Genomic DNA, 56,349 nt, shown 5'->3' with positions numbered 1-56,349 from the left:
TGCCGGTTGGGATCGTTCAGGGGGTCTCCGGTGATCTCCTTGTACGGGCGGGCGTGGTAGACGAGGACGTCGTCGCGGCCGTCCTCGGAGACGGTGAAGCAGTTGTGCCCGGGGCCGTACTGGTGGGTGGTGTCATTGCTGGTGAACACCGGGACGGGGGACTTGGACCAGCTGCGGGCGTCCATCAGGTCGCTGTCGGCGTCGGCGGTCAGCAGGCCCACGCAGTAGTGCCAGTCGGTGGCGCTTGCCGAGTAGGTGAGGAAGACCCGGCCGCCCCGCTGGAGGGCGTACGGGCCTTCGTTGACCTTGTAGCCGACGCACTCCCAGTCGTACTCGGGGGTGGAGAGCCGCACCTGGGGGCCGGTCAGGGTCCAGGGGTCGGCCATCTTCGAGATCCACAGCGCGGTGTTGTTGTCCGTGCCGGGCTCGTGCTGCGCCCAGACCAGGTAGCGGGTGCCGCGGTGCTTGAAGGTGGTGGCGTCGAGGGAGAAGGTCTCCCAGGCGGTCCTGATCTGGCCCCGCTCCACCCACGTACCTTGCAGCGGATCGGGGTTGGCGTTCTCCAGCACCCAGATGCGGATCGCCCAGACGTCCTCGGCCGGGGCCGACGCGAAGTAGATGTACCACTTGCCGCCGATGCGGTGGAGTTCGGGTGCCCATATGTGCGCGCTCATCGGGCCGGTGGCGTGGGCCCGCCAGATCACCGACTCGGCCGCTGTGGCGAGGCCGTTCAGGGTGCGCCAGCGGCGCAGGATGATGCGGTCGTACTCGGGGACCGTGGCCGTGAAGTAGTACAGCCCGTCGGTGTGACGGGTGATGTGCGGGTCGGCGCGCTGGAGGATCAGGGGATTCACGTAGCCGGCCGCTTTCCCGGCGTCGGCGGCGGGGGCCGCCGAGGCCGTGCCGGGAACGGTGGCAAGGGCGCCCGCGGCCAGGGCGGCCCCTTTCAGCATCAGTCTGCGGCTGGGGACTTCGGGGAGGTCGTGGTCGCGGCTCATGCCTGCCTCTCGGTGAGCGATTCGAAATATCGGACATCATCTGCTATTCCGAACGCCGAAAAGGTACGGGTGAGCCGGGGTGGGGTCAATGGGTCCGGCGAGAGGAGGGGAAAGCCCTTTCTGCTAGCGGTCGTTCGGTCACCGGTCTCAGGGCTCGGCGGACGAGCCGGCTAGCGCGCCACGCGGTAGCGGAGGTGGACGACCCCCGAGTCGAAGGTGCGGGTCTCGACGAGTTCGAGATCCACCCGGCGCTCGTGCCGGGGGAAGAACGGAATGCCGCCGCCGACCAGAACCGGGTAGACCCTGGCCCGGTACTCGTCGATCAGGTCCGACGCGGCCGCCTCGGCGGCGAGGGTCGCGCCGCCGATCGCGATGTCGCCCTCCCCCGGCTCGGCGCGCCACCGCTCGATCTCCTCCGCCAGGCCGCCGGAGGCCAGGCGGGCATGGCCCTGCACCGCCGACAGCGTGGTGGAGAACACCACCTTCGGAAGCGGCTTCCAGAGCGCGGCCCACTCGAGCATGGAGGCGTCGAGCGACGGATCCTGGTCGGCGGTCTCCCAGTACAGCATCGTCTCGTACAGCCGTCGTCCCAGCAGGTGGACGCCGACCTGTCGGATCTCGTCGATCCAGGAGCGAAAAACCTCCTCGTCGGGCGCCGTCCAGTCGAAGGTGCCGTCCGGCCCGACGATGTAGCCGTCCAGTGAGACGCCCATCGAATAGGTCACGCTGCGCATGAGAAGCCCTCCTCGGTAACGGGTTCGACCGTACGACCGCCGGACGCCCGAGGACTCATCGCGGGGCGCCGTCCGCGTCGACTAGCGTCGTGGCATGACCAGCAACACCTCCCCCAGCCTCGCAGACGCCCTCGCCGCCGGGACGGTCGTGCTCGACGGCGGCATGTCCAACCAGCTGGAGTCGGCCGGGCACGACCTCAGCGACGAGCTGTGGTCGGCGCGGCTGCTGGCCGAGCGGCCGGAAGCGGTGACGCAGGCGCATCTCGCCTACTTCCGGGCGGGCGCGGACGTGGCCATCACCGCCAGCTACCAGGCCACCTTCGAGGGTTTCGCACGGCGCGGCATCGGCCACGGCGACGCCGCGCGGCTGCTCGCGCTGAGCGTGGACCTCGCACGTGAGGCCGCCCGGCAGGCCGAGGCCGCGGGCGTGGAGCGGCCGTTGTGGGTCGCGGCCTCGGTGGGGCCGTACGGCGCGATGCTGGCGGACGGCTCCGAGTACCGGGGCCGGTACGGGCTGAGCGTGGACGACCTGGAGCGCTTCCACCGGCCGCGGATGGAGGTGCTGGCCGCCGCCGCGCCGGACGTCCTCGCGCTGGAGACGGTGCCGGACGCCGACGAAGGCGCCGCGCTGCTCGGGGCGGTACGCGGGCTGGGGGTGCCGGCGTGGCTGTCGTACACGGTCGACGGTCGGCACACGCGGGCCGGACAGCCGCTGGAGAAAGCCTTCGCCCTGGCCGCCGACGCGGACGAGGTGATCGCGGTCGGCGTGAACTGCTGTGCGCCGCAGGACGTGGAACCCGCGGTGGAGATCGCGACGCGGGTCACCGGCAAGCCGGTCGTGGTCTATCCCAACAGCGGCGAGTCCTGGGACGCCGAGGCGCGCGCCTGGAGGGGGCGGACGAGGTTCGGCGCCGATCAGGTGAAGACGTGGCGGGACGCGGGGGCGAAGCTGATCGGGGGGTGCTGCCGGGTGGGGCCGGAGGCGATCGCGTCGATCAGGCAGGCGTTGGGCACGGCCTGAGCGGCACCCCGTCGCCCCCGAGCCTGTCGCGGCGCGGCAGGCCCACGTCCGGGCACGCGAGGCACGCGGGGCACGCACGGCATGCGGGGCATGCCGGGCATGCGCGACAGCCGTGCATCGGCACTGGCCCACGCCCGCTGCCGGGGGCTAGCCTCCCGCATGGGAAACCGGTTGCTGTCATGTTGCCGCAGTTCCCGACGGTGCGGAGGGGCTGGGGATGACGAGGAAGAGCGAGGCCGCCGGGCGGAGCACGATCCGGGATGTCGCGGCGCGGGCCGGGGTGTCCGCGTCGACGGTGTCCCGGGTGCTGGGCGGGGTGTATCCGGTGAGCACGGCGACGCGGTCCCGGGTGATGCGAGCCGTCCGGGAGATGGACCACGTCGCCGACGCACGCGCCAAGGCCGTCGCCGGGGTCGGTACGCCGACCCTGGCGTTCGTGCTGGAGGACATCACGGGGCCGTCGTTCGCGCACATGGCGCGGGGGGTGGATCGGGAGGCCGCGCGGCTCGGGCACCTGTGCCTGGTGTGCAGCACGGACGGTGACCTGCGGCAGGAACTGGACTTCATCGAGACGATGCGCGCCCAGCGGGCGGCGGCGGTGATCCTGGTCGGCGGTGCGGCGGACACGCCCGAGTACCGGGAGCGCACGCGCCGGATCGCCGACTCGCTGGCCTCGGCCGGTTCCCGGCTGGTGCTGTGCGGGCGGCCGCCGCTCGGTCCGGGCGCGCCGGTGACGGTGATCGAGTACGAAAACGAGGGCGGGGCCTACGCGCTGGTGGTGCACGTCCTCGCCCAGGGCCACCGACGGGTGCTGTTCCTCGGCGGCAAGCCGGACCACACCACGGCACAGGGCCGCGAGCGCGGTTACCTGGGTGCGCATCGCGCCCGCGGCCTGGAACCCGACCCCGACCTGCTGCTGCACGGCGACTTCACCCGCGACTCCGGGCACCGGCTGATGCGCCGGGCGCTGGAGCGCGGGCTGGACTTCACTGCCGTGGTGGCCGCGACCGACATGGTCGCCGCGGGCGCTCTGACCGCGTTGCACGAAGCCGGTCGCGACGTGCCGGGGGCGTGTCGCTGGCCGGGTACGACGACATGCCGTTCGCCCGCGACCTGCGTCCGGCGCTGACGACCGTGCACGTCCCCTACGAGGAGCTGGGCCGGCTCGCGGTGCGCACCGCCCTGGGCCACTCCGCGGACCCCCCGGCGAGCATCTGCTGCTGGGCACGCACGTGGTGGTGCGGGATTCAGCGGCGGCCGTCGGCGGGTGAGGCGGGGGCGGACCGGCGACCGGCGACCGGCGACCGGCGACGGTATGCAATCACCGGCGCCGGGCTCCCACCGACCTCCGCAGGCGCCGTACCGCCGCCGCCCACTCCGCTCCCGGCGCCCGGATGTCCGAGGCGGGGGCGGGTTCGGGGACGGTGGTGGCGGTCGACCAGAGGGCGATTTCGGCATCCCGTGGACCGTATGCGATATGAGGTTCACCGTCGGCGAAGATCCGCACCGGATGGGACGCGTCCCAGCCCTGCCAGCCGGGATCCCCTGTCGTCGCGAAGCGGACCCAGGCCGTGTGCATCGCGTCGGCCAGTTCCTGCGGGGCGCCCTCACCCGCCAGCTTCTTCGACTCGGGCAGGTCACCGGAGTCGAAGACGAACCCGAGTTCGAGGGCGTGGCAGGCGCCGAGGTCCGGAAGACGGGACGGCCAGGCGAACTCGTACAGGTAGGACGTGCCGGGGCGGGCGTCGGCGAGGCGGTGCAGCGGGCGGCGCAGCAGGTGGTCGGTGACCATCTGGCCGACGATCTCGGCGGTGCCGGCGTCGGGGCGCAGGGCGCGGTAGCCGCGGGGCACCTCGTGTCCGGCGCGGCAGCGGGCCATGGCCCCGGCGAGGGCGACGGGGCCGAGCCGGTCGACGCGTTCCAGCAGTCCGCCGGGTACCAGCCACAGCCGGTACTCGTCGCGGGTCCAGCCCATCAGGAGGTCGACGCCCTGGGCGGCGTCGCCGTCGATCAGGGCCTGGAGCGGGTCGCGGGGGACGAGGTCGCCGTCCACGACGATGCCGAACGCGGGTCCGCCCAGGACCGGGCTGCTGAGCCGGCCGACCTCGGCCTGGGTGCGCAGCAGCAGGTCGCGGTCGACGGCGGCGAAGGCCTCGGCGGTGGCGGGGATCTTCAGCCGGGTGGCCATGCGGCGCACCATCCGCCGTACCTTGTCCCGTTCGGACGCCTCCGGTGGGCCGCTCTGCAGCACCGCGCGCCGGATCAGGCCCCGGGTCGCGGGTGCGGCGAGCAGCGCGCCGGCGCTGATGGCGCCGGCCGACTGGCCGCACAGGGTGACCCGGTCCGGGTCGCCGCCGAAGGCGCCGATCGCCTCGTGCACCCAGTGCAGGGCGGCGAGCTGGTCGCGCAGACCGGGGTTGGGGGTCGCGTCGGGGAACAGTCCGAAGCCCTCGACGCCCAGCCGGTAGTTGACGGAGACGAAGACGACGCCGTCCCGGGCGAAGGCGGCGCCGTCATAGACGGGCACGGCGGAGGATCCCCTGGTCAGGGCGCCGCCGTGGAGCCAGACGAGGACCGGGAGGCGGGCGCCCTGGCCCGGCTGCGGGGTCCATACGTTGAGGTTGAGGCAGTCGTCGCCGGGGATCTCGGGGTCGGACAGGTACTGGGCGAACGCCTCGGAGTACGGCGGTTTCGGCGCGGTGGGCCCGAAGGCGCCGGCGTCGCGGACCCCGTCCCAGGGCTCGGGCGGCTCGGGCGGGCGGAACCGCCGGGGGCCGAAGGGCGGGGCGGCGTAGGGGATGCCCCGGAACACCGCGACGCCCTGCTCGTACCGCCCGCGTACGGCCCCGTACGGCGTCCCGACCTCGGGTCTGACCTCGGGGTTCGCCTGGTCTGCCGTCATCGCCCACCAGCCCTTCGCCGCGCACCTGTGCACCGTGCACCATCAGAGCACCACAAGAGCGTCCGGTATTCCGGCGTACGGGCGCGCGGGAGGGCCGTTCGGGCTACCTCGGCACGATGGGTAACCGGTTGCTACTTGGCGTACATCAGGGTGCCGAAGCCGAGCTGGTCGTAGCCGCCGCTGGTGGAGCCGTAGTCACCGCCGCCGCCCTCGGGGGCGACGAGGTTGTAGTACATGGCCGAGATGTACTTGTCGTCCAGGTACAGACGGCGGTTGTAGTGGAAGTGGAGCATCGCCCACACGGGGCAGACCTGTCCGCGGGAGCCGGAGCCGATCACCGTCTGCGACTGCTGGGTGCAGGTCTGGCCGCTACCCCAGGTGTAGGTGGTGTAGGGGACGTTCTGGCCGATGTTGTACTTCGCGACGTACTGGGCGGCCTTCATGAACCTCCGGCTGTCGTAGGAGTACAGGTCGTCGCCCTGGTTCCAGGCCATCTCGCAGAGGGCGCCCATCTGGCCCATGCCCATGACGGTGTGTCCCTGGTCGCGGCCCGACTCCTGCCACTGGCCGAGGGCGTAGCCGTCCACGTCGGTGTACAGGTACGGCACCGCGTGCTCGATGGAGCCGTTTCCGGCACCGGACGTGAAGTACGTGACGGCCTGGTCGTAGTTGGCGGCGTCGTCGGTGAGGATCCCGATGGCCATGACCGAGGCCATGTTGCACAGGTCCCAGTTGGCCCAGTAGTTGGTGATGCAGGCGCCGTTGTGGTGGGTCAGGAAGCTGTTGTTGAGCGGGTAGGAGACGTCGACCATCATCTCCTGGAACGCCGCGAGGTCGAACCCGGCGTAGCCCCGCATGAGTTCGGCGGCCTGGCAGAACTCCCAGCCGTAGATGCAGGCGGCGAGGAACCGGTCGGCGTCGCCGGTGATGGCGGTCAGCGTGGACGACCACGCGTTGAGGATCTTGACGGCGGTGTCGCCGTTGGCGGCCGTACCGCCCACCACCCAGCGCAGCGCGTTCTGGTAGGCGGCGGCGATGTCGTTGTACAGGATGGCGTAGTTCTCGCCGGTGCCGCCGCGGACGATCGTGGCCTGTGGGTTGGGGGTCCAGGTGGACGAGGAGTGGGAGTTGGCGGGGCGCAGGCGCGCACCTCGGCCCCTGAGCTGCCGGACCCACCGAGCCCACCGGTCCGCCGTCCCGAAAGCCCAGAAACCGATTTCGAAACGGGGGTGAGGCCGAGTCGACAACCACGCCTGAACGGGAACCACTCCTCGGTGATCCACGATCCCGTTCTCCGGCACCACGTCTACGTATGCGCCGGAATATACGCCGGAAGCGCGAGTGAGACACCCGTGAGTACCGCTTCCCGCCCGTACCGATTGACCTCGACTTCCCAGCAGACATACGGTAGAAGGCGCTTTCTGAAACTGTTTCCGTCCCAGCATTCAGGTACCAGCTCCACCCCCTGTTTCCGCTTCCCTCCCAGGAGAGCCATGCCCAGCCCTCAACCGCCGCGGGCCCTGTTCGCGATGGATCCGGTACACCTGCCGCTGCTCTTCCCCCCGCCGCTCATGGCCCGGTTGCGGCGGACGGCCGACATCGACACGGAGCTCGTCGTACGGGACTTCACCGATCCCGCGATGGCCGGCACCCTGGCCACGGCCGAGGTGCTGATCACCGGCTGGGGCTGTCCGCACCTGGACGCCGGCGTCCTGACCACGGTCCCGAAGCTGCGGGCCGTCCTGCACGCTGCGGGCTCGGTCCGCTCCCTGGTCGGCGAGGCCCTGTGGCAACACGGGGTCACCGTGTCCAGCGCGGTCACCGGCAACGCCCTGCCGGTGGCGGAGTACACGCTCGCGATGATCCTGCTGGTCGGCAAGGACGCCTTCGACCACCGCGAGCGCTACCGCCGCACCCATGACCGGCCGAACCCCGCCGAGACCGCGGGCACCGGGAACCTCGGCCGCCGCGTCGGGGTCGTCGGCGCCTCCCGCGTGGGCCGCCGGCTCATGGAACTGCTGCGGCCCTTCGACCTGACGGTCCTGCTGCACGACCCCTACGTGAGCCCCGCCGACGCCGCCGCCCTGGGGGCCGAACTGCTGCCGCTGGAGGAGTTGTTGCGGCGCAGCGACATCGTCAGCCTGCACGCCCCCGACATCCCCGAGACCCACCACATGCTCGACCGGTCCCGGCTCGCCCTCATCCGGGACGGGGGCGTGCTGATCAACACCGCGCGCGGTGCGCTGGTCGACCACGAGGCGCTGACCGAGGAACTGGTCTCGGGACGTCTGCGCGCGGTCCTCGACGTCACCGAGCCCGAGCCGCTGCCCGCCGGTTCCCCGCTGTACCGGCTGCCCAACGTCTTCCTCACCCCGCACATCGCGGGCTCGCTCGGCAACGAGCTGGAACGCCTGGGCACGATCGTCGTGGCGGAGCTGGAGCGGCTGGCCGCGGGCCTCACGCCACTGCACGAGGTGCGACACGCGGACCTGCCCCGGGTCGCCTGATGCCCCCGGCAGCACGGCTGTCCACAGGCCCGCCGGCCCGGTGCGAGGACGGTTGTCCACAGGCCCGACGGCCCGGAGTAACGATGGGATACGGTTTCCGCACCGGCGCGGGCGGGACCCGTGCAGGTGGGAGACGCGCCCCGACGTCGAAGGAGCCGCAACGGTGAGCCGGCGCAAGGCGCCCAGTGAGGCCGGCCGGGCGACGATCCGCGACGTGGCGGAGCGCGCCGGTGTCTCGGTGGCGAGCGTCTCGCGGGTGCTGTCGGGCAACTACCCGGTCTCGGACGAGCTGCGCCGACGGGTGATGAAGGTCGTCCGGGACCTGGACTACGTCACCAACGCCCACGCCCGCTCGCTGGCCGGGGGTGGCACTCCGACGGTGGCGATCCTGATCAACAACATCACCGGCGCCGCGTTCGCCCACGTCGCCAGGGGAGTTGAGGGCGCCGCCGCGCTGCGCGGCTGGCTGTCGCTGGTCGGCACGACCGGCGACGACCCGGAGCGGGAGCTCGCGCTGGTCAACCTCATGCGGCAGCAGGGCGTGGCCGCCGTGGTACTGCTCGGCGGCGCGTACGACTACGACGAGTACCAGCTGCGCATGGCCCGCTTCGCCCGTTCCCTGGACGCGGCCGGATCCCATCTCGTCCTGGTGGGCAGGCCACCCCTGGAGGGCGACGTCCCGGCCACGACGGTCGACTACGACAACGAGGGCGGCGCCTACGCCATGGCCAGCCATCTTCTGTCGGCCGGCCACCGGCGTGTCCTCGTGCTGCCCGGACCGGCCGAACTCACCACGGCCCAGGGCCGGTTGAGGGGCGCGCAGCGGGCCTTCGAGGCGTATGGCGTGCCGTTCGACCCGGGTCTGGTGCGGCACGGCCCGTACGACGACGCGCACGGATACGACGCGGTCGAGGCCGCCCTGCACGAGACGCCGGACTTCACCGCCGTGCTCGCCGGGACCGACGTGGTGGCCGCCGGTGCCATGCAGGCCCTGCGCGCGGCCGGTCTGCGGGTGCCGGAGGACGTCTCGATCGTGGGCTACGACGACATCCCCCTCGCCTCACAGCTGACACCCCAACTGACCACCGTGCACGTGCCGTACGAGGAAATGGGCCGGGTGGCGCTGCGCGCGGTGGCCGACCGGCGCGAGGGCGGCGCGGGCCGCCGGAAGGGCGCCGACGGCGAGCACCTGGTGCTGGGCACCCATGTCGTCGTACGCAACTCGGTGCAGCCGCCGAGGGTGCAGGGGTAGCCGACCGCGCCGGCCGAAGCGGGGCCGCAAGGGTTACGTAAACGGTTACCCAGCCTTCACGGCGCCCTGAGGGGTTCGCAGGTCACCCTGCGAACCCCGGCAGCAGCGCTCGGGTGGCCGGTTACCGCTCCGCGGTCGCCTCGGCCGGGCTGCGGTACCGCACCGAGTACGTGCGGCACGGCGGCTTCGACGAGACCGCCGCCCGGCGGTGCATGCACGGGCTGCTGGACCTGCCCGAGCCGTCGACCGCGGTGTTCGTCTGCTCCGACCGGATGGCACGGGGTGTGTACGAAGCGCTCACGGAACGGGGGTTGAGGGTCCCGGACGAGATGAGCGTCGTGGGCTTCGACGATCTGCCGGAGGCCCGCTGGGCGGCCCCGGCGCTGACCACGGTGCGCCAGCCGCTCGGCGAGATGGCGGCGACCGCGCTCCGGCTGCTGGTGCGGATGATGCGGGGCGAGCGCCCGGAGGGCACGCGCACCGAGTTGTCGACCCGGCTGGTGGCGCGGGCGAGCACGGCCGCGCCGCCCGGGGAGCGGCCCTCTGCGTGATGCACCGGACGCGTGCTGGAGCTTCGTGCCCGGAAAACGCATTCGCGCGGGATACCGTCACCCCCCTGCCTCGGGACGCGACGGCGACGGCCGGGAACCTCCCGCACGGGGTACCCGGCCCGCGTCGTCAACGGGTTGAAGCTCGGGGCCGGCGACCGTAGCCTCGCCGGGCATGAACGCCGTTCCCCCGTTCCTGGACCATCTCGTCCTCGCCACGCCGGATCTGGCGACGACGGTCGCCGACTTCGCACGGCGGACCGGGGTGACACCCGTGCCCGGCGGTGCGCATCCCGGACTCGGCACGCGCAACCATCTGGTGGGGCTGGGCGGCCGCAGCTATCTGGAGATCATCGGCCCCGACCCCGAGCAGCCCGAGCCCTGCGGTCCGCGGCCGTTCGGGGTCGACCGGCTGACCCGGCCGCGCACGCTGACCTGGGCGATCAGCCCGCCCGATCTGGACGCGGCGATCACGGCGGCACGTGCGCGGGGCTACGACCCGGGACCTGCGCACCCGATGAGCCGACGCACCCCTGACGGCACCGTGCTGCGGTGGCGGCTGACCGACGGCGGCCATGCGCATCCCTCCGGTCTGGTCCCCTTTCTGATCGACTGGGGCGACTCCCGCCACCCCGCGGCCTCCGGCCTGCCTCTCACCCCGCTGCTGGAGGTCTCCGCCACGGTGCCCGACCCGGAGGAGCTGCGCGGCCCGCTCGCGGCCCTGGACACCGGCCTGCCCCTCACCGCGGGACCGGCCGCGCTGTCCTTCACCGTGGACACGCCGAACGGGCCGGTGACCTTCGGCTGAGGCGCGACGCGGGGGCGCGGGAAAGCGGGGCGCGGGAAAGCGGGGCGCGGGGGCATGTCAAGGCGGGCCGCGCGCAGTTGATCTGTGGCGCCGTGTTTCCGTGCCCCTATCCGATGCAGGCCCTCCGGGGAGGGTGTCCGATTCCTTCAAGACCGCCGGCGACCGCCCGCCTACGGTGACGGCATGACTCCACGATTCGCTCTGATCGGCGCGGTGACGTCCGACATGGCCGCCGCGCTCGCCTTCTACCGTCGCCTCGGACTTGTCTTCCCCGAGGGCTCCGAGGAGCAGCCGCACGTCGATACCGAGGTGCCCGGCGGGCTGATCTTCGCGCTCGACACCGAGGAGACCGTCCGCTCCTTCCACCCCGGCTGGCAGCCGCCCACGGGCGGTGGCCGCGTCGGACTGGCCTTCCGCTGCGACTCCCCGGCCGAGGTCGATGCCCTGTACGAGGACCTGGTGAGCGCCGGGTATCACGGGGTGCTGAAGCCGTGGGACGCGTTCTGGGGCCAGCGGTACGCCACCGTGCACGATCCCGACGGCAACGGCGTCGACCTGTTCGCCCCGCTACCCGCCGCCCAGTAGCCGCCCGAGCGTCATGCCCGTCAACTCCCGTACCTCGCGGGAGAGGTGGGGCTGGTCCGCGTACCCGGAACGGACGGCCGTCTCCGCGTACGGCGTCCCGGAGCGGGCCAGCGCCAGGGCCCGTCGCAGGCGCAGGATGCGGGCCAGGGTCTTGGGGCCGTAGCCGAACGCGTCGAGGCAGCGGCGGTGCAACGTGCGGGTGCCGATGCCCAGTTCGGCGGCCGTGGCGGACACCGGGCGGCCCTCGTCCAGCCGCTCCACCAGCCGGTGCAGGAGCGGATCGGGCGCCGTGGTCCACGCCGCCCGATCCAGGGCGATGCTCTCCAGTGCCGTCGCCGGGTCGGGCGCGGCCTCGACACTCTCACGCAGCCGCCGGACCCGGGCGGCCGGCCAGAGGTCGGCCAACTCGACGCGCAGATCGCGCAGTTCGTGCGCGGGCACGCCGAGCAGGGCGGGAGCGGTACCGGGGAAGAAACGGACGCCGGCCCAGGCACGGGGCGGGCCCCCGGGGACGTACGGGCGGGTGTCGGGGCCCGCGACCAGCAGCCGGCCCTCGCTCCACAGCAGGTCCATGCAGCCGTCGGGCAGCACCGGCCGCCCGCCACCGGCCCCGTCCGGGGTGTTCGTCCACACGACCGCGCCGGTCAGCCGGGACGCACGCTCCCTGTACACGGGAGCCAGCCTACGTCGCCGACGACGCCGGGCCCCACTCCCCCGGTCGGCCCGACCGCGATCAGGTACGGACGGAAGCGGCGGGCGTGGGCGGCGGTGGCCCCGCCCGTCAGGACGACCAGGAGCAGCGAGAGGACCCGGGCGAGCAGCGGCACGATGTCCGTGGGCAGGGTGGCGGCGGCCAGTGTGCCGAGGCCGCCGTCGAGCAGTTGCCGGCCCAACTGGAAGGCCAGGACGCGCAGTGCCCGGCGGAACTCGGCGGGTCCCGCCCTATGCCGACCCGTGCGCCGGCCGCAGGGCCTCCGTGCAGCCGCCGGCCGAGCTGCAAGGCCAGCGGCCTGCCGGTGAAGCCGGTTCCGAGTATCCAGCCGCCGACCACGAGGGACAGTGCGGCGTCCTTGAACAGCAGAAGGCGGGTGGCACGCCGCTGAGCAGCAGCGCGGGGTCCTGGCCCACGCCGAGTCCGCGGGCGGCGTAGTAGACGAGGAGCGGCAGGAGGACGCCGACGGCGATCGTCAGCAGCGGGCCGTGGGCCGTGCCGGCTGCCCTCTCCCGTACGTCCGCAACATGTGCCGCGTGTGCCACGTCTGCCGCGTCCACCGTGTCCTCCGCCTCCTCTCCCGGCGTGTCGCCTCCGCGGCCGGACGGCGCGGGCCTATGGGAAAACGCCAGGTCCGAGGCGGTGCCGGGTGGATCGGAGCACGGGTGGAGCGCCGGGTGGAAAGGGGGTGGAAAGCAGCGTCACTCACCGGGTGGAGACACCTGGCGGCGGAGCGGGAGGCCGGCGTGCCGGACGGTGTCGCTGCCGGGCTGCGGTGCGCGACCGGCCGGGCTCGGGCTACCAGCGACCAGCGACCAGCGGCCAAGCCCCACCAGGTCACCCCTGCGGCCGCCCCGTGCCCCCGTCGCCGTTGGCCTCGTGCGGATGCCGTTCGCCGGTCTGGTGCGGCTGCCGGCCGTTGTGCTCGTTCGGGTCCCGGCCGTTGGTCTTGTGGGTGTGGTGGGTGTGCTTGGCGTGGGTGCGCAGGCGGGCCGTGACGTCCTCCGGGGGCAGGAAACGGGACCAGCGTTCGGGGAACTCGGAGGGCATGTCGGGGTCGTCGGGGTCGGCTTCGCGGGCCGCCGCGGCCCGGGCGACGTACTCGGCGACCTGGGCCTCGCGCATCCGTTCGTTCGCGGCGCGGGCGGCGGCCGTGGCGGCGGCGGGCCAGACCCGGTCGATGGCGGCGTTCACGGCGGCCCCGACGAGCACGGCGAAGGCCGACACGCCGATCCACAGAAGCACGGCGACGGAGGCGGCGAGAGAGCCGTAGATCGTGGCGCCCTCGATGGTGTGCACGAGATAGATGCGCAGCAGGAAGCTGCCGAGGACCCACATGGCCAGGGCGACGAGCGCGCCGGGGACGTCCTCGATCCACGGGGAGCGGACCGGCACGGACACGTGGTAGAGGGTCGTCAGGAAGGCGATGGACAGGACGATGACGACCGGCCAGTACAGGACCTGCACGCCCGTCTCCGACCAGGGCAGCACCCGCACCACCGCGTCGGGGCCCGCCACCATCAGCGGCAGGGCCACCGAGCCGATCAGCAGCGCCACGATGAACAGCAGGAAGGACATCATCCGCGTCTTCACGATGCCCCGGACGCCGTCGAGGCCGTACATGACGGTGATGGTGTCGATGAAGACGTTCACCGCGCGCGATCCCGACCACAGGGCGAAGACGAAGCCGAGGGAGATGACGTCGGGCCGGCCCTTCATCACGTCGTGCAGGATCGGCTCGGTGATCTCCTTCACCCCCTTGTCGGACAGGACCGTCCGGGAGGCGTCGAGGATGTTGGTCTCCAGGCTGCTGATGGTGTGGGCGCCGGTCCAGGTGTCGACGTAGGCGAGCAGACCGATGAGGCAGAGCAGCAGCGGGGGCACCGACAGCAGCGTGAAGAACGCCGCCTCGGCCGCCAGGCCCAGGATGCGGTACTCCATGCAGGAGTTGACGGTGTCCTTGAGCAGCAGCCAGGCCGTCCTGCGCTTGGAGACGTTCCGGTAGAGGGCTCGGGCCCGGTGGAGGCGACCGGCGGGTTGCTCGGGGGGTTCACTTGCTGGCTGCACGGCTCAAAGGTATCCGCAGCACGGGACCGCCCTCACCTTCCGGGGCAGGTGGGCGCATCCGGTTTCCGGGCAGGTGGGCGCATCCGGAGCGCCCGGCGGGGCCGCTGTGCCACTCTGGAGGCCATCAGCGCCGCCGTCCCGGGTAGGTTCGCATCATGGCAGGCACCTCCACCCACACCGTGACGAACCAGCCGCCGCCCCTGGTCGGCTACGACGTCTTCGCCGCCGACCGGGCCCTCGTGGCGGCCGTCGAGCGGTACACCGGTCCGGACGTGCTCGACGAGGTGCGGTCGGAGCTGTCCGCGCTGGGCCGCGCCGCGGGTTCGGCGCAGCTGCAGGAGTGGGCGGTGCAGGCGAACGAGAACCCGCCCCGGCTGCGCACCCACGACCGGTACGGCCACCGGATCGACGAGGTCGACTTCCACCCGGCCTGGCACCGGCTGCTCGGCAAGGGTGTCTCGGCGGGTCTGACCGGCGCCTGGACCCGGCCGTCCGGGCACGTCCGCCGGGCGGCCGGCTTCGTGGTCTGGACGCAGGTGGAGGCGGGCACCTGCTGCCCGCTGTCGATGACCCACGCGGCGGTGCCGGCGCTGCGGACCGACCCCGCGCTCGCCGCCGAGTGGGAGCCGCGGCTGACGTCCACGGTCTACGACCGTCAGCTGCGGCCCGCCGGACACAAGCCCGGGGCGCTCTTCGGTATGGGCATGACCGAGAAGCAGGGCGGCAGCGACGTCCGCGCGAACACCACCGAGGCCCGGCCGCTCGCGGAGGCGGGCGCGTACGAGCTGACCGGGCACAAGTGGTTCTGCTCGGCTCCGATGTCGGACGCCTTCCTGGTGCTGGCGCAGGCCCCGGAGGGCCTCACCTGTTTCCTGGTGCCGCGGGTCCTGCCCGACGGTTCCCGCAACGTCTTCCTCCTCCAGCGGCTGAAGGACAAGCTCGGCAACCGGTCCAACGCCTCCGCCGAGGTGGAGTTCGCCGGCACCTGGGCGCGCCGGGTCGGTGAGGCGGGGCGCGGGGTGCGGACGATCATCGAGATGGTCGCGGCGACCCGGCTGGACTGCGCGCTGGGCTCGGCGGGCCTGATGCGGCAGGCGGTGGCGCAGGCCGTGCACCACTGCGCGCACCGGGAGGCGTTCGGCGGGAAGCTGATCGACAAGCCGCTGATGCGGAACGTCCTCGCGGACCTCGCGCTGGAGTCGGAGGCGGCGACCGCGCTCACGCTCAGGCTGGCGGCCGCCTGCGACGACGGCGGCGAACAGGAGCGCGCGTTTCTGCGGCTGGCGGTGCCGGCCGCCAAGTTCTGGATCACCAAGCGCTGTGCGCCCGTTGCCGTCGAGGCCGCGGAGTGTCTGGGCGGAAACGGCTACGTCGAGGAGTCGGGCCTGCCCCGGCTGGTACGGGAGTCGCCGCTGAACTCGGTCTGGGAGGGCGCCGGAAACGTTCAGGCACTGGACGTGCTCCGGGCGCTGCAGCGCGAGCCGGGCGCACTCGACGCCTGCCTGACCGAGATCGGCCGGGCCCACAGCGCCGACCACCGGCTCGACCGCGCCGTGAAGGACCTGTTCACCGAACTCGCCGACCTGGACGCCGTCGAGGGCCGCGCACGGCGGATCGCGGAGCGCCTCGCGCTGGTGCTCCAGGGCTCACTCCTGGTCCGGCACGCCCCGCCGGAGGTGGCCGACGCCTTCTGCGCGTCCCGCCTGGGCGGCGACCACGGAGCGTCGTTCGGCACCCTGCCGACGGGCCTGGACCTGGCGTCGATCGTCGAACGAGCACACCCGGAATAACGAGCACACCCGGGTTCGTGAAAGCGCATACCGCCCTGAACACACGGCGGAATCCGCCGGACACCCGGCAGGGGTGGTGCTGCGCCGACACGGCACCACCCCCACCACCTGGGCCAGTTGAAGCCCGCGGACGCGAAGCCGCGTCGGGGTCAAGTCTCGGCCACCCTGCGGCCGACCACCAGGGTTGCAAGGGGTTGCAACTTGTTGGTGCATGTGCGCGGAGTGTGTGCCTCCGGCCTGCCCGAGCGGCAGTATGAGAGGTGCAGCCGGGCCGGAAACCGCCGCCCGGACGGCTTGACAAGTATGTTCGACGCCCTTCCGGGAGGCCCCCCGTGGTGAACCCGCCGATCAACGTGGCACGTCTGGCCGCCGTGGACGCGCCGCAGGCGGCGCGGCTGCTGAGCGAGGTGCGCGACGCCACCCTCGCCGGTCAGCGTACGAGGATCGCACCCCGGCCGGTGATCGAGCAGTCCTGGGGACGGATGCTGCGCAGCGGTGTCGATCCCGACCACGACTTCAGATCCGGGCTGCTGTCCTCGGACGAAGTGCGGCGCCGGCGCGAGGAGTCACCGCTCAGGCACGTCCTGCCGGTGCTGCGCCAGGGTCTGCTTTCGGTCGCCGATGTCGCCCAGCACATCATGGTCGTCGCGGACGCCGACGGGCGGGTGCTGTGGCGGGAGGGGGCCGCGCCGGTGCTGCGCAAGGCGGACGGCCTGGGCTTCGAACTCGGCGCGGACTGGCGGGAAGACGTCGTCGGCACCAACGGCGTGGGCACCCCGGCGGTCGTACGGCGGCCCGTGCAGGTCTTCGCCGCCGAGCACTTCGTCCGCTCGCACGCCTCCTGGACCTGTACCGGCGCGCCGATCACCGATCCCCGGGACGGCCGGCTGATCGGTGTGGTGGACGTCAGCGGCCCGCTGGAGACCATGCATCCGGCGACGCTCGCCTGGGTGGAGTCGGTGGCCAAGCTGGCCGAGGCGCGGCTGCGGGAGCTGCACCTGGAGTCGCTGGAGCGGCTGCGGTCGGTCGCGGCGCCCGTGCTGGCCCGGCTGGCGGGGCGGGCGCTGGTGGTGGACCGGGACGGCTGGTCGGCGGCGGTGTCCGGGATGCCGTACGTACGGCGCATCGCGCTGCCCAAGTCGCTGGCGCCGGGCCGCCGGTGGCTGCCGTCGCTGGGTTCGTGCGCGGTGGAGCCGCTGGCCGGGGGCTGGTTGCTGCGGGCGGCCGAGGAACCGGTCGGCACGGACACGCGGATCGTGCTGGATCTGGCCAGGCCGGGACGCAGTACGCTGACGGTGTCCGGTTCGGCGGGTTCCTGGTCGCGTGAACTCAGTCTGCGGCATGCCGAGTTGCTGTATCTGCTCACCGCGCACCGGGCCGGCCGCGGGGCGGCGGCGCTGGCCGAGGATCTGTTCGGGGACCCCTCACGCACGGTGACGGTGCGGGCGGAGATGTCCCGGATCCGGCGGTACTGCGGGGAGCTCCTGCAGCATCGGCCGTATCGTTTTCGCGAGGACGCGCAGATCGAGGCGCTCCTCCCCGACGACCCCCGTGACCTGCTGCCTTCCTCGACGGCGCCGGCGATCACGCAGAGCCGGACGGTCGCGCGGTGCGGGGGGCGCGCGGAACCGTGAGCGTGTCTTCCGCATATTTGCGGGGTCTTCGCCCTGCGCGGGCCGTTGCTGCCGTAGCATCCCCTGAGGGCCTCCCCAGCCGCTTCTCGCGTCAACGTACGGATCATCAGGCGCAGTTGGCCGGCCACCGGCCGGCGCGCCACGGCGGCGAAGGAGCCCCGGAGAAGGGGACGAGATGAAGCATCGCGGCAGACACCGCCGGCGCAGGCGGGGCGCTGCACTGCGCGCGGTCCTGACCGGGACCGCGCTGGCGCTCACCGCGGCCGCCACCCTGATCAGCGTCTCCCAGGCGGACGTCACCGACGGCCCCGGTGCGCTGAGGCCGCTCTCCTCCCTGGCGGACACCGGTCGGCTGCGGCTCCAGGAGCAGCTGACGCCCGCCCGCACACTGGACCGGCTCTCCGCCGCGATGGGCCGCCCGGTCGGCGTGGACGCCGTGCTGGCGAGCGCCGACCGCGCGATGCGCACCTCCGCCGACTGCTCCTCCGCCGACCGCGCGTCCCTGCCGGTCACCCCGGCCGCCGCCCGCGCCTACTGCTGGGACCCGGCCGACTCCACCGGCGCCGACTGGCGGCCGGCGTCGCTGACCACCTCCGGGGACGCCGACGACGACGGTGTCTGGGGCACCCACCGGGTGGTGCTCGCGGGCTGGACCCACAGCACCTCCGGCGGCCGTTCCGACGAGCGGGGGCTGGCCAGGGTCGCCTTCGTGAACGCCGACGACCCCGCGCGCCTCGCCTATCGCTGGGTGCTGCTGGTGGTGCCGGTCGACGGCGGCCGTGACTACCGGGGGCTGGCCTCCGGGATCTCCGGGATGGTCTGGTACCAGGACAAGCTGCTGGTCACCGCGAGGTCCGGCGGCGCCGACGCACTGTATGTGTACGACCTCGACCGGATCCAGCGCGTCGGCGTCGACGGGCCGGCGATCGGCCGGGTGCCCGGCGGCTGGTCCGCCGACGGCTACCGCTATGTGATGCCCGCGATCGGCTCGTACCGCTTCACGGGGGGCCGCTGCGGCCGTTCCGGCCCGCCCTGTCCCGGTGCGCTCGCCCTCGACCGGAGCAGCGTGCCGGACAGCCTGGTCGCCGCGGAGTGGACCGCGCCGGACGGCGACCGGAGCGCCCGGCTGTGGCGGTATGCGTTCAGCACGTCTCCGGCGCACGAGGGGCTGCTCGCCACGGACACCGCGGGGCGGGCGACGGCGGTGGAGGCGTACCGGACCCGGGCGGCCGGGATCCGGGGGGTGCTGTCGTATCGGCAGCCCGGGGCGGACGACGCGTCCTGGTATGTGGGACGCCTGCCCGGCTCACGGGACGGGCACGGCGGGCTGTGGCGGCAGGACGCCGAGGGCGCGAAGGCGGCGCACTGCGGGGCGGACGGCTCCCACCGCTGCTGGGCCGAGGCGGCGGGCTCCCTGTCCTACTGGCAGGCAACGGGCGAGGTCTGGTCCCTGTCGGACCGGATGCTCTTCGCCCTGCCCCTGGCAGAACTGGACCATTCCCTGAGCTGACGGCCCCGCCTGACCACACCCTGGACCGACCCCACACGGCAAACGGCCCCTGGACCGGGCATGCCACCCCACCGGCCCCCAGGCCGACCCCACCACCGATCCGGCCCGCGAGGTGACCCGCTCACCGAACCACTCCCTGGCCAGCCCCCAAACTGAGCCCTCTGCGTGGCCCCAGCCACCGAACCACCCCCACCGACAAGCCAGCCCCCGGGCCGGTCCCGCCACCCAACCGGCCCCCGGACCGCCCCCACCACCGATCCGGCCCATGAGGTGACCCACCCGCCGGACCGGCCCGGCCTCCTCCCCCCAGCGAGCCACGCCCAGAGCACGCCGCGAGGCGACCGCTCGCCGGACCAGTCGCCGTGCCAGCCCCTGGGATGGGCTCGCCCGTCCATCAGGTGACCTGGTCCGTCGACAGATCCGGCGGCGGGATGGTTCCCTGGCCCGCATGAGCAGCGTTCCTGTCACCACCTGGTCCCTGGAGCAGACCTCGCCGGCCGACCTCCTGCCCGCCGGCGCGCCCGAGGGCGACGTGCGGATCGTCCGCGCCGAGGTTCCCTCCCCCGAGTTCAGCCGCTTCCTGTACGCCTCGGTCGGCGGCGACATCCGCTGGACCGACCGGCTGGGCTGGACGTACGCGCAGTGGCAGGAGCAGCTGGACCGGCCCGGCGTGGAGACCTGGGTGGCCTACGACCGCGGCACCCCGGCCGGCTATGTGGAGCTGGACCCGCAGGACGAGGGCGTGGTCGAGATCGTCTATTTCGGGCTGGTTCCGGCGTTCCGCGGCCGGCGTATCGGCGGTCATCTGCTGTCGTACGGTACGGCCCGCGCCTGGGACCTCGCCGAGCGGTGGCCGGGGCGGACGCCGACGAAGCGGGTGTGGCTGCACACCTGCAGCCTGGACGGCGAGTTCGCCATGGACAACTACACGCGGCGCGGCTTCAAGCTGTTCGACACGAAGGTCGAGCTGGAGCCCGACGTGGCGGCGCCGGGGCCGTGGCCGGGCGCATACCCGGCCTGACCTGCCGGGACAAGCCTTCCCGCACGGCATGTGAGCGACAACACCCTCGTCCCACATTCCGGGACAAGGGTGTCCGCATGATGGATAAAGCTGGACTGTGTCCAGATCGCCGTGACACGCTTCCGACATGCCTGGAACTGGAATTGCCTTGGTGAGTCGGCGGCACGTCGACCTCGGCCGCATGTCCAGCGCCATCTGTCCGGCGAGCTGACCGCCCCAGCACCGCCGCGAACCCCCCTGCCTGTTTTTCCTTGCGCAACGCCGCGCACGCCTGCCCGCGTGCGCGCATCTGTGCAGGTCAGAGCCGATTCCCACCGGTCCCGAAGGACGTAGAACCATGGCCGCCACTCCGCCGAACCCCGCCGCCTCCGCGCCCCGCCGCAAGGTGAGCCGTCACCGTGGTGAGGGTCAGTGGGCGGTGGGTCACTTCACCCCGCTCAACGGCAACGAGCAGGTCAAGAAGGACGACGACGGTCTCAATGTGCGGACACGCATTGAGACGATCTACTCCAAGCGCGGTTTCGACTCGATCGACCCCAGCGACCTGCGGGGCCGGATGCGCTGGTGGGGGCTGTACACCCAGCGCAAGCCCGGCATCGACGGCGGCAAGACCGCGGTGCTGGAGCCGGAGGAGCTGGACGACCGCTACTTCATGATGCGGGTACGCATCGACGGCGGCGCGCTGACCACCCAGCAGCTGCGGGTCATCGGTGAGATCTCCCAGGAGTTCGCGCGCGGCACCGCGGACATCACCGACCGGCAGAACGTCCAGTACCACTGGATCCGGATCGAGGACGTGCCCGAGATCTGGGAACGGCTGGAGGGCGTGGGCCTGTCCACCGTCACCGCCTGCGGTGACACCCCGCGTGTGATGATCGGGTCCCCGGTGGCGGGCATCGCCGAGGACGAGATCATCGACGCCACCCCCGCGCTGGAGGAGATGAAGCGCCGCGTCCTGAACAACAAGGCGTACTCGAACCTCCCGCGCAAGTTCAAGACGGCCATCTCGGGCTCGCCGCTGCTGGACGTCGTCCACGAGATCAACGACGTGGCGTTCGTCGGTGTACGGCACCCCGAGCACGGCCCGGGCTTCGACCTGTGGGTCGGCGGCGGTCTGTCCACCAACCCCAAGCTGGGCGTGCGGCTCGGCGCCTGGGTGCCGCTGGAGGAGGTCGCGGACGTCTACGAGGGCGTCATCTCGATCTTCCGTGACTACGGCTACCGCCGGCTGCGCAACCGGGCCCGGCTGAAGTTCCTCGTCGCCGACTGGGGCGCGGAGAAGTTCCGTCGGGTGCTGGAGGACGAGTACCTGGGCGGGCGAAAGCTGATCGACGGGCCCGCCCCGGAGCAGCCCGCGCAGCAGTGGCGCGACCACATCGGTGTGCACCGGCAGAAGGACGGCCGTTACTACGTCGGTTTCGCCCCGCGCGTCGGCCGCGTCGACGGCGCCACGCTGACGAAGATCGCCGATCTCGCGGAGGCGCACGGCTCAGGCCGGGTGCGCACCACCGTCGAGCAGAAGATGATCGTCCTCGACGTCGAGCAGGACAGGGTGGACTCGCTGGTCGAGGGGCTTCAGGCGCTGGACCTCACCGCCCGGCCGTCCTCCTTCCGGCGCGGCACCATGGCCTGCACCGGCATCGAGTTCTGCAAGCTCGCCATCGTCGAGACCAAGCAGCGCGGCGCCACGCTGATCGACGAACTGGAGCGCCGCCTGCCGGACTTCGACGAGCCGATCACCATCAACCTCAACGGCTGCCCGAACGCCTGCGCCCGTATCCAGGTCGCGGACATCGGTCTCAAGGGCCAGCTGGTGCTGAACGACAAGGGCGAACAGGTCGAGGGCTACCAGGTGCACCTCGGCGGCGCGCTCGGCCTGGAGGCGGGCTTCGGCCGCAAGGTGCGCGGATTGAAGGTCACCGCGGAGGAGCTCCCCGACTACATCGAGCGGGTGCTGAAGCGCTTCCAGGCGGAGCGCACGGACGGCGAGCGCTTCGCGACCTGGGCGGCCCGTGCTTCTGAGGAGGCGTTGTCGTGAGCGAGCGTGCCGCGCCCTTCTACTGCCCCTACTGCGGCGACGAGGACCTGCGTCCGCATGAAGCGGGTCATGGCGCCTGGGAATGCGGGGCGTGCAACCGCGCATTCCAGCTGAAGTTCCTCGGGCTGCTGGCCCGGGGCCTTCAGCGAGCCGACAACGGAGGGGACGACGGGATATGACGACGGCTCAGGAACAGCAGCGTACGGCCGAGGAGTTGAAGGCACTCGCCGAGCGGGCGGGCCGTGACCTGGAGGACGCCTCCGCCCTGGAGATCCTCCAGTGGGCGGTCGACACCTTCGGGACGAAGTTCTGCGTCACCTCGTCCATGGAGGACGCCGTGGTCGCCCATCTCGCCTCCCGCGTGCTCAAGGGCGTCGACGTGGTCTTCCTCGACACCGGCTACCACTTCCCGGAGACCATCGGCACCCGTGACGCCGTCGAGGCGGTGATGGACGTCAACGTCATCACCCTCACGCCGAAGCAGACGGTCGCCGAGCAGGACGCGGAGTACGGCCCCAGGCTGCATGACCGCGACCCCGACCTGTGCTGCGCGCTGCGCAAGGTCAAGCCGCTCGAAGAGGGGCTGAAGGGCTACCAGGCGTGGGCGACCGGCCTGCGCCGCGACGAGTCCCCGACCCGGGCGAACACCCCGGTCGTCGGCTGGGACGAGAAGCGGCAGAAGGTCAAGATCTCCCCGATCGCCCGCTGGACGCAGGACGACGTGGACGCCTACGTCACCGAGCACGGCGTGCTCACCAACCCGTTGCTGATGGACGGCTACGCCTCCATCGGCTGCGCCCCGTGCACCCGCCGGGTCCTTCAGGGCGAGGACGCGCGCGCCGGCCGCTGGGCGGGCCGCGCCAAGACCGAGTGCGGACTGCACGGATGACGACCCATCAGAGCCTTCAGGATCTTCAGGAGAACGACGTGACGACCGGAGCCACCGTCTGGCTCACGGGTCTGCCGAGCGCCGGCAAGACCACCATCGCGCATGAGCTGGCCGGCCGGCTGCGTGCCGAGGGCCACCGGGTCGAGGTGCTCGACGGCGACGAGATCCGCGAGTTCCTCTCGGCGGGCCTCGGCTTTTCCCGCGAGGACCGGCACACCAACGTGCAGCGCATCGGTTTCGTCGCCGAGCTGCTCGCCCGCAACGGCGTCAAGGCCCTGGTGCCGGTGATCGCGCCGTACGCGGACAGCCGGGAGGCGGTACGCAAGCGGCACGCGGAGAACGGGACGTCGTACCTGGAGATCCACGTGGCGACGCCGGTCGACGTGTGCAGCGTGCGCGATGTGAAGGGGCTGTACGCCAAGCAGGCCGCGGGCGAACTGACCGGGCTCACCGGGGTCGACGACCCCTATGAGGAGCCTTCGACGCCCGACCTGCGGATCGAGTCGCAGCACCAGACCGTGCAGGAGTCCGCGGCGTCGGTGTACGCCCTGCTGAGCGAGAGGGGACTGGCATGACGACCGTGGCCAAGGTCGAGGGCGGTACGGACAGCCCGTACGCCCTGTCGCACCTGGACGCGCTGGAGTCCGAGGCGGTGCACATCTTCCGCGAGGTGGCGGGCGAGTTCGAGAACCCGGTGATTCTCTTCTCCGGCGGCAAGGACTCGATCGTCATGCTGCACCTGGCGCTGAAGGCGTTCGCCCCGGCGGCGATCCCCTTCTCCCTGCTGCATGTGGACACCGGACACAACTTCCCGGAGGTCCTTGAGTACCGGGACCGTGTGGTCGCCGCACATGGGCTGCGCCTCCATGTGGCCTCCGTCCAGGACTACATCGACCGGGGTGTGCTCAAGGAGCGGGCCGACGGCACCCGTAACCCGCTGCAGACGCTTCCACTGACGGAGAAGATCCAGAGCGAGAAGTTCGACGCAGTGTTCGGCGGCGGACGCCGGGACGAGGAGAAGGCCCGCGCCAAGGAGCGGGTGTTCAGCTTGCGCGACGAGTTCTCCCAGTGGGACCCGCGTCGCCAGCGCCCCGAGCTGTGGAACCTGTACAACGGCCGGCACGCCCCCGGCGAGCACGTCCGGGTCTTCCCGCTGTCGAACTGGACCGAGCTGGACGTGTGGCAGTACATCGCCCGGGAGGGCATCGAGCTGCCGCAGATCTACTTCGCGCACGAGCGCGAGGTGTTCGCCCGGGGCGGCATGTGGCTGACGGCCGGTGAGTGGGGCGGCCCGAAGGACGGCGAGAGCGTGGAGAAGCGCCAGGTCCGCTACCGCACCGTCGGTGACATGTCCTGCACCGGTGCCGTCGACTCCGACGCCACCACGCTGGACGCCGTGATCGCCGAGATCGCCGCCTCCCGGCTCACCGAGCGGGGCGCGACCCGCGCCGACGACAAGCTGTCCGAGGCCGCGATGGAAGACCGCAAGCGCGAGGGGTACTTCTAAGCATGAGCACGACCACGACCGAGGCGCTCTCGGCCACCACGCTGCTGCGGTTCGCCACCGCCGGCTCCGTCGACGACGGCAAGTCCACGCTCGTCGGACGCCTCCTGCACGACTCCAAGTCGGTCCTCGCCGACCAGCTGGAGGCCGTGGAGCGGGCCTCCGCGAGCCGCGGCCAGGACGGCCCGGACCTCGCCCTGCTCACCGACGGCCTGCGCGCCGAGCGGGAGCAGGGCATCACCATCGACGTGGCGTACCGCTACTTCGCCACGCCCCGGCGCCGGTTCATCCTGGCCGACACGCCCGGCCATGTGCAGTACACCCGCAACATGGTCACCGGTGCGTCCACCGCCGAGCTGACCGTGATCCTGGTCGACGCCCGCAACGGCGTGGTCGAGCAGACCCGCCGGCACGCGGCGATCGCGGCCCTGCTGCGGGTCCCGCACGTGGTCCTCGCCGTCAACAAGATGGACCTCGTCGGGTACGAGGAGTCCGTGTTCGCCGCGATCGCCGAGGAGTTCACGGCGTACGCGACCGAGCTGGGCGTGCCCGAGGTCACCGCGGTCCCGATCTCGGCGCTGGCCGGTGACAACGTGGTGGAGCCGAGCGCGAACATGGACTGGTACGGCGGCCCGACGGTGCTGGAGCACCTGGAGACCGTGCCGGTCAGCCACGACCTGGCGCACTGCCACGCCCGGCTGCCCGTGCAGTACGTGATCCGGCCGCAGACCGCCGAGCACCCCGACTACCGGGGCTACGCGGGCCAGATCGCGGCGGGCACCTTCCGGGTCGGCGAGGAGGTCACGGTGCTGCCGTCCGGGCGGACGACGCGGATCTCCGGTATCGACCTGCTGGGCGAGCCGGTGGACGTGGCGTGGACGACGCAGTCGGTGACGGTCCTGCTCCAGGACGACATCGACGTCTCGCGCGGCGACCTGATCGTGCCGACGAAGGACGCGCCGGCGACCACTCAGGACGTGGAGGCGACCGTCTGCCATGTGGCCGACGCCCCGCTGACCGTCGGCCACCGGGTGCTGCTCAAGCACGGCACCCGCACGGTCAAGGCGATCGTGAAGGACATCCCGTCCCGGCTCACCCTCGACGACCTGTCCCTGCACCCGCACCCGGGACAGCTCGTCGCCAACGACATCGGCCGGGTGAAGATCCGTACCGCCGAGCCGCTGCCGGTCGACTCCTACGCCGACTCACGCCGCACCGGCTCCTTCATCCTGATCGACCCGAGCGACGGCACCACGCTCACCGCGGGCATGGTCGGCGAGTCGTTCGCCACCCCCGAGCCGGTCAAGGACGAGTCCGAAGACGACGGCTGGGACTTCTGAGCATGAACACGACCGACGTCTACTCGACGTTCGCCAAGGAGGGCGGCCGCGTCGGCAGCGGCGCCCTCGGCAGCGGGCAGGGCGGGGTGGCGCGATGTGTGCGCTGACGTACGCGCACCGCTCGCGCGCCCTGGCCCCCCACCCGGCGTCGTCCCGGACACGACGAAGACCCTTTGCCGAACTCCCGGCCACGACCTGAGAGACCGTGACCGCCGGGCCAACGAGAGGAACCCCTCCCGTGCCTGCCAACCGCTCAAAGTTCCTGCGTCGCGGCATAGCCGCGCTCGCCGCCCTTCCCCTGCTCACGCTCGCCGCCTGCGGTTACGGCTCCCAGGCCAAGAAGGACGACACCGCGAAGGTCGCCGCCGGCGCCAAGAAGATCGACGGACTCGACTCCGTCAAGATCGGGTACTTCGGCAACCTGACGCACGCCACCGCGCTGGTCGCCAACCAGAAGGGCTTCTTCCAGAAGGAGCTGGGCGCCACCAAGGCGGACTACGCCACCTTCAACGCCGGGCCGTCCGAGATCGAGGCCCTCAACTCCGGCTCCATCGACATCGGCTGGATCGGCCCCTCCCCCGCGATCAACGGCTACACCAAGTCGAACGGCAAGAGCCTGAAGATCATCGGCGGTTCGGCGTCCGGCGGTGTGAAGCTGGTCGTCAACCCGAAGAAGATCTCGTCCCTCAAGGACGTCAAGGGCAAGAAGATCGCCACCCCTCAGCTGGGCAACACGCAGGACGTGGCGTTCCTCAACTGGGCCGCGGAGCAGGGCTGGAAGGTCGACGCGCAGAGCGGCAAGGGTGACGTCACGGTCGTCCGCAGCGACAACAAGGTCACCCCGGACGCGTTCAAGGCCGGATCGGTCGACGGCGCCTGGGTGCCGGAGCCGACCGCGTCCAAGCTGGTCGCCGAGGGCGGCAAGGTGCTGCTGGACGAGTCCTCGCTGTGGCCGGACAAGAAGTTCGTGATCACGAACATCATCGTGCGGCAGGCCTTCCTGAAGGAGCACCCGAAGGCGGTCGAGGCGGTGCTGAAGGCCTCGGTCGAGGCCAACAAGTGGATCAACGCCAACCCGGAGGCGGCGAAGGCGGCGGCGAACAAGCAGCTGGGCATCGACTCCGGCAAGGAGCTGCCGGCGAAGGTCCTCGACCCGGCGTGGAAGTCCATCCAGTTCACCGACGACCCGCTGGCCTCCACCCTCAGCACCGAGGCGGCGCACGCGGTCAAGGCCGGCCTGCTGACCAAGCCGGACCTGAAGGGGATCTACGACCTGACGATCCTCAACAAGGTCCTCAAGGCTTCCGGTGACAAGCCGGTCGACGCGGCCGGTCTCGGCACCAGCTGACGCCCCTTCCCGATGAGCTTCCCAGGAGGTGACGACCATGGCCACGACCCTCGCCAAGGCCGCTGAGTCGGTCGAATACGCCGCACGCCTCGAGCACGTCTCGAAGTCGTATCCGACACCCGGCGGGCAGCAGCTCGTCCTGGACGACATCAGCCTCGATGTCGCGCCGGGCGAGTTCGTCACCCTCCTGGGGGCCTCGGGCTGCGGCAAGTCCACCCTGCTGAACCTGGTGGCGGGCCTGGACCGGCCCACCGCCGGGTCCATCACCACGGACGGCCGCCCGGCCCTGATGTTCCAGGAGCACGCCCTGTTCCCGTGGCTGACCGCGGGCAAGAACATCGAACTCGCCCTGAAGCTGAGGGGAGTTCCCAAGTCCGAGCGGCGCGGCAAGGCCGAGGAGCTGCTCGAACTCGTCCGGCTGAAGGGCGCGCACGGCAAGCGTGTGCACGAACTGTCGGGCGGCATGCGGCAGCGGGTGGCGATGGCCCGCGCGCTGGCGCAGGAGAGCAGTCTGCTGCTGATGGACGAGCCGTTCGCGGCGCTGGACGCCATCACCCGGGACGTGCTGCACGACGAGCTGACCCGGATCTGGTCGGAGACGGGGCTGTCCGTGCTGTTCGTGACGCACAACGTGCGCGAGGCGGTGCGGCTCGCGCAGCGGGTCGTGCTGCTGTCCTCCCGTCCGGGCCGGGTGGCCCGCCAGTGGGAGGTCGACATTCCGCAGCCGCGCCGCATCGAGGACGCGCCCGTGGCGGAACTGTCCCTGGAGATCACCGAAGTCCTGCGTGGGGAGATCCGCCGCCATGGCCAGCACTGAGACGACGACCGTCGCTGAGACGGGGAGTGTGGAGGCGGGCCTCGACGCGCTGGAGACCGCGCAGCCGGGCCGCCCACCGCTGAGGAAGACCCTGGTCGACAAGGTCCTGCCGCCGATCACCGCGATCGTGGTGGTGCTGGTGGTCTGGCAGGGCCTGATCACCCTGAAGTTCGTCGACGATCCGACCAAGCTGCCCACGCCGGGCGCGGTCTGGCATGCCTTCCGCAACGACTGGCTGCAGGGCAAGCTGCTCGGTTACATCTGGACCAGCGTCTCGCGCGGTCTGCTCGGCTTCTGCTTCGCGCTGGTGATCGGCACCCCGCTGGGTCTGCTGGTGGCGCGGGTGAGGTTCGTGCGCGCGGCGATCGGCCCGATCCTGTCGGGTCTGCAGTCGCTGCCGTCGGTGGCGTGGGTGCCGCCCGCGGTGATCTGGCTGGGCCTGAACAACTCCATGATGTACGCGGTGATCCTGCTCGGCGCCGTGCCGTCCATCGCCAACGGCCTGGTGTCCGGCGTGGACCAGGTGCCGCCGCTGTTCCTGCGGGCGGGCCGCACGATGGGCGCCACGGGCCTGAAGGGCACCTGGCACGTCACCCTGCCGGCCGCGCTGCCGGGGTATGTGGCGGGCATGAAGCAGGGCTGGGCCTTCTCCTGGCGCTCCCTGATGGCCGCGGAGATCATCGCCAACTTCCCCGACCTGGGCACGGGCCTCGGCCAGCTGCTGGAGAACGCCCGCACCGCCAGCGACATGGCCATGGTGTTCGAGGCCATCCTGCTCATCCTGTTCGTCGGTATCGCCATCGACCTGCTGATCTTCAGCCCGCTGGAGCGGTGGGTGCTGCGCAGCCGCGGCCTGCTGGTGAAGGGCTGACATGACCAGGCCGGTTCTCCTCGTCATCGCCCACGGCAGCCGTGATCCGCGGCATGCGGCGACCGTGCACGCCCTCGTGGAGCGGGTACGGTCGCTGCGGCCGGGGCTGCGTGTGGAGACCGGCTTCCTGGACTTCAACGTGCCGTCCGTGCACGGGGTGCTGGAATCTCTTGCGGCGGACCGCGTCCAGGACGTGGTCGCGCTGCCCCTGCTGCTGACCCGCGCCTTCCACGCCAAGGCCGACATCCCCGCCGTGCTGCGGGAGTCGTCGGCCCGGCTGCGGATCCGGCAGGCGGATGTGCTGGGCCCGTCGCCGCTGCTGCTGGCGGCGCTGGAACGGCGGCTGTACGAGGCGGGGCTGACGCCCGCCGACAAGTCCTCGACCGGGGTCGTGCTGGCCTCGGCGGGGTCCACCGACCCGGAGGCGATCGCAGTGATCGCCGACATCGCGCGGGAGTGGTGGCACACCGGTTGGTGCGCCGTGCGGCCTGCGTTCGCCTCCGCTGGATCTCCCACGGGGTTCCCGCGCACCGAGGACGCCGTACGGGAACTGCGCGCCCTCGGCTGCGAGCGGGTCGCCGTCGCGCCGTACGTCCTGGCCCCCGGCTTTCTGCCGGACCGCATCGCGCGGGGCGCGGCCGGGGCGGACGTACTGGCGGACGTGCTGGGCCCGGCGCCTGAGGTGGCGCGGGTGCTGCTGGAACGCTACGACGGGGCGCGCCGGCCGGCCCTGACGGCCCTGGGCGCCTGACCGTTCCCCGGCCCCGGCCCTGCCGGGCTCACAGGCCGAGCGCCTGCAGGAGGTGCTGGGTGTAGGTGAGGCTGGCGGTGCCCGCGCCCGCCGTGATGGCGACGTTCTCCAGTGCGGTGCGGATCCGGCCCCGGTTGGGCGGCAGGCCGTCCTCCGCGGACAGCGCCAGCTCCGCCTGGATGACCTCCCCGTTCCCGGCGATCCCCGGGTACTCGGCCCGCAGGGCCCCGGTCAGCCGGTCGGCGACGTCCATGAGGGTTTCGAGGTCGGGTGTGCCGTTCCTGGGGTCGATACGGGCGAAATAGGCGGGTGTGTGCCCGAAGTCGTAGGTGCTCATGTCCTGTCCTCGCTTGTCATCCGAAGGAGCCTTCGGGGGTGGGGGGTGGCTACGGCTTCGGCGCGGGCGACCAGGCTGTGGTTGCCGAAGATGAAGGTGCTGAGGCGGCTGACGTTACAGATGATGCGGGGAGGAGCACCGCGCGTGCGGTGCGGTGGACCAGGGTCCGGCCAGCCGCGATACCGCCGATTGGGCTGAAAATCGCCACCCGTCCGGGTGATCGGGGTCCGTTGACCGGGCCGCGGAGGGCACGGCGGGCGTTCCGTCTCCGGGCCGCCTCTGTCACCGTCGTACCGCGGACGTGCCCGTGATGCTCTGCCCGTCACGCTCATCCGTCCCCTCGCCCCTTCCGGTCGCCCCTCCGGCCGTCTGCGCGCCTCACCCTAGGGACAACGAGAGGGGTTTGTCGCGGCGTTCGGCGAGGGCTGGCCTTCGGGGACGGGGGCGTGGTAAAGGGCTGCCGCCGGGTCCGGCGCTCCCCTGCGACGTCGGACCACGGCGGCTCGTGGTCTTCTGCGTCGGCCCCGGCCCGCGCGTCACACGAGCGGCGAAGCCGACGCGATCGAGGGACCGTTATCAGCCAACCCGGTTGCCTGTCAGTCGAAGCGGAGGGCGCCGGTGCGGGTGCGCTTGAGTTCGAACAGGTCGGGGTGGCGGGCCAGCACCCGGAAGCTGTCGAAGAGTTCGGCGGCCTCCTCGCCCCGCGGAACGGCGCGCAGCACGGGGCCGAACCACACCGTGCCGTCGACGTGCAGGGTCGGCGTGCCCACGTAGCCGCCCGTCTCCGGCTCGACGCCGGCCTCATGACGGCGGCGCACCGCGTCGTCGTACGACGGGTCGTGGGCGGCCGCCGACAGGTCGGCGGGCAGCCCGAGTTCGGCCAGCGACTCGGCGACCACCCGGTCGAAGTCCTCGATCCGGCCTTCGTGGATCCGGGTGCCGAACGCGGTGTACAGGTCGCGCAGCACCTTGTCGCCGTGCCGTTCGGCGGCGGCCGCGGCGACCCGCACCGGGCCGATCGAGCGGTCCACCAGGTCCCGGTACCAGTCGGGGAGTTCGTTGCCCGTGTTGTGCAGGTACAGGCTCATCACCCGGAACCGGAGGTCGAGCGGGCGCAGGCGCTCGACCTCCAGCAGCCAGCGGGAGGTGATCCAGGCGAAGGGGCAGGCCGGGTCGAAGAAGAAGTCGACCCGGGTCGGGGCGGGCTCGGTGGCGGTGTCGCGGTAGGTCATGGCAGGGACGCTAGTGCTCCATTGGTTCAGTGTCCCGGTCCAATCCGCTCCCGATTCACTGGTCCAGTTCTTCGATGCCGCCACCGGTCCCGGTCCGCGCCGGGTCCGCCACCGCGATCTCCGTGGCGCGCAGGCGTGCCGGTTCCGCCACGACGTCGATCCGGGTGATCCGGGCATCGGCGCCGAAGGCGAAGGCCAGGACCAGGCGCGGCCGTCCCCGCTCCGCCATGACCAGGCCGAACTCGCCGTCCAGCAGGGCGAGTCCGGTGAGCCGAGCGCGCGCCATCGCGGCCATCGCGCCCTGGGCGACGGACTCGGCGCCCCGCACGGTGATCGGTGCGGGTGTGGGTCCGACCAGCGCGTCGGCGTGCAGCACCACGTCCGGGTCGAGCAGCGCGACCAGGGCCGTGAAGTCGCCGCCGCGGGTGGCGGCCAGGAACGCCTCGACGGCCCGGCGGCGGCGTACGGCGTCGGCGGCGGGCGCGGCCGGCCGGCCCTGGACCCGGCGGCGGGCCCGGCTGGCGAGCTGCCGGGTGGCGGCGGGGGTCTTCTCGATCAGCGGGGCGATGTCCTCGAAGGGCACGGCGAACATGTCGTGCAGCACGAAGGCGACCCGCTCGGCCGGGCCGAGGGTGTCCAGGACGACCAGCAGTGCGACCCCGACCTGGTCGGCCAGCAGCGCCTCCTGGGCGGGGTCACCGGCCAGGGCGGAGAGCGCCGGGGTGTCGTGGGCGCCGTCGTGGGCCTCGAGGAAGTCCTCGCGCCGGTTGCGGCGGGCCCGCAGCAGGTTGAGGCAGACCCGGGTGACCACGGTGGTCAGCCAGCCGGTGAGGTTCTGCACCGCGTCCAGATCGGCCTGCCGGGCCCGCAGCCAGGCCTCCTGCAGCGCGTCGTCGGCCTCCCCGGCCGAGCCGAGCAGCCGCTGCGCCACGGCCATGAGATGCGGCCGGTCCACCTCGAACCGCTCCGCGAGCCGCCGCCCGGCATCCTGCGTGCTGTCCTCCATCGTTCCCCGCCCCCTCGATACGTGCTGTCCCGGCCTTGCGCAACGCCGGACCGGTCACAAGGTCAACTACCCTGCGGCGCAACGGCGTCGGCCAGCCGCACCAGTTCCGCAAGCGGCATCGACCCGGCGGCCCGGCGCTCCCGCGCGAAACGGCCCGCGAGCCGCTGGAGCAGTTCGTTGAGCGGGGTCGGTACGCCGTGCAGCCGGCCGAGGAGCGCGATCTCGCCGTTGAGGTAGTCGGCCTCGATGGTGCCGGTGCCCCGGGCAAGGGACTGCCAGGAGGAACCGCCGCCGCACTGGACCCCGTCCAGCGGCACCAGGGTGACCTTGTCGCCGCGGGCCGCGACCTGCTCGTCCAGGCTCGTGCACGCGATCCCGGCGGCAGCGAGGACGGCCTCCCCCTCGGCCCGCACGCGCGCGTACAGCGCCAGGGCGGGCTCGGTGTCGCGGGTCCCGGTCAGCGCCTCGATGGCGTTGCTGAGGTTCGCGAGCAGCTTGGCGTACTGCCAGCGGGCCACGTCGGGCACGACCGGCGCCTCGAAGTGCGCGTCCGCCAGGTCGGCGGCGATCCGGTGGGCGGTGTCGTCGGTGCCGTGCGGCAGCCGGCCGAGGTGCAGGATGCCGGTGAGCGGGCGGCCGGCGGCGGAGACGACGCCGGGCTCCACGAAGCTCGCGGGCAGCCAGACGCAGACGCCGTACACGTGCCGGAAGCGGCGCAGGGCCAGCCGGCCGCTCTCCACGCCGTTCTGCAGACACACGAGCGGCAGTCGCTCGGCGGCCGTTCCGCCGCCCGCGACGGGCACCCCGGCCCAGGTGTCCAGGGCGGCCACCATGTCCTGCGTCTTCACGGCGAGCACGAGGACGTCGTCGGCGCGCAGTTCGCCGAGCGGTCCGGGCCCGTCGACGGCGGGCAGCCGGTGTGTCAACTCCCCTTCCGGCACCCGCAGTCGCAGTCCGTGCTCCGTGAGTGCCGCCAGGTGCCTGCCTCGTGCGACGAGGACGACCTCGCGTCCTGCCTGGGCCAGCCGCCCGCCGACGGCCCCGCCGACCGCTCCGGCCCCGATGATGACGTAGCGCATGGACAGAGCCTCGCACACGCGTACGTTCCCTTGACCGGGTCTGCGCGGACTGGAGCTGGTGGCGCACAGCGCGTACTGGACCTGGCCGTGCTGACCGGCACCGAGCCGCTGCCCTGGGACGACTGGGTCCCTCCCCGCGAGATCCTCCCGCACGCGCCGTTCCTCGGTCCGCGGACCGTCACGCTCCCGGAGCCGTCAGCTCGACCAGCTTGAGCACGGTGTTCCAGTTCCGGCTCGTGGCGATCAGGCCCTTGGTCAGGCGCGGGCGGGACAGGGCCTCGGCGAGCTTGGAGCGGCCGAGGCCCTCGGGGGCGTACAGGTACAGGCAGCGGTCGCCGAGGCGGAACTCCTCGGGGAGATACGCGGCGGCGTCGATGCCGGCGTAGCGGTCCGGGGCGGCCGGTGCGGAGAAGTACGTGACGTGCAGTTGCTTGGGCTGCAGCTCGGCGGCCGGGAACGGGCAGGCCTCGGCGACCGCCGCCAGATAGGCGTGGTCGCGCACGATCACGTCGACCGCGAAGCCGAACCGCTCCTCGACCGCCCGGCTCAACTCCGCCGCCAGCGACTCCTCGTCGCCGTGAGCGGTGGTGAACACGGCCTGGCCGCTCTGCAGATGGGTCCGTACGCCGGTGTGGCCGAGGCCGCTCAGCAGCGTACGGAGGTCGGCCATCGGCAGCTTCCTGCTGCCGCCGACGTTGATTCCGCGCAACAGCGCCGCGTAGGTCGTCATCCGGCCAGCGTAGAGCGGCCGTCGTGCCCCGTGGGGGTGGGCACGACGGCCGGGCCCGCGCACGGCGGGGCTGCGCGAAACTCTCGCCGATCGGCGGGTGGTGGATCAACCTCTACACGCACCTGTGACTTGTTCAACAAGGTTTTGTAATCACAAACCGACGCGCCGACGGCAGAACGGACAACCCATGTCCGACGGCCGGCGACCCACGGCGTACAACCTGCGCAACAGGCTGCGGAACGGGCCGTCGAACCCCGAGACACGCCCCCGAGAAGCGCGGATAGGTGTAAGGGGCCGCTGTCCTCCCCAGTGCTGACCGGCGGGTCACCGAGTTCACCGGGCAGCACGACGAGGCGCATTTATCCGGCTCATACGGTCATACCGAAGCAAGCGCAGAGGTGGCGGCAGGGGGTCGCCACCGCACACGAGGGGGTAAGACCCGCGATGGGGAACAGGGACGTGCCGGTGCGGGGGCTGGCCGCCCGCGCCGGCGGCTGGAGCGCCCGGCACCGCTGGGCGGCCGTGGGCATATGGGTACTGTTCGTCGTGCTGGCCATGGGGCTGGGTTCGGCGGCGGGCCGGGTCGACGTGGACGAGAACAACCAGCTCAAGGGCGAGACGCACACCGCCGCCCGGATCATCGACGACGCGGGGATCAAGGAGCCGGCCGGCGAGACGGTCCTGATCCAGTCCAAGGACGCCTCGGTCACGGCGACCGGCGTCGAGTTCCGGGGCGCCGTCGCCGATGTGGTGAAGGCCGTCGAGGGCACCGGGAAGGTCACCGCCGTGACCTCGCCCTACGACACGCACACCATCTCCCGGGACGGCCGCAGCGCGCTGGTGCAGTTCGACCTGCGCGGGGACGCCAAGACGGCCGTGGACCGGGTCGAGCCGGTGCTGAACGCGGTCGCCGGGGTGCAGAAGGCGCACGGCGGCCTGCGGATCGAGGAGATCGGCGGCGCCAGCATGCAGAAGCAGTACAAGGACGCCTTCGGGGACGACTTCAAGCAGGCCGAGTACTCGGCGGTGCCGGTGGCCCTCGGCATTCTGCTGATCGCCTTCGGGGCGCTGGTGGCGGCGCTGCTGCCGGTGGCCCTCGCGATCACCGCGATCATGGCGACGATGGGCCTGATGGGCCTCGTCAGCCACGTGCAGCCGATGAGCGACACCGCCAACTCCGTGATGCTGCTGGTCGGTATGGCCGTCGGCGTCGACTACTGCCTGTTCTATCTGCGCCGCGAGCGCGAGGAACGGCAGGCGGGCAAGGACGCGGGCACCGCCCTGAGGATCGCCGCCGCCACCAGCGGCCGGGCGGTCATCGTCTCCGGGGTCACGGTGTGCGTGGCGATGGCGGGCATGCTCTTCACCGGGCTCGCCGGATTCGAGGCGATGGGCCTGGCCTCGCTGATGGTGGTCGCGGTCGCCATGGTCGGGTCGGTGACGGTCCTGCCGGCGCTGCTGTCGCTGCTCGGGGAGCGGGTCGAGAAGGGGCGGATCCCGTTCCTGGGCCGCCGGCGCGGGAAGCGGGCCGCGGACGAGGGCAGCCGGATCTGGACCGCCGTACTGCGCGTGGTGCTGGCCCGGCCGCTGGTCTCCGTCGTCGTGGCGGCCGGTGCCCTGCTGGCGGTGGCCGCACCCGCGCTCGGCATGAAGACCCAACAGCTCACCCTGGACCAGGAGTTCGGCAAGTCGCTGCCGATCGTACAGACGTACGACCGGATCAACGACGCCTTCCCGGGCGGCAGTGAGCCGGCTCAGGTCGTCGTCAAGGCCAAGGACATAGGCGCGCCCGAGGTACGGCGGGCGCTGGCCGACTTCAAACAGCAGGCGATCGCCTCGGGCGCCTCGCGCGGCCCGGTCGACATCCGGCTGCACGACGCGCAGAACATCGCCCTGGTCTCCGTACCGCTGGTCGGTGGCTCGGACATGGACCGGGCGGTCAAGAGCCTGGACAAGCTGCGCGACGAGGTGCGGCCCGCCACGCTCGGCAAGGTGGACGGGGTGCAGGCACCGATCACCGGACAGGTGGCCGGGAACCACGACTTCAACGACCAGCTGCTCGGTTCCGTCGTCCCGGTCTTCGCGTTCGTGATCGTGTTCGCCTTCCTGCTGATGCTGCTGTCGTTCCGCTCGCTGACCGTCGCGATCACCTCGATCGTGCTCAACCTGCTGTCGGTCGGCGCCGCGTACGGTGTCCTCGTCGCGGTCTTCCAGCACGGCTGGGGTGCCTCACTGGTGGGCGCCGAGGGCGTCGGCGCGATCGTGACATGGCTGCCGCTGTTCCTGTTCGTGATCCTGTTCGGGCTGTCGATGGACTACCACGTGTTCGTGGTGTCCCGGATCCGCGAGGCCCACCTGAGCGGCCGTACGACGAAGGACGCGATCCGGCACGGCGTGGTGACCACGGCCGGCGTCGTCACCAGCGCCGCGGTCATCATGGTCGCCGTGTTCGCGATCTTCGGCACGCTGTCGATGCAGTCCATGAAGCAGATGGGCGTGGGTCTGGCCGCGGCGGTCCTCATCGACGCGACGGTCATCCGCGGGGTGCTGCTGCCGGCGGTGATGGCCCTGCTCGGCGACCGCAACTGGTACCTGCCGAAGTGGCTGCGCCGCTTGCCCGACCTCACCCATGACGAGGCGCCGGTTGCCTCGCGGCAGGTACGGGAGGAGGGGGAGCGGTTGCCGGTGTGATCCGGCACGCCTGCTCGCCGGGGGCGGTACAGGCTGTGCGCGGGTGCGGGGCGTGGGGGCTGGTCACCAGTTCCCCACGCCCCTTTTGAGTCTTACTTCCCCGTACGAAGCAGCAGTTCGGCCTCGATCAGGTCCGCCGCCCGCCGGGTGCCGCCCTCCTCGGCCATCTCCGCCTGGATCTCCTTCAGGCGCCGGGCCACCTCCGGGTCGGCCACCAGGGTGAGCGCGGTCTCGCGGAGGCGGTCGGCGGTGGCCTCCTCGGTGTCCAGACGGCGGGCGACACCGCGGGCCTGGAGCACGTCGGCGTTGCCGAACTGGTCGACGGCCTGCGGTACGGCGATCATCGGCGTGGCGGTGGCGAGCCCCTCCTGGCTGCCGCCCGCGCCCGCGTGCGTGACGAACAGGTCGGCCTGCCTGAGGATCGCCAACTGCGGTACCCAGCTGTGCACTTCTACGTTGCCGGGTACGTCGCCCAGGTCGGCCGGGCGCACATGCCGGCCGACCTGGAGGACCAGGTGCCAGCCGGGCAGGTCCCCGAAGGCTCGCACGCACTCCCGGTAGAACCCGGGTTGCCTGGTGAAGGCCGAGCCGAGGGACACCAGCACGACCTTCTCGGCGCCGGCCGGCCGCCGCCAGTCGCCCTGGTCGGCGCGGTCACCCTGACAGGCGCCGACGAAGGTGTGGACGCGTTCGTCGACCCGGTCGGCGTGCGGCTGCAGCGCCTTCGGGATGAGGACGAGCGAGCGGGCGGGCCGGCCAGCGAAGGGATCCGGGTGCTGGGTGATCCCGTTCTCCGCCAGCCACGCCTCGAACCTGGCGTAGTACGCCTGCCCGCGCGGGGTCTGCCTCGGCTCCGCCCACATCGGCTCGGCCACCTCCGCCTCGTAGCCCTCCCAGGCGACGAGGTTCGGGGAGAGGGAGATCGCCGGGACGCCCCAGCGGTGGGCGAGGACGCGGGCCGGGTAGGAGGCGATGTCGTGCAGCACGAGGTCGGGCTCGTCGCCCGCGTAGGCCTCGATGAGCTGTGGAAGCGCCTGGATCGCGTCGTCCAGGAACGGCTCCACGTTGTCCAGCAGTGTGCTCCCCCAGGCCTCGGGGTCGGCGTCGGGTCCGGGCAGCGTGGAGGTGTACGGCACGGGACGGACCCCGGTGGCGGCCACCTTCTCGGCGAACACCGGCGGGATGGCGTACGTGACCCGGTGGCCCCGGGCCACGAGTTCGCGGATCACCTCCAGGCTGGGGTTCACATGGCCGTGCGCGGCGATGGAGAACATGGCGATATGGGCGGGCGTGGTCATGGCGTCGAGGGTAGACGAGACGAGACGTCTCGTTCAAAGCGATTTTCCGCCCCTCCGGCGGCGGGGAAGGAACCGCGCACACCGCCGACCTGTGCGAATGCGAGACTGGCCGGAGAGACGGCACGGGACGACGCGGACGACGCGGACGACACGGCACGGCACGGCACGGAGGCACGATGGACGAGGCACGGGCACGGGACGTACTGGCCTCGGCGGGGGTGCTGCCCGGCCCGGCCCGGGACGCGGCCCTCCTCTCCCTCGGCGAGAACGCGGTGTTCGCCGCCGGTGATCTGGTGGTGAAGGTCGGCCGCGACGCCGAGCTGTTCGAACGGGCCCGGCGCGAGCTGGACATCGCCGGCTGGCTGGCCGAGGCGGGCGTGCCGGCGGTGCGGGCGGCGGAGCCGAAGCCGCGGCTGGTCCAGGGCCATCCGGTGACCGTGTGGCACCGGCTGCCTGACCCGGTGCGCCCCGCCGAACCCCCGGATCTGGCGCGGTTGCTGCGGATGGTGCACGCACTTCCCTCTCCTTCCTTCGCGCTGCCGCCCCGCGAACTGCTGGGCGGGGTGGAGCGCTGGCTGCGCCTCGCGGGCGACGCGATCGACCCCGCGGACGCGGCCTACCTCCGGGCGCGCCGGGACGGGTTCGCGGCGGCCTCGGCCGCGCTGACGCCCCATCTGCCGCCGGGCCCGATCCACGGGGACGCGCTGCCCCGCAATGTGCACATCGGACCGGACGGGCCGGTCCTGGTCGACCTGGAGACCTTCTCCGCCGACCTGCGCGAGCACGACCTGGTGGTCATGGCCCTCTCCCGGGACCGGTACGGGCTGCCCGCCGAGGCGTACGACTCCTTCACCGAGGCGTACGGGTGGGACGTACGGGAGTGGCAGGGCTGCGGTGTGCTCCGCGGGGCCCGGGAGACGGCCAGCTGTGCCTGGGTGGCCCAGCACGCGCCGAGCAACCCCAAGGCGCTGGCCGAGTTCCGGCGGCGGGTCGCATCGCTGCGGGACGGGGACGAGACCGTCCGCTGGTACCCGTTCTGACAGCGGCTAGGCGGACTGTGCCGCCGCCAACTCCCGCAGCGGCCACGCCCCGTCCACCACCGCCCCTGCATCCCCCTTGCGGCGCAGGAACGCCTGGAAGTCCGCCGCCCACTGCGCATACCACTGGATCTGGCGTCGGTGGAGTTCGGCGGCGCCCAGGGCCGCGATCTTCGGGTGGCGGCCGGCTATCGCGGAGGCGAGGCGCGCTGCGGCGAGGGCGTCGGCCGGGGCCGTGTGGGCCGCGTCGAGGGGTATGCCGTACTCGGCGCAGACCGCTTCCAGGTTCCGTTTGCCGCGGCGATAGCGGTCGACCCAGCGGTCGATGGTGTAGGGGTCGATGACCGGGGCGGGGGCAAGGCCGCCCAGGCGGTCGGCGAGGGACGGCAGGGCGTGGCGGCGCAGTTCGGCGGAGAGCAGGGTGAGGTCGAAGGCGGCGTTGTAGGCGACGACCGGGACGCCCGTCTTCCAGTACCCCACCAGGACGTCGGCGATGGAGTCGGCCACCCGGTCGGCCGGGTGGCCCTCGGCCGCCGCCCGCTCGTTGCTGATGCCGTGCACCGCCACCGCGTCCGCCGGGATCTCCACGCCCGGATCGGCCAGCCACTCCCGGCGTCCCATGGGCTCACCGGCCCTGACCTCGATCACCGCGCCGGTGACGATGCGTGCCTCGCGCGGATCGGTCCCGGTCGTCTCCAGGTCGAAGCCGATCAGCAGCTCCCGGTGCCAGCCCATGGGCGGCCCCCCTTCTTGGTGGTGCTTTCCCCCAGTGGCCTCCACCATCGCACGCGGCACTGACAATCCGAGGACCGCGTTCCGCTTGCGCCGGCGGACAGTTCGGGACAGGGCTCAGGACACCGGGCGCGAATCCGCCCACGTCAGCTCGAACTCCTCGCGGTATGTCGGAAAGAGTCCTGCTTCGCCCACGTCGCCCGGCTTGACCAGCTTGCCGCCGTTGCGCAGCACCAGGACCGGGGACTCCATCCCGCGCGCCCCGCGCAGATAGGACTGCACCACGGCGATGCCGTCGGCGCCGTCGCCGTCCACCAGGTAGGCGGTGAAGCGCGGTGTCTCGTCGTAGACCTGGATCTCGAAGGCGCCCGGGTCGCGCAGCCGGGAGCGGACCCGGCGCATGTGCAGGATGTTCATCTCGACGGAGCGGCCCAGTTCGCCCCGTTTCATCCCGAGTTCGCGCTCGCGGCGCTTGACCGAGCTGGAGGCCGGGTTGAGGAAGAGCAGCCGTACCCGGCAGCCGGTCTCGGCGAGCCGGACCAGACGGCGGCCGGAGAAGTTCTGCACGAGCAGGTTGAGGCCGATGCCGATGGCGTCGAGGCGGCGGGCGCCGCCGAAGAGGTCCTCGGCGGGGAACTGACGCATCAGCCGCACCCGGTCGGAGTGGACGGCGACGACATCGGCGTACCGGTCGCCGACCAGGTCCTCGACCGCGTCCACGGGCAGCCGGCGCGCGGAGGGCACGTCACCGCCGGCGCCGAGCGTCTCCAGCAGCCGGGCGGAGGCGCGCTCGGCCTGGCTCAGGACCGCCTCGGACAGCGCCCGGTTGCGGGAGACGACGTTGCGGGTCACCTCCAGCTCGTCCAGCGCGAGTTCGAGGTCGCGGCGCTCGTCGAAGTACGGCTCGAAGCACGGCCAGTGCTGCACCATCAGTTCGCGCAGCTGGGGCAGGGTGAGGAAGCTGAGCACGTTGTCGTCGGCCGGGTCGAGCAGATAGCCCTTGCGGCGGCTGACCTCGCGGACGGCGACCGCGCGCTGCACCCACTCCTGTCCGGCCGGACCGGCCGCGGCGACCACCCAGTCGTCCCCGTGGACGGGTTCGTAGATCGGGCGCAGGACAGCGGCCACGACCGCGCGCAGCCGCTGCTCGACGAGGTTCAGCCAGATGTAGGCCCGGCCGGCCCGCTGGGCACGGGTGCGCACCTCGCGCCAGGCGTCGGCGTCCCAGTCCAGCTCCGGCCCGATGGACCCCGCGTCCATCGGGCGGGCCAGGGACACCGCGCCGGGCGGGACGTCTGTGGAGTTCCCCTCGTGACCCTCGTCACCAGGGGGCAGCTCCAGGCCTCCCGAGCCCACCCGTGCACCGCCTTCCGATCCCCGGGCCTTTCCCGTCTCAACGATCAAGGAAGGGTACTCCGCGAGAGGTGGGCGGTGCAGCCGGATGGACAGGTCGGTTTCTCAACTGCTTTCCTCAACTACACGGCTCGCAGTGGCCGTTCTGCCATGCCAGGTCACGCGGAGTGAGCGGATTCATAGCGGTCACGTCCCGGGGGCGATGGCGAAGCCCTGCCAGTGCACCGGCATCGGCCGAGGTACTGGATGGTGGGACCGGGGGCCGTCTCGTACGAACGTGCATGTCCGTCGTTGTTCCTGCCGGTGTTCCTGCCGGTCGCGCTGACCACCCGCCACCAGCGGTGATCCTTCGACGACAACGGGTGCCCCACTGGTCCGGCGCACAGCGGGTACGAGAGCCATCGTGTGCGCCGGCCGGTGGGTAAGAGGGACGCAAGAGACAGGAGTTCCGTCAATTCGCGGCGACTCGGGGCCCAACGCGGCCCCGCGGCGGTGGCACACCTGGGAGAGTCGTAGCCATGCAGGTCTGGCCTGGACAGGCGTATCCGCTCGGCGCCACCTACGACGGCGCCGGAACCAACTTCGCGGTCTTCACGGAGGCCGCGGACCGAGTAGAGCTGTGTCTGCTGCACGACGACGGCTCGGAGACGGCCGTGGAGCTCCGCGAGAGCGACGCGTTCGTGCGGCACGCGTACGTGCCGGGCGTGATGCCGGGACAGCGGTACGGGTTCCGGGTGCACGGCCCGTACGACCCCGGGCGCGGGCTGCGCTGCAACTCCGCGAAGCTGCTGCTCGACCCGTACGCGAAGGCGATCAGCGGTGCGATCCGGTGGGGCGAGGAGGTGTACGGCTACCACTTCGGCGCTCCGGACAGCCGCAACGACCTGGACTCGGCCCCGCACACCATGGCCTCGGTGGTGATCAACCCGTACTTCGACTGGGGCGACGACCGGCCGCCGCGCACCGAGTACCACCACACGGTGATCTACGAGGCCCACGTCAAGGGCCTGACCATGCGTCATCCGGGGCTGCCGGAGGAGCTGCGCGGCACGTACGCGGCGCTCGCGCACCCTGCGCTGATCGAGCACCTGACCAAGCTCGGCGTGACGGCCCTGGAGCTGATGCCGGTCCACCAGTTCGTGCACGACCACCGGCTGGTCGACATGGGCCTGAGCAACTACTGGGGCTACAACACCATCGGCTTCTTCGCCCCGCACAACGCGTACGCCTCCTGGGGCGACCGCGGCCAGCAGGTACTGGAGTTCAAGTCGGCGGTCCGGGCACTGCACGAGGCCGGGATCGAGGTCATCCTGGACGTCGTCTACAACCACACCGCCGAGGGCAACCATCTGGGCCCGACGCTGTCCTTCAAGGGCATCGACAACCGGCAGTACTACCGCCTCACCGACAACCCGCGCTACTACATGGACACCACGGGCACCGGGAACTCCCTGCTCATGCGGTCCCCGCACGTGCTCCAGCTGATCATGGACTCGCTGCGGTACTGGGTCACCGAGATGCACGTCGACGGCTTCCGCTTCGACCTCGCGGCGACCCTGGCCCGGCAGTTCCACGAGGTGGACCGGCTGTCGTCGTTCTTCGACCTGGTGCAGCAGGACCCGGTGGTCTCCCAGGTGAAGTTGATCGCCGAGCCCTGGGACGTGGGCGAGGGCGGCTACCAGGTGGGCAACTTCCCGCCGCTGTGGACGGAGTGGAACGGCAAGTACCGGGACACGGTACGGGACCTGTGGCGGGGCGAGCCGCGGGCGCTGGCGGAGTTCGCCTCCCGGCTGACCGGCTCCTCGGACCTCTACCAGGACGACGGCCGCCGCCCACTGGCCTCGATCAACTTCGTCACCTGTCACGACGGCTTCACCCTGCACGACCTCGTCTCGTACAACGACAAGCACAACGCGGCCAACGGCGAGGACAACCGGGACGGCGAGAGCCACAACCGGTCCTGGAACTGCGGGGTGGAGGGCGAGACCGACGATCCGGACGTGCTCGCGCTGCGCGTCCGGCAGATGCGGAACTTCATCGCCACGCTGATGCTGTCCCAGGGCGTGCCGATGATCAGCCACGGCGACGAGTTCGCCCGCACCCAGCGCGGCAACAACAACGCCTACTGCCAGGACAACGAGCTGTCCTGGCTGAACTGGCCGGAGTCCCTGGATGGCGACCTGCTTCAGTTCACGCGCGCGATGGTGTGGCTGCGCCGGGACCATCCGGTGTTCCGGCGGCGCCGCTTCTTCCACGGCCGCCCGGTGGAGGGCACCCACGACGAGCTGTCCGACATCGCGTGGTTCACCCCGGAGGGCAAGGAGATGACCCAGCGGGACTGGGACTCGGCACGGGCGTCCGCACTGACGGTGTTCCTGAACGGCAACGCGATCTCCGAGCCCGGAACCCGCGGGGAGCGCATCGGCGACGACTCCTTCCTGCTGATGTTCAACGCCTCCCCCGATCCGCTGGACTTCCTGGTGCCGGTCAACCACGGCCGGCAGTGGCAGGTGGTCGTCGACACGGCCCGCCCGGACGGGGTGCCGCCGGGATCCGGGACGAAGGTCGGGGCGGGCGACCGGATCACCCTGCTGGACCGCAGTCTGACGGTGCTGCAGCGGCCGACGTAGGGAGCGTGTCGCGGCAGCCCCTGGGCGGGGACACTCGCCCGTACGCGCGCGTGGCGGACGCCCGATGACACGAAAGTCGGCGGGCTGGGTACGTAGGCTCCATGACTTCTGCGCGCCCCGGACCGGAGGTGCCCACGGCCACCTACCGGCTGCAGCTCCAGCCCGCGTTCCCGTTCGCCGCCGCCGCCGCGGCCGTGCCGTACCTGGCGTCGCTCGGTGTCTCGCACCTGCACCTGTCCCCCGTTCTCGAGGCCGTGCCGGGCTCCCTGCACGGCTACGACGTGGTGGACCACGCGCGCGTGCGCGAGGAACTGGGCGGTGAGGAGGGCCTCAGGTCGCTGGCGCGGACCGCGCGGGAGCACGGTGTGGGCCTGGTGGCCGACATCGTGCCGAACCACATGGCCATGGCGCCCCGGCACAACCACGCCCTGTGGGAAGTGCTGCGCGAGGGGCCCGGCTCACCGTACGCGCGCTGGTTCGACATCGACTGGGAGGCACAGGACGGGCGCGTGCTGCTGCCGGTGCTGGGCGGTCCGCTCGGCTCGCAGCTTGAGCATCTCGTGGTCGACGGCGACGTGCTGCGCTACCACGAGCACTCCTTCCCGCTCCGCGCGGGCACCCACGACCTGCCGCTGCCGGAGCTGCTGGACGCCCAGTGGTACCGCCCGGTGTGGTGGCGGCTGGCCCGCACCGAGCTGAACTACCGGCGGTTCTTCAGCATCTCGGAGCTGATCGGGGTGCGCGTGGAGGACCCGGAGGTGTTCGACGCCACCCACGCCAAGATCCTCCAGCTGGTGCACGAGGGCGTGCTCGACGGGCTGCGCGTCGACCACCCCGACGGGCTCGCCGACCCCGACGGCTACCTCGCGCGGCTGCACGAGGCGACCGGGGGGCGCTGGACGGTGGTGGAGAAGATCCTCGCCGACGGCGAACGGCTGCCGGCGTCCTGGCCCGTCGCGGGCACCACCGGATACGACGCCCTGCGCCAGGTGGACGGCCTGTTCACCGACCAGACGGGGGCGTACGAACTGCTGGGCCGCTACCGGGCGTTCGCGGCCCCGCAGACGGACCGGGGCGGCAACTGGGACGCGACGGCACGGCGGGCCGCCTACAAGGTGCTCACGCACGAGCTGGCCGCCGAGACCGACCGGCTCACCCGGGTGGCCACCCGGCTGTGCGCCACCTCGCCGGACCTCGGCCTGCGCGACCGGGCGCCCTGGGCGCTGCGCACGGCCGTGGAGGAGCTGCTGGTCCGGATGCGGGTGTACCGGCCGTACGCCTCCGGGGACGCGGCCGCCGTCGTCACCGAGGAGGCCGCCGAGGAGGCCCGGCTCGCGTTCGTGGTGCCCGAGGAGGCGGAGGCCGTCGGCATCGTGCGCCGGCTGCTCGTCGAGCCGCCCGGTGACCCGTCGACGCCGGACCACGCCGACCGGGCGGAGTTCCGCACCCGGTTCGCGCAGACCGCCTCCGCGCTGCGCGCCAAGTCGGTGGAGGACACGGCGTTCTACCGCTATGTGCCGCTGCTGTCGGCGGCCGAGGTGGGCGGCGATCCGGGCCGGCCGGGCGTGTCCCCGGAGGACTTCCACGCGTACTGCGCGCGCGTGCAGCGCGAGTGGCCGGTCACCGGCACGGTGGTCTCCACGCACGACACCAAGCGCAGTGCCGACGTACGCGCCGCGCTGGCCGTGCTCACCGAGTGCCCCGGCCGGTGGGCGGAGTTGCTGGCCGAGGTGAACCGGCCCGAGGAGGGCGTGGGCGTGCCGGACGGACAGCTGGCCTGGGCGGCCTGGCAGACGGTGTTCGGGCTGGGGCCGGCCGAGGAGGAGCGGGTGCAGCAGGCCCTGCTGAAGCATGTGCGCGAGGCGGGCATGTACACCAGCTGGACGGAGCAGGAGCCGCCGTACGAGGAGGCGGTGGCCGCGTTCGTCGCGGCCGGGCCGTGCGGGGCACCGGGCGAGCGCGTGGCGGCCTTCCGCAAGGCGCTGGAGCCGCACATCCGGGCCAACGTGCTCGGCACCGCCCTGGTCCATCTGACGATGCCGGGCGTGCCGGACGTGTACCAGGGCACGGAGGGCGAGTACCGGGCGCTGGTGGACCCGGACAACCGGCGTCCGGTGGTGTTCCCGCCCGAGGTGCCGGGCGAGAAGGACGCGCTGACGGCGGCGGCCCTGCGGCTGCGCGCCCGGCGGCCCGACGCCTTCGGCGCCACCGCGTCGTACACCCCGCTGACCGCCGAGGGCCCGGCGGCGGAGCACTGTGTGGCCTTCGGACGCTCCGGCGAGGTGGTCACGGCAGTGACCCGGCTGTCGCTGCGGCTCGCGGAGACGGGCGGCTGGCGCGACACACGGCTGGAACTGCCGCCGGGCCAATGGGCGGACGTGCTCACGCCGGAACGGCAGTTCACCGGGGACACGCGCGTGGCGGACCTATTCGACCGGTTGCCGGTGGTGCTGCTGGAGCGGGTCGGGGAAGAGTGAGACGGCTGCGGCGCAGGCGAAGTTCCCGGGGCCGGCCAGGGGATGTGCAGGCGGGCGTGCGGCTGCTGGTCGCCGAGACGCTGGCCGGGCTGCGGCCGGCCCAGGTGGACCACGCGAGGGTGCCCCGGGTGACGTACGCCTCGCCGCAGACCGCCTCGGTGGGGCTGAGCGAGACCGAGGCACGCGCGCGTGGATGCGAGGTCGCGGTGAACACGATGCCGTTGACCGCCGTGGCCAAGGGCATGGTGCACGGCGGGGGCGGCATGGTGAAGGTCGTCGCCGAGGCCGGCGGCGGGCAGGTGCTCGGCGTGCACCTGGTCGGTCCGAACGTGTCGGAGATGATCGCCGAGAGCCGGCTGATCGTCGGCTGGGACGCCGAGCCCTCGGACGTGGCCCGGCATGTGCACGCCCACCCCACGCTGTCGGAAGCGGTGGGCGAGGTGTTCCTGACCCTCGCGGGACGCGGCCTGCACCAGCAGTGAACGCACGGCACGCACCGCACCCGCCGCACCCCCTCAGCTCCGTCCGGGCGCCCCCGGTAGCCTCCCCCGCTGCATGCTTGACAGTTCACCTTTCGCATGCGGGACTTGGAGGGCGAAGCCGGGCGGGAACAAGTCGGGGGTGAGTCCTCTGCCGGAGCTGCGCTATCCCAGCGTTCCCGAACTGATCGCCTCCGCTCAGGCGTTGGCCGCTCAGGAACCCGGGCTGTGCTCGCTCAGGCAGGTGGGTTTCTCCCGCGCGGGAAGACCCCTGCACCTGCTGTCGGTGGGGCATGCCCGGCGGGCGGTGCTGGTGGTCGCCGGCGCCCACGCCAACGAGCCGACCGGGGGCTCCACCCTGCGGGTGCTGGCCGAACGCGTACTGGCCGAGCGTGAGTTGCGGGCGGACACGTCCTGGCACTTCCTGCTGTGCGCCGATCCGGACGGCGCGAGCCTGCATGTGACGCCGGCGCCGCGCAGCCTGCTCGACTACCACCTCGGCTTCTACCGGCCGACGGGCGCCGAGCAGCCGGAGTGGTCGCCGTCCGTGCTGCCGCCGGACCGGCTGCCGCCCGAGACCCGGACGCTGACCGGGGTGATCGACGAGCTGCGGCCCTATCTCCAGGTGACCCTGCACGGCACCGATCTGGGCGGCAGCTGGGTGCAGCTGACCAGGGACGTGCCGGGGCTCGCCGAGCCGTTCGCCAAGTCGGCGGCGCAGCTGCACATCCCGGTGGAGACGGGCGCCTCGGACGCCGCCGGCTGGCCGGCCTCCGGTCCCGGGGTGCACGTCATGCCCGGACCGGAGACGGGGGCCGCCTATCCGAGCATGCCGGACGACGCGCGGCACAGCACCTGGTACCACGCGCACCGCTACGGCGGCCTGACGGCCGTGGTGGAGGTGCCGATGTGGGCGAGCGACCTGGTGGACGATCCGGCGCCGCACCCGGCACCGGCGGCGGCGATGCGGCGCCTGGCGCAGCGGCTGCTGCGGGACTCGCTGGAGGTGGAGCGGATCCTCGCCGAGGCACTGCCCCGCCTGGACGGCGCGGACGGTCCGCTGCTGCGGGCGTCGCGCTGGGCGCTGGAGCTGATCCCGGGCCTGGCCGAGGACTGGATCCACACCCCGCCGGCCGCTACGACGATGGCGTACGTCGGCAGTGTGGACGCCTTCGGGCGGCGGCTGCCGCTGCGGGCGGCGGCGATGCTGCTGCGGGTGCTGCGGGAGACGGGCGACCGGGCGGCGCCGCGGCTGGAGCAGCTCGTCGCCGACTGGTGCGATGCCTTCGCGGCGCGGTTCCGGGCCCGCTGGGTGCCGTTGGAGCATCAGGTGGAGCACCAGTCCCGGACGGTGCTGGTGGCGGCACAGCAGGCCCGGGAACGGGCGGTGTGAGGCCGCCACACCGCCCGTGCCGCCCCTCCCGGCGGCCGGGTCAGTGGTCGACGGCGAAGACGGCGCCTGTGCGCGCTTCCATGGCGCACTTGCTGGTGTAGGTCTCCTGGTAGTCGACCGGCTGTCCGTTCCACTGCCCGTGCGCGTGGACGGTCACGGGGGCGTAGATCATCGGGCAGAAGACCTTCTTCTGCGGGATGCGGGCGATGTCGCCGTCGGCCTTCGCGAGTTCGGCACAGGCCTCGGCCGCGCGCGCGTACCCCAGGGGCAGCGGGTCGCACATCAGCAGCGTGCCGTGCTTGTCACCGCTCTGGGCGTTCTCGCCGCGGGTGACGGTGAGGTAGAGCCAGTTGTCGGTGAGGGGGAACGTCGTGCGCGCGGCGCGGGGTGCCGCCTGGGCCGGGGCCGCGGCGAGGAGACCGGCACAGGCCAGCAGGGCGCCGGCGGCCGTGGTCACTCGGGTGAGGTACGTCATGCCCGATGCATCGGCACACGGGGCCGCGTTCCACAGCCCGGATCACCCGATCGGGAGGCACGCGCGCGTGCGGGAGCGCCGGTTTCGAACACGCCGGCCGGGGCCGGTCAGCTCGCGGCGAGCCGGAACGCCATCCTGCCGAAGGCGACCTGGTCGCCCTCGCGGACGACGACCGAGCCGATCACCCGGCGGCCGTTGACGGTGGTGCCGTTGGTGGAGCCGAGATCCCTGAGGATCCACATGCCGCCGTGGCGGCTGAGCTCGGCGTGCGCTCGGGAGACCGTCTCGTGGTTCAGGCGCAGCCCGTTGGCCGGGTCGCGGCCGATGCGCAGCGGACGGGTGTGCGCCGGGTGCGGCAGCAGCAGCTTGGGCAGCCGCTCGGCCTGCCAGGCCCGGCGCAGCCGTACGGTGAACCCGGAGACGGCCTCGACGGTGCCGAGGACCGCGCGGGAGAGACGGTTCTCCCGGGGCAGGTCGGCGACGAGGGCGGCCAGTTCGTCGGCGCGGCGGGCGGCCAGCGCCAGCTCCATGCGGCGCACGAACGTGTCGTGCGAGAGCCTGCCCATGGCGACGCCGTCACGCAGCACCTGCAGCGCCTTGTCGCGCTCCGCGTCGGACAGCCGCGCGGGGTACGTGGAGAACTCGAAGGACGACGTCACGCAGGTGATTGTCGGCCAGTGAACCGCGGGTGTCCAGAAAACGGGGAATCGGCGCCGGTCTGCGGGTACTTCCGCGACACCCGCCGGGAAAGGGCGGATTCGCGAGTGGATCGATCGTCCGGGCGGGCACGATGGGAACGCGGGACATCACGGTGAGCAGGCAAGACATGGCAGACGAAGGGGAACCGTCCGTGCAGTTCGAGGTGTGGGCACCGCAGGCAGACCGAGTGACGCTCCAGTGCGAGGGCGCCACGCGCGCGCTGACGCGCGATCCGGAGCGCGCGGGCTGGTGGACGGGGGAGGCGGAGGCCGCGGACGGCGCCCGGTACGGCTTCGCGCTGGACGACGGTCCCGTGCGGCCCGACCCGCGCTCGCGCCGCCAGCCGGACGGACCCGACGGGCTGAGCGCGGTCGTGGACCACGGGCGCCACGCGTGGCGCACCGAGTGGGCGGGCCGGGGGCTGCCGGGTGCCGTGCTCTACGAGCTGCACGTGGGCACGTACACGCCCGAGGGCACCCTGGACGCGGCGGCGGCCCGGCTGGAGCACCTGGTGGAACTGGGCGTCACGCACGTGCAGTTGATGCCGGTGTGTCCGTTCCCGGGGCGGCACGGCTGGGGCTACGAGGGGGTGTCGCTGTGGGCGGTGCACGAGCCGTACGGCGGCCCGGAGGCGCTGAAACGGTTCGTTGACCGGGCGCACGAGCTCGGTCTGGGGGTCGTCCTGGACGTCGTACACAACCACTTGGGTCCGTCCGGGAACTATCTGCCGGACTTCGGGCCGTACTTCACCGACGCGCACCACACACCGTGGGGTTCGGCGGTGAACCTGGACGGGCCCGGCTCGGACGAGGTGCGCGCCTTCCTCGTCGGCAGCGCGCTGGCGTGGCTGCGGGACTACCGGATCGACGGGCTGCGGCTGGACGCGGTGCACACGCTGTACGACACGCGCGCGTGCCACTTCCTGGAGGAGCTGTCGGCGGCCGTGGACGCGCTCGCCGGGGAACTGGGCCGGCCGCTGTTCCTGATCGCCGAGTCCGATCTGAACGACCCGCGGCTCATCACCCCGCGCGCGGAGCACGGCCTCGGGCTGCACGCGCAGTGGAACGACGACTTCCACCACGCGCTGCACACCGCGCTGACCGGGGAGTCGCAGGGGTACTACGCGGACTTCGCGCGCGCCCCGTTCGCCGCGCTGGCCAAGACGCTCACCGGTGGCTACTTCCACGACGGCACGTACTCGTCGTTCCGGGGCCGGCACCACGGCCGCCCGCTGGACCGGGCGCGGGTGGCCGGGCACCGGCTGCTCGGCTACAGCCAGACCCACGACCAGGTCGGCAACCGCGCCCAGGGCGACCGGCTCTCCGCCCGGCTCTCCCCCGGTCTGCTGGCCTGCGCGGCGACGCTGACGCTGACCTCGCCGTTCACACCGATGCTGTTCATGGGCGAGGAATGGGCGGCGGGCACGCCCTGGCAGTTCTTCACCGACCACACCGATCCGGAGCTGGCCGAGGCGGTACGGCGGGGCCGGCGGCGGGAGTTCGCGGCGCACGGCTGGGCCGAGGAGGACGTACCGGACCCGCAGGACCCGGCGACCCGCGAGCGGTCCTGCCTGGACTGGTCGGAACCGGAACGCGAGCCCCACGCGCGCGTGCTCGCCTGGTACCGCCGGCTGATCGCCCTCCGGCACGGACAACCGGATCTCACCGACCCCGACCTGGCCGACACCAAGGTGGCGTACGACGAGGACGCCCGCTGGCTGGCCTTCCGGCGCGGTGACGTACGGGTGGCGGTGAACCTCGGGAAGGCGCCGGCGGCGATCCCGCTGGGCACGCGTCCGGCGGTGGTCCTGGCGGCGTGGGAGCCGGTTCAGACGCCGGGCCGGGACGGACTGCTGCAGGTGCCCGGGGAGTCGTGCGTGGTGCTGGCCCAGCCCTGAGGCGGTGGACGACGCGGGTTGCGGGCCGGTTTCCTACGGCTCCGCGTCGTCCTCCTTGAAGTCCGACAGCCGCTCCAGAAGGATCGGCTCCCAGGCGCGGCGCAGCTGGGTGCGGAGCAGGGGGAGAGAAGCAGGAGCGCGGCCTTCGAGGTGGTCGGTGAGGTGGATGACGGCGTCGCAGCGGGCGAGCCACAGGCCGCGCAGGCAGGGGCGGGCGCCGTAGCCGGCGAGGGTGGCGGCGCGGACGGCCGCCGGGGAGCCGACGGCGAGGGCCAGGCCCGCGATGTCCTCGGCGGGGTCGCCCAGGGCCGCCCGGGTCCACTCCAGGATGCCGCGCACCCGGCCGTCGGCGCTGACCACCACGTGCTCGCCGGTCAGGCCGTGGTGGGTGAGGACGGCGGTGCCGGGCTGCGCGGCGAGCTGGGCCGCGCCGGGCGGGGTCAGCTGGTGCAGCCGGGCGGCGTCGAACTCGTCGGCGGCGGCGAGCCGTTCGGCCGCGTGCACGGCCATGCGGCGCAGCGCCTCCAGGGAGCGCGGGGCGGTGCGCGGCACGCCGAGCGACTCCGCCTGCCGTGCGGGCACCGCGCGCAGCCCGGTGAGCAGTCCGGCGAGGTCGGCCTCGCCGACGGCGGAGACGTCGTGCTCCTCGGCCGTGCCGCCGGGCACCTTCATGTCCAGCGTGTAGGCGAGGCCGGGCGCCCAGTCGCCGTGCGCGACGCTGGTGGGGACGGCCACGGGCAGGTGCGGCCGGACCAGGTCGCGCAGGCGCAGCTCCCGGCGGCGCAGTACCGAGGCCTCGCGGTCGGGGGCGAGGCGCAGCACATGGCGGGCGCCGACCCACCAGGTGTACTCACGGCCCTGCGTCACGGGCCGCACGTCGGGGCCCGCGGTGCCGTCGTCACCCTCCTTGAGCAGCGAACGGACCAGTCGGCGGACGGTGTCCGCGGTGGGTGTCGGTGCCTGGGTCATGGATCGCGCGTCGCCGTTCCGGGATGTCGTCGGAAATGTGTCTCCTGGGTCTGGGCGGGGGCTCTCAGTCCACTATGACCAGGTCACGCGTGGTGTTGTTGAGGCGGCGGCCGCCGTCCTCGGTCACCGTGACGATGTCCTCGATGCGCACCCCGAAGCGGCCGGGCAGGTAGATGCCGGGCTCGACGGAGAAGCACATGCCGGGCACGAGGGGCTGTTCCTCGCCCTCGATCATGTACGGCGGCTCGTGCGTGGTGACGCCGATGCCGTGCCCGGTGCGGTGGATGAAGTACTCGCCGTACCCGGCCGCGGTGATCACCGCGCGGGCGGCGCGGTCGACCTCCTGGCAGGCCACGCCGGGCCGTACGGCCTGGTAGCCCGCCTCCTGGGCCTCGCGCACGATGTCGTGCACCCGGCGCTCCTCCTCGGTGGGCTCGCCCACGTGGACCGTACGGGTGGTGTCGGAGCCGTAGCCGTCCATCAGCCCGCCGAAGTCCAGGACGACCATGTCGCCGCGCTCGATGACGCGGTCGCCGACCTCGTGGTGCGGGTTGGCGCCGTTGGGGCCGGAGCCGACGATGGTGAAGTCGACCTGGGAGTGGCCGAAGCGGCGCAGCAGGCCGGCGAGGTCCTGGCCGACGTCGGACTCGCGGCGGCCGGCGAAGGGAACTTTGCGGATCTCCTCGAACGTTGCATCGGCAGCGGCACCGGCGGCCGCGAGGAGTTCCCGTTCCGCCGCGTCCTTGACAGCGCGCAGCATGGGGAGGGCGTCGGTGAGAGAGGCGTAGGAGGTGTCCGGCAGGGCCCGCTGGAGGCCCAGCAGGTGCATGGCCCAGGTGTTGTCGCTGATGCCGAACCGGCCGTGGCCGTCGAGGAGGGCGGCGGTGACGGCGTAGGGGTCCTTGCCGTCGGTCCAGTCGCGCAGGGTGAGCCCGGAGGCCCCTGCCGCGTGCGCGGCGTCGGGGGCCTCCAGGGTCGGCACGACGAGCACGGGGTCCTGGCCGGAGGTGAGGACCAGCACGGTGAGCCGCTCGGTGACGGCGGTGGGCGTGTAGCCGGTGAGCCAGACCATGTCCGGTCCCGGCGCCACGAGCAGCCCCGCGAGGCCGGCGTCGGCCGCGGAGCGCGCGGCACGCTCCATGCGGGCCGCGTAGTCGGCGGCGGTGAAGAGCGCGGGCGTACTACCGGTCATCCGGGCCTCCGGGCGCGGGTCGGGAAACGGGCGACGGCGTCTCGGGCAGCATCCTGCCCGGCCGGACAGGGTCACGCGAGCCGATCGCCGGTGCTCCCCGCAGGGCGCGATCGGCTCGGAAGGGACTCGGCATGGGGCCATCATGGCGCGTGGGGCGGACGGTGACCAGCGGGTTTCCCGGAGTGACCGGGAGTTGTCGAGGCCGGGTCCCGCACCGGCCCGCTCAGATCACCACGCCCGGCACGACCGTCAACTGCTGGTAGCCCCCGCCGCGGTGACGCACGGTGAGGAGCACCTGCTGCCCGGGGCGGGCCTCGGCGACGGCCCGGGCCAGGTCGGCGGCGGTGTCGATGCGGGCGGAACCGAGCTGCAGCAGCACGTCCCCGCGGACCAGACCGGCCGCATAGCCGGGTCCGGGCACGTGCACGCCCACGACGAGCGCGCCCGCCGTGCGGGCGTCGACGGCCTCGATACCCAGGGTCGCCCCGGCCGCGGCGGCCCGGGCGGGGCTCGGTGTGGCGGCGGGGCCGGTGGGTGTGGCCCTGACCGGGGGTGTGGCCGGCGGGGCCTGGCGTTGCAGCTCGGCGAGCCTGCTCATGCCGATCACCGTGGCGCCGACCGTGCCGATGCCGACGCCGGACAGCACCAGCAGGGTGCCGGCGCACAGGACGAACAGCAGGGTCCGCAGCCGCCGTCCGCGCTGTGGCGCGGCGTGCGGGCGGCGGGGCGGGCCCGGGGTGCCGCCCTCCCGCGGGTCCTGACCGGGCATCGGCTTGGGACGCAACGCAGTCTGTTCCATGGTTCGCTCGCCTCCGACTGGTGCTCTACCCGGGGCGCCGGGCCGCGACGAGACACGAACGGGTGAGACTGGCCGGAGCGTGGCGGAGGGTAGTCATGGCCTCCAGGGGCGGGCTCCGGGGACGCCCGGCCCCTGGGGCCCCCGGCGCGGTGGGTGATCAGACCGCTCCCACCAGCCTGCGCACCATCTCCTGCGCCGCTCCCCCGGGACTCCCGCCGTGGACGAGTTCCGTGCGGTGCACGAGCCGGGGCGCGGTGAGAGGGACGGCGACCGTGCCGGGTACGGCGGTGGCGGCGGAGCGGGGCAGCAGGGCGAGGCCGTGTCCCGTGGCCGCGAGGGCGGTGAGGGTACGCAGGTCGGTGCCCTCGTAGCGCAGGGCCGAGCGGAACGCGCCGCCGCCGGTCGCGGCGCGCAGCTGGTGGAGCGGGAGGGCGGCGTCGGGCGCGTCGATCCAGCGGGCGTCGGCGAGGTCGGCCAGGCGCAGGCCGGTCCGGGTGGCGAGCGGGTGCCCGGCGGGCAGCAGGATGCTCACGGGTTCCTCGGTGAGGCCGTGCGTGGTCAGCGGCGCCACGTCCGGCAGGCGCAGCGGATCGCTGGGCGCGGCGAGCCCGTCGACGAGTCCGAGGTCGGCGGTGCCGGCGGCGACGGCGGCCGGGATCTCCTCGCGGGCGAGGACGCGCAGGGTGACTCCGGCCGACGGGAGCGCGGCGAGGACGCCGGCGCCGAGCGCGGTCGGGGTGGCGGCGAGGGTCAGACCCCGCTGGGGTGCGGCGGCCATGCGGAGGATGTCGGCGCGTGCCGCGTCCAGGCGCAGCAGCAACGGGCCCGCGTGCTCCAGGAGTCGCTCGCCGGCCGTGGTGGGCGCGACGGGCCGCCGGGTCAGCAAGGGTGCGCCCAGGTCCTGTTCGAGCGCGGCGATGTGCTGGGAGACCGCGGACTGGGTGTAGCCCAGCTCTCGGGCGGCCTCCGAGAAGGAGGCGAGGCGGGCCACGGTGACGTACGTGCGCAGCAGATGCGGGTCCATGCGGCCCAGGATCCCATCAGCGTCGCTTATCGATGGTGCAGTAATCATCGTTGGACGTGAACTCGGGCCCGCACTGAGGATGGGGGCATGACGAACACCGCCACCATCGCCCTCGTCGGCGACCGCTCCCCCAACGTCGTGTCCCACACCCGCATCCCGCTGCTGCTGCAGGCTCTTGCCGCGCACGACCAGCTGGTCCTGGACGCGTACTGGATCCCCTCCGAGGACGCCGAGGCCGAGGGCGCGGTTCTAGGGTTCGACGCCGTGTGGGTGCTGCCGGGCAGCCCGTACCGCAGCGAGGCGGGTGTCCTCGCGGCCGTGCGCACGGCGCGCGAGGAGGGCATTCCGTTCCTGGGCACGTGCGGCGGCTTCCAGCACGCGCTGCTGGAGTTCGCCCGCAACGTGTGCGGTCTGACAGGGGTGGCGCACGCCGAGAACGACCCGGACGCCGCCGACCCGCTCATCGAGCCGCTGGCCTGCTCTCTGGTGGGCCATGAGGCCGCGGTGACGATCGAGCCGGGCTCGCTGGCGGAGTCCGTTATCGGCTCTGCGCGCGCGGTCGAGCGGTACTTCTGCGCCTACGGCCCCTCCCGTCACCTCGACACGATCCGCGCCCACGGTCTGCGGTTCTCCGGGCACGACGAGGAGGGTCAGGTGCGGGTCGCCGAACTGCCCGGCCATCCCTTCTTCCTGGCGTCCCTGTTCCAGCCGGAGCTGTCCGGCGACGGCTCGCGCCCCCACTCGATGGTCCGGGCGCTGGCGCGAGCCGCGGTCGAGCACGCCGCGTCCCGGCTCGCCCGGCCGGCGTGACCGCCCGCCGGCCGGTCCGCCGGTACCGGTGCGGCGTCAGCCCGTGTGGCCCTCCCCATGGCCGCCGTGTGCCCCGCCGTGGTCGAACTTCATCGCCTCGGGCGGCATCACGACGAAGGGCCGCATCATGCCCATGTCCTCGTGCTCCAGCAGATGGCAGTGGTACATGAACCGGCCGTACGCCCCGTCGAAGCGGCCCATGACCCGCAGCATCTGGCTGCCCGGCACCCGGAAGACGTCCTTGTTGCCCCGCTCGTTGGGCGCGAGCGGGATCGCCCGGCCGGCGTCGTACCGGATCGGCGTGCGGGTGCCGCCGACGGCCGGGTCGAAGCCCGAGACGTCGTAGGCATCGCGCCCGAGCAG

Annotated in this window: 48 protein-coding genes and 5 pseudogenes (2 of these 53 cut by a window edge); 30 read left to right on the top strand and 23 right to left on the bottom strand. The window is 72.5% G+C overall.

Going from position 1 to position 56,349, the window contains the following annotated elements; translation table 11 throughout:
• Both ACWC2T_RS10085 and ACWC2T_RS10080 read right to left on the bottom strand, forming a co-directional pair.
• Positions 1–998 carry the 5' portion of a glycoside hydrolase family 43 protein gene (locus tag ACWC2T_RS10085; RefSeq protein ID WP_450669900.1) on the bottom strand. The gene continues 124 nt to the left of window position 1, outside the view, so 998 of the gene's 1,122 nt are visible here — the first part of the coding sequence; its start codon is at positions 996–998; its stop codon lies off the left edge, out of view.
• Positions 999–1,168: 170 nt separating this feature from the next.
• Complete coding sequence (locus tag ACWC2T_RS10080; RefSeq protein ID WP_450669899.1) at positions 1,169–1,732, bottom strand: dihydrofolate reductase family protein; 564 nt, start codon at positions 1,730–1,732, stop codon at positions 1,169–1,171.
• Positions 1,733–1,826: 94 nt separating this feature from the next.
• Here ACWC2T_RS10080 and mmuM point away from each other — a divergent pair, with 94 nt between their 5' ends.
• Together mmuM and ACWC2T_RS10070 are read left to right on the top strand one after the other, a co-directional pair.
• Entirely contained in the window at positions 1,827–2,753 is a 927-nt protein-coding gene (gene mmuM / locus ACWC2T_RS10075) for a homocysteine S-methyltransferase (RefSeq protein ID WP_450669898.1), read from the top strand.
• 217 nt (positions 2,754–2,970) lie between these two features.
• Positions 2,971–4,024 (top strand): annotated as a pseudogene (locus ACWC2T_RS10070) (LacI family DNA-binding transcriptional regulator).
• Positions 4,025–4,074: 50 nt separating this feature from the next.
• On the opposite strand, the gene ACWC2T_RS10065 reads toward ACWC2T_RS10070, so the two are convergent.
• Both ACWC2T_RS10065 and ACWC2T_RS10060 read right to left on the bottom strand, forming a co-directional pair.
• Positions 4,075–5,655 carry a carboxylesterase/lipase family protein gene (locus ACWC2T_RS10065; protein ID WP_450669897.1) on the bottom strand — a complete coding sequence of 527 codons (1,581 nt, stop codon included), beginning with the start codon at positions 5,653–5,655 and terminating at the stop codon, positions 4,075–4,077.
• Between the two features lie 131 nt (positions 5,656–5,786).
• A complete protein-coding gene (locus ACWC2T_RS10060; RefSeq protein WP_450669896.1) occupies positions 5,787–6,902 on the bottom strand; it encodes an alginate lyase family protein in 1,116 nt (371 codons plus the stop codon).
• Between the two features lie 246 nt (positions 6,903–7,148).
• Between ACWC2T_RS10060 and ACWC2T_RS10055 the strand changes: the two genes are divergently transcribed.
• From ACWC2T_RS10055 to ACWC2T_RS10035, 5 genes and pseudogenes are all read left to right on the top strand, one after another.
• Positions 7,149–8,162 (top strand): hydroxyacid dehydrogenase, encoded by a 1,014-nt coding sequence (locus ACWC2T_RS10055; protein WP_450669895.1) that lies wholly within the window; start codon positions 7,149–7,151, stop codon positions 8,160–8,162.
• A 163-nt stretch (positions 8,163–8,325) separates the two neighbouring features.
• Entirely contained in the window at positions 8,326–9,414 is a 1,089-nt protein-coding gene (locus tag ACWC2T_RS10050; RefSeq protein ID WP_450669894.1) for a LacI family DNA-binding transcriptional regulator, read from the top strand.
• Positions 9,415–9,500: 86 nt separating this feature from the next.
• Positions 9,501–9,965: pseudogene (locus ACWC2T_RS10045) on the top strand (LacI family DNA-binding transcriptional regulator); the annotation flags it as partial.
• Positions 9,966–10,137: 172 nt separating this feature from the next.
• Positions 10,138–10,770, top strand: coding sequence for a VOC family protein (locus ACWC2T_RS10040; protein WP_450669893.1), 633 nt, complete (start codon positions 10,138–10,140; stop codon positions 10,768–10,770).
• 183 nt (positions 10,771–10,953) lie between these two features.
• Entirely contained in the window at positions 10,954–11,355 is a 402-nt protein-coding gene (locus tag ACWC2T_RS10035) for a VOC family protein (RefSeq protein WP_450669892.1), read from the top strand.
• Here the strand turns inward: ACWC2T_RS10035 and ACWC2T_RS10030 are convergent.
• The 3 genes from ACWC2T_RS10030 to ACWC2T_RS10020 all read right to left on the bottom strand — a co-directional run bounded on the left by ACWC2T_RS10030 (position 11,338) and on the right by ACWC2T_RS10020 (position 14,134).
• On the bottom strand, positions 11,338–12,027 hold the full coding sequence (locus ACWC2T_RS10030; protein WP_450669891.1) for a helix-turn-helix domain-containing protein: 690 nt from the start codon (positions 12,025–12,027) through the stop codon (positions 11,338–11,340). The genes ACWC2T_RS10035 and ACWC2T_RS10030 overlap by 18 nt on opposite strands.
• Positions 12,000–12,248, bottom strand: coding sequence for a hypothetical protein (locus ACWC2T_RS10025; RefSeq protein WP_450669890.1), 249 nt, complete (start codon positions 12,246–12,248; stop codon positions 12,000–12,002). The genes ACWC2T_RS10030 and ACWC2T_RS10025 overlap by 28 nt, the downstream gene beginning before the upstream one ends.
• 656 nt (positions 12,249–12,904) lie before the next feature.
• Positions 12,905–14,134 carry a YihY/virulence factor BrkB family protein gene (locus tag ACWC2T_RS10020; protein WP_450669889.1) on the bottom strand — a complete coding sequence of 410 codons (1,230 nt, stop codon included), beginning with the start codon at positions 14,132–14,134 and terminating at the stop codon, positions 12,905–12,907.
• Positions 14,135–14,289: 155 nt separating this feature from the next.
• Here ACWC2T_RS10020 and ACWC2T_RS10015 point away from each other — a divergent pair, with 155 nt between their 5' ends.
• The 15 genes from ACWC2T_RS10015 to ACWC2T_RS09945 all read left to right on the top strand — a co-directional run bounded on the left by ACWC2T_RS10015 (position 14,290) and on the right by ACWC2T_RS09945 (position 29,647).
• Positions 14,290–15,924, top strand: a complete 1,635-nt coding sequence (locus ACWC2T_RS10015) for an acyl-CoA dehydrogenase family protein (RefSeq protein ID WP_450669888.1) — start codon at positions 14,290–14,292, stop codon at positions 15,922–15,924.
• Positions 15,925–16,256: 332 nt separating this feature from the next.
• Positions 16,257–17,558: a GAF domain-containing protein gene (locus ACWC2T_RS10010; RefSeq protein WP_450669887.1), complete on the top strand. Its 1,302-nt coding sequence runs from the start codon at positions 16,257–16,259 to the stop codon at positions 17,556–17,558.
• Positions 17,559–17,733: 175 nt separating this feature from the next.
• Entirely contained in the window at positions 17,734–19,068 is a 1,335-nt protein-coding gene (locus ACWC2T_RS10005; protein WP_450669886.1) for a hypothetical protein, read from the top strand.
• A gap of 448 nt (positions 19,069–19,516) precedes the next feature.
• Positions 19,517–20,089, top strand: a complete 573-nt coding sequence (locus ACWC2T_RS10000) for a GNAT family N-acetyltransferase (protein WP_450669885.1) — start codon at positions 19,517–19,519, stop codon at positions 20,087–20,089.
• A 127-nt stretch (positions 20,090–20,216) separates the two neighbouring features.
• Complete coding sequence (locus ACWC2T_RS09995) at positions 20,217–20,300, top strand: putative leader peptide (protein WP_310739661.1); 84 nt, start codon at positions 20,217–20,219, stop codon at positions 20,298–20,300.
• Between the two features lie 126 nt (positions 20,301–20,426).
• Positions 20,427–22,127 (top strand): nitrite/sulfite reductase, encoded by a 1,701-nt coding sequence (locus ACWC2T_RS09990; protein ID WP_450669884.1) that lies wholly within the window; start codon positions 20,427–20,429, stop codon positions 22,125–22,127.
• On the top strand, positions 22,124–22,306 hold the full coding sequence (locus ACWC2T_RS09985) for a hypothetical protein (RefSeq protein ID WP_450669883.1): 183 nt from the start codon (positions 22,124–22,126) through the stop codon (positions 22,304–22,306). The genes ACWC2T_RS09990 and ACWC2T_RS09985 overlap by 4 nt, the downstream gene beginning before the upstream one ends.
• Entirely contained in the window at positions 22,303–23,016 is a 714-nt protein-coding gene (locus ACWC2T_RS09980; RefSeq protein ID WP_450669882.1) for a phosphoadenylyl-sulfate reductase, read from the top strand. Before ACWC2T_RS09985 ends, ACWC2T_RS09980 begins: the two co-directional genes overlap by 4 nt.
• A 38-nt stretch (positions 23,017–23,054) precedes the next feature.
• Positions 23,055–23,591 (top strand): adenylyl-sulfate kinase, encoded by a 537-nt coding sequence (gene cysC / locus ACWC2T_RS09975; RefSeq protein ID WP_450669881.1) that lies wholly within the window; start codon positions 23,055–23,057, stop codon positions 23,589–23,591.
• Entirely contained in the window at positions 23,588–24,523 is a 936-nt protein-coding gene (gene cysD, locus ACWC2T_RS09970) for a sulfate adenylyltransferase subunit CysD (protein ID WP_450669880.1), read from the top strand. The genes cysC and cysD overlap by 4 nt, the downstream gene beginning before the upstream one ends.
• Positions 24,524–24,525: 2 nt before the next feature.
• Entirely contained in the window at positions 24,526–25,860 is a 1,335-nt protein-coding gene (locus tag ACWC2T_RS09965) for a sulfate adenylyltransferase subunit 1 (protein ID WP_450669879.1), read from the top strand.
• A 238-nt stretch (positions 25,861–26,098) separates the two neighbouring features.
• A complete protein-coding gene (locus ACWC2T_RS09960) occupies positions 26,099–27,208 on the top strand; it encodes an aliphatic sulfonate ABC transporter substrate-binding protein (protein ID WP_450669878.1) in 1,110 nt (369 codons plus the stop codon).
• Positions 27,209–27,245: 37 nt separating this feature from the next.
• Entirely contained in the window at positions 27,246–28,025 is a 780-nt protein-coding gene (locus ACWC2T_RS09955) for an ABC transporter ATP-binding protein (protein ID WP_450669877.1), read from the top strand.
• A complete protein-coding gene (locus tag ACWC2T_RS09950) occupies positions 28,012–28,896 on the top strand; it encodes an ABC transporter permease (protein ID WP_450669876.1) in 885 nt (294 codons plus the stop codon). The genes ACWC2T_RS09955 and ACWC2T_RS09950 overlap by 14 nt, the downstream gene beginning before the upstream one ends.
• A 1-nt stretch (position 28,897) precedes the next feature.
• The gene (locus ACWC2T_RS09945) at positions 28,898–29,647 is read left to right on the top strand and encodes a sirohydrochlorin chelatase (RefSeq protein WP_450669875.1); all 750 of its coding nucleotides are present in this window, start codon (positions 28,898–28,900) and stop codon (positions 29,645–29,647) included.
• Positions 29,648–29,675: 28 nt separating this feature from the next.
• Here ACWC2T_RS09945 and ACWC2T_RS09940 read toward each other — a convergent pair whose 3' ends face one another.
• The 5 genes from ACWC2T_RS09940 to ACWC2T_RS09920 form a co-directional block, all read right to left on the bottom strand.
• Positions 29,676–29,984 carry a hypothetical protein gene (locus tag ACWC2T_RS09940; protein WP_208898074.1) on the bottom strand — a complete coding sequence of 103 codons (309 nt, stop codon included), beginning with the start codon at positions 29,982–29,984 and terminating at the stop codon, positions 29,676–29,678.
• 596 nt (positions 29,985–30,580) lie between these two features.
• Positions 30,581–31,216, bottom strand: a complete 636-nt coding sequence (locus ACWC2T_RS09935) for a mycothiol-dependent nitroreductase Rv2466c family protein (protein WP_450669874.1) — start codon at positions 31,214–31,216, stop codon at positions 30,581–30,583.
• A gap of 55 nt (positions 31,217–31,271) precedes the next feature.
• The gene (locus ACWC2T_RS09930) at positions 31,272–32,222 is read right to left on the bottom strand and encodes a sigma-70 family RNA polymerase sigma factor (protein ID WP_450669873.1); all 951 of its coding nucleotides are present in this window, start codon (positions 32,220–32,222) and stop codon (positions 31,272–31,274) included.
• Positions 32,223–32,284: 62 nt separating this feature from the next.
• On the bottom strand, positions 32,285–33,301 hold the full coding sequence (locus ACWC2T_RS09925; protein ID WP_450670012.1) for a ketopantoate reductase family protein: 1,017 nt from the start codon (positions 33,299–33,301) through the stop codon (positions 32,285–32,287).
• Positions 33,302–33,479: 178 nt separating this feature from the next.
• Positions 33,480–34,031 carry a DUF1697 domain-containing protein gene (locus tag ACWC2T_RS09920; protein ID WP_450669872.1) on the bottom strand — a complete coding sequence of 184 codons (552 nt, stop codon included), beginning with the start codon at positions 34,029–34,031 and terminating at the stop codon, positions 33,480–33,482.
• 444 nt (positions 34,032–34,475) lie between these two features.
• Here ACWC2T_RS09920 and ACWC2T_RS09915 point away from each other — a divergent pair, with 444 nt between their 5' ends.
• Positions 34,476–36,722, top strand: coding sequence for an MMPL family transporter (locus ACWC2T_RS09915; protein ID WP_450669871.1), 2,247 nt, complete (start codon positions 34,476–34,478; stop codon positions 36,720–36,722).
• 92 nt (positions 36,723–36,814) lie between these two features.
• On the opposite strand, the pseudogene mgt reads toward ACWC2T_RS09915, so the two are convergent.
• Positions 36,815–38,063 (bottom strand): annotated as a pseudogene (gene mgt / locus ACWC2T_RS09910) (macrolide-inactivating glycosyltransferase).
• 133 nt (positions 38,064–38,196) lie between these two features.
• Here mgt and ACWC2T_RS09905 point away from each other — a divergent pair.
• Positions 38,197–39,060 (top strand): phosphotransferase enzyme family protein, encoded by an 864-nt coding sequence (locus ACWC2T_RS09905; RefSeq protein ID WP_450669870.1) that lies wholly within the window; start codon positions 38,197–38,199, stop codon positions 39,058–39,060.
• Positions 39,061–39,066: 6 nt separating this feature from the next.
• On the opposite strand, the gene ACWC2T_RS09900 is transcribed toward ACWC2T_RS09905, so the two are convergent.
• From ACWC2T_RS09900 to ACWC2T_RS09890, 3 genes and pseudogenes are all read right to left on the bottom strand, one after another.
• Positions 39,067–39,792, bottom strand: coding sequence for an exonuclease domain-containing protein (locus ACWC2T_RS09900; RefSeq protein WP_450669869.1), 726 nt, complete (start codon positions 39,790–39,792; stop codon positions 39,067–39,069).
• A gap of 114 nt (positions 39,793–39,906) precedes the next feature.
• Positions 39,907–41,145, bottom strand: coding sequence for an SAV2148 family HEPN domain-containing protein (locus ACWC2T_RS09895; RefSeq protein ID WP_450669868.1), 1,239 nt, complete (start codon positions 41,143–41,145; stop codon positions 39,907–39,909).
• A gap of 115 nt (positions 41,146–41,260) precedes the next feature.
• Positions 41,261–41,495, bottom strand: a pseudogene (locus ACWC2T_RS09890) (hypothetical protein); the annotation flags it as partial.
• A gap of 165 nt (positions 41,496–41,660) precedes the next feature.
• Here ACWC2T_RS09890 and glgX point away from each other — a divergent pair.
• The 4 genes and pseudogenes from glgX to ACWC2T_RS09870 all read left to right on the top strand — a co-directional run bounded on the left by glgX (position 41,661) and on the right by ACWC2T_RS09870 (position 48,121).
• Entirely contained in the window at positions 41,661–43,772 is a 2,112-nt protein-coding gene (gene glgX, locus ACWC2T_RS09885; protein WP_450669867.1) for a glycogen debranching protein GlgX, read from the top strand.
• Positions 43,773–43,873: 101 nt separating this feature from the next.
• Positions 43,874–46,249 carry a malto-oligosyltrehalose synthase gene (treY, locus tag ACWC2T_RS09880; RefSeq protein WP_450669866.1) on the top strand — a complete coding sequence of 792 codons (2,376 nt, stop codon included), beginning with the start codon at positions 43,874–43,876 and terminating at the stop codon, positions 46,247–46,249.
• A 62-nt stretch (positions 46,250–46,311) separates the two neighbouring features.
• Positions 46,312–46,731 (top strand): annotated as a pseudogene (locus ACWC2T_RS09875) (dihydrolipoyl dehydrogenase); the annotation flags it as partial.
• Between the two features lie 139 nt (positions 46,732–46,870).
• Complete coding sequence (locus ACWC2T_RS09870) at positions 46,871–48,121, top strand: M14 family zinc carboxypeptidase (RefSeq protein WP_450669865.1); 1,251 nt, start codon at positions 46,871–46,873, stop codon at positions 48,119–48,121.
• A gap of 40 nt (positions 48,122–48,161) precedes the next feature.
• Here ACWC2T_RS09870 and ACWC2T_RS09865 read toward each other — a convergent pair whose 3' ends face one another.
• Both ACWC2T_RS09865 and ACWC2T_RS09860 read right to left on the bottom strand, forming a co-directional pair.
• Positions 48,162–48,596: a subtilase-type protease inhibitor gene (locus ACWC2T_RS09865; protein WP_450669864.1), complete on the bottom strand. Its 435-nt coding sequence runs from the start codon at positions 48,594–48,596 to the stop codon at positions 48,162–48,164.
• A 107-nt stretch (positions 48,597–48,703) separates the two neighbouring features.
• Positions 48,704–49,255 (bottom strand): FHA domain-containing protein, encoded by a 552-nt coding sequence (locus tag ACWC2T_RS09860; protein ID WP_450669863.1) that lies wholly within the window; start codon positions 49,253–49,255, stop codon positions 48,704–48,706.
• Between the two features lie 191 nt (positions 49,256–49,446).
• On the opposite strand from ACWC2T_RS09860, the gene treZ reads away from it, so the two are divergent.
• Positions 49,447–51,192: a malto-oligosyltrehalose trehalohydrolase gene (treZ, locus tag ACWC2T_RS09855; protein ID WP_450670011.1), complete on the top strand. Its 1,746-nt coding sequence runs from the start codon at positions 49,447–49,449 to the stop codon at positions 51,190–51,192.
• A 33-nt stretch (positions 51,193–51,225) separates the two neighbouring features.
• Here treZ and ACWC2T_RS09850 read toward each other — a convergent pair whose 3' ends face one another.
• The 4 genes from ACWC2T_RS09850 to ACWC2T_RS09835 all read right to left on the bottom strand — a co-directional run bounded on the left by ACWC2T_RS09850 (position 51,226) and on the right by ACWC2T_RS09835 (position 55,176).
• Complete coding sequence (locus ACWC2T_RS09850; RefSeq protein WP_450669862.1) at positions 51,226–52,161, bottom strand: phosphotransferase family protein; 936 nt, start codon at positions 52,159–52,161, stop codon at positions 51,226–51,228.
• A gap of 64 nt (positions 52,162–52,225) precedes the next feature.
• Positions 52,226–53,353, bottom strand: coding sequence for an aminopeptidase P family protein (locus ACWC2T_RS09845; protein ID WP_450669861.1), 1,128 nt, complete (start codon positions 53,351–53,353; stop codon positions 52,226–52,228).
• Between the two features lie 223 nt (positions 53,354–53,576).
• Positions 53,577–54,152: a PDZ domain-containing protein gene (locus tag ACWC2T_RS09840; protein ID WP_450669860.1), complete on the bottom strand. Its 576-nt coding sequence runs from the start codon at positions 54,150–54,152 to the stop codon at positions 53,577–53,579.
• A gap of 157 nt (positions 54,153–54,309) precedes the next feature.
• Positions 54,310–55,176: a LysR family transcriptional regulator gene (locus tag ACWC2T_RS09835; protein WP_450669859.1), complete on the bottom strand. Its 867-nt coding sequence runs from the start codon at positions 55,174–55,176 to the stop codon at positions 54,310–54,312.
• An 87-nt stretch (positions 55,177–55,263) separates the two neighbouring features.
• Here ACWC2T_RS09835 and ACWC2T_RS09830 point away from each other — a divergent pair, with 87 nt between their 5' ends.
• Complete coding sequence (locus tag ACWC2T_RS09830; RefSeq protein ID WP_450669858.1) at positions 55,264–55,986, top strand: CTP synthase C-terminal region-related (seleno)protein; 723 nt, start codon at positions 55,264–55,266, stop codon at positions 55,984–55,986.
• A 36-nt stretch (positions 55,987–56,022) separates the two neighbouring features.
• Here ACWC2T_RS09830 and phsA read toward each other — a convergent pair whose 3' ends face one another.
• Positions 56,023–56,349, bottom strand: partial view of an O-aminophenol oxidase PhsA gene (phsA, locus tag ACWC2T_RS09825; RefSeq protein WP_450669857.1) — the 3' end only. It continues 1,566 nt past the right edge of the window; only the last 327 of its 1,893 coding nucleotides appear in the window; its start codon lies off the right edge, out of view; it ends in the stop codon at positions 56,023–56,025.

The organism is Streptomyces sp. NPDC001393 (genome assembly GCF_053597455.1).
The sequence above is the reverse complement of the archived record's forward strand: the minus strand, read 5'-3'. Positions and strand labels throughout refer to the sequence as shown.

Excerpts from the sequence above, each read along its gene's own strand:
- ACWC2T_RS10080 (WP_450669899.1), bottom strand. The coding sequence starts at position 1,732 with ATGCGCAGCGTGACCTATTCGATGGGCGTCTCACTGGACGGCTACATC.
- mmuM (WP_450669898.1), top strand. The coding sequence starts at position 1,827 with ATGACCAGCAACACCTCCCCCAGCCTCGCAGACGCCCTCGCCGCCGGG.
- ACWC2T_RS10065 (WP_450669897.1), bottom strand. The coding sequence starts at position 5,655 with ATGACGGCAGACCAGGCGAACCCCGAGGTCAGACCCGAGGTCGGGACG.
- ACWC2T_RS10055 (WP_450669895.1), top strand. The coding sequence starts at position 7,149 with ATGCCCAGCCCTCAACCGCCGCGGGCCCTGTTCGCGATGGATCCGGTA.
- ACWC2T_RS10040 (WP_450669893.1), top strand. The coding sequence starts at position 10,138 with ATGAACGCCGTTCCCCCGTTCCTGGACCATCTCGTCCTCGCCACGCCG.
- ACWC2T_RS10035 (WP_450669892.1), top strand. The coding sequence starts at position 10,954 with ATGACTCCACGATTCGCTCTGATCGGCGCGGTGACGTCCGACATGGCC.
- ACWC2T_RS10015 (WP_450669888.1), top strand. The coding sequence starts at position 14,290 with ATGGCAGGCACCTCCACCCACACCGTGACGAACCAGCCGCCGCCCCTG.
- ACWC2T_RS10005 (WP_450669886.1), top strand. The coding sequence starts at position 17,734 with ATGAAGCATCGCGGCAGACACCGCCGGCGCAGGCGGGGCGCTGCACTG.
- ACWC2T_RS10000 (WP_450669885.1), top strand. The coding sequence starts at position 19,517 with ATGAGCAGCGTTCCTGTCACCACCTGGTCCCTGGAGCAGACCTCGCCG.
- ACWC2T_RS09995 (WP_310739661.1), top strand. The coding sequence starts at position 20,217 with ATGCCTGGAACTGGAATTGCCTTGGTGAGTCGGCGGCACGTCGACCTC.
- ACWC2T_RS09990 (WP_450669884.1), top strand. The coding sequence starts at position 20,427 with ATGGCCGCCACTCCGCCGAACCCCGCCGCCTCCGCGCCCCGCCGCAAG.
- ACWC2T_RS09980 (WP_450669882.1), top strand. The coding sequence starts at position 22,303 with ATGACGACGGCTCAGGAACAGCAGCGTACGGCCGAGGAGTTGAAGGCA.
- cysD (WP_450669880.1), top strand. The coding sequence starts at position 23,588 with ATGACGACCGTGGCCAAGGTCGAGGGCGGTACGGACAGCCCGTACGCC.
- ACWC2T_RS09965 (WP_450669879.1), top strand. The coding sequence starts at position 24,526 with ATGAGCACGACCACGACCGAGGCGCTCTCGGCCACCACGCTGCTGCGG.
- ACWC2T_RS09955 (WP_450669877.1), top strand. The coding sequence starts at position 27,246 with ATGGCCACGACCCTCGCCAAGGCCGCTGAGTCGGTCGAATACGCCGCA.
- ACWC2T_RS09950 (WP_450669876.1), top strand. The coding sequence starts at position 28,012 with ATGGCCAGCACTGAGACGACGACCGTCGCTGAGACGGGGAGTGTGGAG.
- ACWC2T_RS09945 (WP_450669875.1), top strand. The coding sequence starts at position 28,898 with ATGACCAGGCCGGTTCTCCTCGTCATCGCCCACGGCAGCCGTGATCCG.
- ACWC2T_RS09940 (WP_208898074.1), bottom strand. The coding sequence starts at position 29,984 with ATGAGCACCTACGACTTCGGGCACACACCCGCCTATTTCGCCCGTATC.
- ACWC2T_RS09935 (WP_450669874.1), bottom strand. The coding sequence starts at position 31,216 with ATGACCTACCGCGACACCGCCACCGAGCCCGCCCCGACCCGGGTCGAC.
- ACWC2T_RS09930 (WP_450669873.1), bottom strand. The coding sequence starts at position 32,222 with ATGGAGGACAGCACGCAGGATGCCGGGCGGCGGCTCGCGGAGCGGTTC.
- ACWC2T_RS09925 (WP_450670012.1), bottom strand. The coding sequence starts at position 33,301 with ATGCGCTACGTCATCATCGGGGCCGGAGCGGTCGGCGGGGCCGTCGGC.
- ACWC2T_RS09920 (WP_450669872.1), bottom strand. The coding sequence starts at position 34,031 with ATGACGACCTACGCGGCGCTGTTGCGCGGAATCAACGTCGGCGGCAGC.
- ACWC2T_RS09915 (WP_450669871.1), top strand. The coding sequence starts at position 34,476 with ATGGGGAACAGGGACGTGCCGGTGCGGGGGCTGGCCGCCCGCGCCGGC.
- ACWC2T_RS09905 (WP_450669870.1), top strand. The coding sequence starts at position 38,197 with ATGGACGAGGCACGGGCACGGGACGTACTGGCCTCGGCGGGGGTGCTG.
- ACWC2T_RS09900 (WP_450669869.1), bottom strand. The coding sequence starts at position 39,792 with ATGGGCTGGCACCGGGAGCTGCTGATCGGCTTCGACCTGGAGACGACC.
- glgX (WP_450669867.1), top strand. The coding sequence starts at position 41,661 with ATGCAGGTCTGGCCTGGACAGGCGTATCCGCTCGGCGCCACCTACGAC.
- treY (WP_450669866.1), top strand. The coding sequence starts at position 43,874 with ATGACTTCTGCGCGCCCCGGACCGGAGGTGCCCACGGCCACCTACCGG.
- ACWC2T_RS09865 (WP_450669864.1), bottom strand. The coding sequence starts at position 48,596 with ATGACGTACCTCACCCGAGTGACCACGGCCGCCGGCGCCCTGCTGGCC.
- ACWC2T_RS09850 (WP_450669862.1), bottom strand. The coding sequence starts at position 52,161 with ATGACCCAGGCACCGACACCCACCGCGGACACCGTCCGCCGACTGGTC.
- ACWC2T_RS09845 (WP_450669861.1), bottom strand. The coding sequence starts at position 53,353 with ATGACCGGTAGTACGCCCGCGCTCTTCACCGCCGCCGACTACGCGGCC.
- ACWC2T_RS09840 (WP_450669860.1), bottom strand. The coding sequence starts at position 54,152 with ATGGAACAGACTGCGTTGCGTCCCAAGCCGATGCCCGGTCAGGACCCG.
- ACWC2T_RS09835 (WP_450669859.1), bottom strand. The coding sequence starts at position 55,176 with ATGGACCCGCATCTGCTGCGCACGTACGTCACCGTGGCCCGCCTCGCC.
- ACWC2T_RS09830 (WP_450669858.1), top strand. The coding sequence starts at position 55,264 with ATGACGAACACCGCCACCATCGCCCTCGTCGGCGACCGCTCCCCCAAC.